Source organism: Tepidibacter sp. Z1-5, from assembly GCF_037844525.1.
In the GTDB taxonomy this organism is placed as follows: Bacteria; Bacillota; Clostridia; order Peptostreptococcales; family Peptostreptococcaceae; genus Tepidibacter_A.
This window is the reverse complement of sequence record NZ_JBBMMD010000024.1, coordinates 1-57,671: the sequence shown is the minus strand read 5'-3', so window position 1 is coordinate 57,671 and position 57,671 is coordinate 1. Positions and strand designations below refer to the sequence as shown.

Annotated in this window: 54 protein-coding genes, 1 pseudogene and 2 riboswitches (1 of these 57 running past the window's edge); of the genes and pseudogenes, 17 read left to right on the top strand and 38 right to left on the bottom strand. The window is 28.5% G+C overall.

The annotated features are described in order from the left end of the window. The 17 genes from WJW32_RS06220 to WJW32_RS06140 form a co-directional block, all read right to left on the bottom strand. Positions 1–293 carry the 5' portion of a sensor histidine kinase gene (locus WJW32_RS06220; protein ID WP_340256534.1) on the bottom strand. Its footprint begins 1,108 nt before the window's first position, so 293 of the gene's 1,401 nt are visible here — the first part of the coding sequence; it begins with the start codon at positions 291–293; its stop codon lies beyond the left edge, outside the window. Then, on the bottom strand, positions 294–947 hold the full coding sequence (locus WJW32_RS06215; protein WP_340256531.1) for a response regulator transcription factor: 654 nt from the start codon (positions 945–947) through the stop codon (positions 294–296). Between the two features lie 115 nt (positions 948–1,062). After that, complete coding sequence (locus WJW32_RS06210) at positions 1,063–1,812, bottom strand: hypothetical protein (protein ID WP_340256528.1); 750 nt, start codon at positions 1,810–1,812, stop codon at positions 1,063–1,065. 100 nt (positions 1,813–1,912) lie between these two features. Further along, complete coding sequence (locus WJW32_RS06205) at positions 1,913–2,734, bottom strand: M15 family metallopeptidase (RefSeq protein ID WP_340256525.1); 822 nt, start codon at positions 2,732–2,734, stop codon at positions 1,913–1,915. 161 nt (positions 2,735–2,895) lie between these two features. Further along, positions 2,896–3,306, bottom strand: a complete 411-nt coding sequence (locus tag WJW32_RS06200; protein ID WP_340256522.1) for a DUF6762 family protein — start codon at positions 3,304–3,306, stop codon at positions 2,896–2,898. A gap of 15 nt (positions 3,307–3,321) precedes the next feature. After that, positions 3,322–3,564 (bottom strand): DUF1292 domain-containing protein, encoded by a 243-nt coding sequence (locus WJW32_RS06195; RefSeq protein WP_340256519.1) that lies wholly within the window; start codon positions 3,562–3,564, stop codon positions 3,322–3,324. A gap of 72 nt (positions 3,565–3,636) precedes the next feature. Next, complete coding sequence (locus WJW32_RS06190) at positions 3,637–4,308, bottom strand: TVP38/TMEM64 family protein (protein ID WP_340256633.1); 672 nt, start codon at positions 4,306–4,308, stop codon at positions 3,637–3,639. Positions 4,309–4,359: 51 nt separating this feature from the next. Further along, entirely contained in the window at positions 4,360–5,052 is a 693-nt protein-coding gene (locus tag WJW32_RS06185; protein WP_340256516.1) for a TVP38/TMEM64 family protein, read from the bottom strand. Between the two features lie 480 nt (positions 5,053–5,532). Then, a complete protein-coding gene (locus WJW32_RS06180) occupies positions 5,533–5,763 on the bottom strand; it encodes a thioredoxin family protein (RefSeq protein WP_340256513.1) in 231 nt (76 codons plus the stop codon). Between the two features lie 33 nt (positions 5,764–5,796). Beyond that, positions 5,797–6,789, bottom strand: a complete 993-nt coding sequence (locus WJW32_RS06175; protein WP_340256510.1) for a permease — start codon at positions 6,787–6,789, stop codon at positions 5,797–5,799. A gap of 1 nt (position 6,790) precedes the next feature. After that, a complete protein-coding gene (locus tag WJW32_RS06170; RefSeq protein ID WP_340256507.1) occupies positions 6,791–7,102 on the bottom strand; it encodes an ArsR/SmtB family transcription factor in 312 nt (103 codons plus the stop codon). Positions 7,103–7,392: 290 nt separating this feature from the next. After that, positions 7,393–7,689, bottom strand: coding sequence for a SunI/YnzG family protein (locus tag WJW32_RS06165; RefSeq protein ID WP_340256504.1), 297 nt, complete (start codon positions 7,687–7,689; stop codon positions 7,393–7,395). Between the two features lie 365 nt (positions 7,690–8,054). Next, entirely contained in the window at positions 8,055–9,314 is a 1,260-nt protein-coding gene (locus WJW32_RS06160) for a bifunctional lysylphosphatidylglycerol flippase/synthetase MprF (RefSeq protein ID WP_340256501.1), read from the bottom strand. 223 nt (positions 9,315–9,537) lie between these two features. Next, positions 9,538–10,248, bottom strand: a complete 711-nt coding sequence (treR, locus tag WJW32_RS06155; RefSeq protein WP_340256498.1) for a trehalose operon repressor — start codon at positions 10,246–10,248, stop codon at positions 9,538–9,540. 36 nt (positions 10,249–10,284) lie between these two features. Beyond that, positions 10,285–11,949, bottom strand: coding sequence for an alpha,alpha-phosphotrehalase (gene treC, locus WJW32_RS06150; protein WP_340256495.1), 1,665 nt, complete (start codon positions 11,947–11,949; stop codon positions 10,285–10,287). A gap of 135 nt (positions 11,950–12,084) precedes the next feature. Beyond that, on the bottom strand, positions 12,085–13,515 hold the full coding sequence (gene treP / locus WJW32_RS06145; RefSeq protein ID WP_340256492.1) for a PTS system trehalose-specific EIIBC component: 1,431 nt from the start codon (positions 13,513–13,515) through the stop codon (positions 12,085–12,087). A 259-nt stretch (positions 13,516–13,774) separates the two neighbouring features. Then, the gene (locus WJW32_RS06140; RefSeq protein ID WP_340256489.1) at positions 13,775–14,908 is read right to left on the bottom strand and encodes an aldo/keto reductase; all 1,134 of its coding nucleotides are present in this window, start codon (positions 14,906–14,908) and stop codon (positions 13,775–13,777) included. A gap of 283 nt (positions 14,909–15,191) precedes the next feature. On the opposite strand from WJW32_RS06140, the gene thrC reads away from it, so the two are divergent. Both thrC and thrB read left to right on the top strand, forming a co-directional pair. Further along, positions 15,192–16,679 (top strand): threonine synthase, encoded by a 1,488-nt coding sequence (thrC, locus tag WJW32_RS06135; RefSeq protein WP_340256486.1) that lies wholly within the window; start codon positions 15,192–15,194, stop codon positions 16,677–16,679. 9 nt (positions 16,680–16,688) lie between these two features. After that, positions 16,689–17,573 carry a homoserine kinase gene (gene thrB / locus WJW32_RS06130; protein ID WP_340256483.1) on the top strand — a complete coding sequence of 295 codons (885 nt, stop codon included), beginning with the start codon at positions 16,689–16,691 and terminating at the stop codon, positions 17,571–17,573. 33 nt (positions 17,574–17,606) lie between these two features. Here thrB and WJW32_RS06125 read toward each other — a convergent pair whose 3' ends face one another. The 3 genes from WJW32_RS06125 to WJW32_RS06115 all read right to left on the bottom strand — a co-directional run bounded on the left by WJW32_RS06125 (position 17,607) and on the right by WJW32_RS06115 (position 21,275). After that, complete coding sequence (locus WJW32_RS06125) at positions 17,607–18,986, bottom strand: alanine/glycine:cation symporter family protein (protein WP_340256480.1); 1,380 nt, start codon at positions 18,984–18,986, stop codon at positions 17,607–17,609. A gap of 58 nt (positions 18,987–19,044) precedes the next feature. Then, a riboswitch (glycine riboswitch) is annotated at positions 19,045–19,127 on the bottom strand. 2 nt (positions 19,128–19,129) lie between these two features. Continuing rightward, positions 19,130–19,200, bottom strand: a riboswitch (glycine riboswitch). Positions 19,201–19,303: 103 nt separating this feature from the next. Continuing rightward, positions 19,304–20,515 (bottom strand): NAD(P)/FAD-dependent oxidoreductase, encoded by a 1,212-nt coding sequence (locus WJW32_RS06120; protein ID WP_340256477.1) that lies wholly within the window; start codon positions 20,513–20,515, stop codon positions 19,304–19,306. A gap of 97 nt (positions 20,516–20,612) precedes the next feature. Then, complete coding sequence (locus tag WJW32_RS06115; RefSeq protein WP_340256475.1) at positions 20,613–21,275, bottom strand: serine hydrolase domain-containing protein; 663 nt, start codon at positions 21,273–21,275, stop codon at positions 20,613–20,615. A 95-nt stretch (positions 21,276–21,370) separates the two neighbouring features. Between WJW32_RS06115 and WJW32_RS06110 the strand changes: the two genes are divergently transcribed. Continuing rightward, positions 21,371–21,904 carry a cysteine hydrolase family protein gene (locus WJW32_RS06110; protein ID WP_340256472.1) on the top strand — a complete coding sequence of 178 codons (534 nt, stop codon included), beginning with the start codon at positions 21,371–21,373 and terminating at the stop codon, positions 21,902–21,904. Positions 21,905–22,004: 100 nt separating this feature from the next. On the opposite strand, the gene WJW32_RS06105 is transcribed toward WJW32_RS06110, so the two are convergent. The 5 genes from WJW32_RS06105 to WJW32_RS06085 all read right to left on the bottom strand — a co-directional run bounded on the left by WJW32_RS06105 (position 22,005) and on the right by WJW32_RS06085 (position 27,438). Next, a complete protein-coding gene (locus WJW32_RS06105; protein ID WP_340256469.1) occupies positions 22,005–23,723 on the bottom strand; it encodes a flavocytochrome c in 1,719 nt (572 codons plus the stop codon). Between the two features lie 126 nt (positions 23,724–23,849). Then, complete coding sequence (locus WJW32_RS06100) at positions 23,850–24,383, bottom strand: phosphatase PAP2 family protein (RefSeq protein WP_340256466.1); 534 nt, start codon at positions 24,381–24,383, stop codon at positions 23,850–23,852. A gap of 163 nt (positions 24,384–24,546) precedes the next feature. Further along, positions 24,547–26,055, bottom strand: coding sequence for a hypothetical protein (locus tag WJW32_RS06095; RefSeq protein WP_340256463.1), 1,509 nt, complete (start codon positions 26,053–26,055; stop codon positions 24,547–24,549). A gap of 187 nt (positions 26,056–26,242) precedes the next feature. Next, positions 26,243–26,671: a CBS domain-containing protein gene (locus tag WJW32_RS06090; protein WP_340256460.1), complete on the bottom strand. Its 429-nt coding sequence runs from the start codon at positions 26,669–26,671 to the stop codon at positions 26,243–26,245. 74 nt (positions 26,672–26,745) lie between these two features. Further along, on the bottom strand, positions 26,746–27,438 hold the full coding sequence (locus tag WJW32_RS06085; protein WP_340256457.1) for a DUF421 domain-containing protein: 693 nt from the start codon (positions 27,436–27,438) through the stop codon (positions 26,746–26,748). A 177-nt stretch (positions 27,439–27,615) separates the two neighbouring features. Here WJW32_RS06085 and WJW32_RS06080 point away from each other — a divergent pair, with 177 nt between their 5' ends. The 6 genes from WJW32_RS06080 (at position 27,616) to WJW32_RS06055 (ending at position 30,864) form a co-directional block, all read left to right on the top strand. Continuing rightward, on the top strand, positions 27,616–27,822 hold the full coding sequence (locus WJW32_RS06080; RefSeq protein ID WP_340256454.1) for a DUF1657 domain-containing protein: 207 nt from the start codon (positions 27,616–27,618) through the stop codon (positions 27,820–27,822). 11 nt (positions 27,823–27,833) lie between these two features. Next, the gene (locus tag WJW32_RS06075) at positions 27,834–28,694 is read left to right on the top strand and encodes a DUF421 domain-containing protein (RefSeq protein ID WP_340256451.1); all 861 of its coding nucleotides are present in this window, start codon (positions 27,834–27,836) and stop codon (positions 28,692–28,694) included. A gap of 14 nt (positions 28,695–28,708) precedes the next feature. Next, positions 28,709–29,188: a stage V sporulation protein AC gene (spoVAC, locus tag WJW32_RS06070; RefSeq protein WP_340256448.1), complete on the top strand. Its 480-nt coding sequence runs from the start codon at positions 28,709–28,711 to the stop codon at positions 29,186–29,188. Further along, positions 29,189–30,193, top strand: a complete 1,005-nt coding sequence (gene spoVAD / locus WJW32_RS06065; protein WP_340256445.1) for a stage V sporulation protein AD — start codon at positions 29,189–29,191, stop codon at positions 30,191–30,193. Positions 30,194–30,208: 15 nt separating this feature from the next. Continuing rightward, the gene (gene spoVAE / locus WJW32_RS06060) at positions 30,209–30,562 is read left to right on the top strand and encodes a stage V sporulation protein AE (protein ID WP_340256442.1); all 354 of its coding nucleotides are present in this window, start codon (positions 30,209–30,211) and stop codon (positions 30,560–30,562) included. A gap of 92 nt (positions 30,563–30,654) precedes the next feature. Continuing rightward, complete coding sequence (locus WJW32_RS06055; RefSeq protein WP_340256439.1) at positions 30,655–30,864, top strand: DUF1657 domain-containing protein; 210 nt, start codon at positions 30,655–30,657, stop codon at positions 30,862–30,864. A gap of 186 nt (positions 30,865–31,050) precedes the next feature. Here the strand turns inward: WJW32_RS06055 and trhA are convergent, their stop codons facing one another. The 4 genes from trhA to WJW32_RS06035 all read right to left on the bottom strand — a co-directional run bounded on the left by trhA (position 31,051) and on the right by WJW32_RS06035 (position 37,780). Beyond that, positions 31,051–31,719: a PAQR family membrane homeostasis protein TrhA gene (trhA, locus tag WJW32_RS06050; RefSeq protein ID WP_340256436.1), complete on the bottom strand. Its 669-nt coding sequence runs from the start codon at positions 31,717–31,719 to the stop codon at positions 31,051–31,053. A gap of 179 nt (positions 31,720–31,898) precedes the next feature. Next, entirely contained in the window at positions 31,899–36,176 is a 4,278-nt protein-coding gene (locus WJW32_RS06045; protein WP_340256434.1) for an S-layer homology domain-containing protein, read from the bottom strand. A 224-nt stretch (positions 36,177–36,400) separates the two neighbouring features. Further along, entirely contained in the window at positions 36,401–36,724 is a 324-nt protein-coding gene (gene tnpA / locus WJW32_RS06040; RefSeq protein ID WP_340256431.1) for an IS200/IS605 family transposase, read from the bottom strand. A gap of 186 nt (positions 36,725–36,910) precedes the next feature. Further along, the gene (locus WJW32_RS06035) at positions 36,911–37,780 is read right to left on the bottom strand and encodes an Rpn family recombination-promoting nuclease/putative transposase (protein WP_340256428.1); all 870 of its coding nucleotides are present in this window, start codon (positions 37,778–37,780) and stop codon (positions 36,911–36,913) included. Between the two features lie 343 nt (positions 37,781–38,123). Between WJW32_RS06035 and WJW32_RS06030 the strand changes: the two genes are divergently transcribed. Beyond that, a complete protein-coding gene (locus tag WJW32_RS06030) occupies positions 38,124–38,390 on the top strand; it encodes a DUF1871 family protein (RefSeq protein WP_340256425.1) in 267 nt (88 codons plus the stop codon). Positions 38,391–38,680: 290 nt separating this feature from the next. On the opposite strand, the pseudogene WJW32_RS14915 reads toward WJW32_RS06030, so the two are convergent. Then, positions 38,681–38,778: pseudogene (locus WJW32_RS14915) on the bottom strand (sporulation protein YunB); the annotation flags it as partial. 140 nt (positions 38,779–38,918) lie between these two features. Here WJW32_RS14915 and WJW32_RS06025 point away from each other — a divergent pair. Further along, the gene (locus tag WJW32_RS06025) at positions 38,919–39,662 is read left to right on the top strand and encodes a hypothetical protein (RefSeq protein ID WP_340256422.1); all 744 of its coding nucleotides are present in this window, start codon (positions 38,919–38,921) and stop codon (positions 39,660–39,662) included. Positions 39,663–39,856: 194 nt separating this feature from the next. On the opposite strand, the gene WJW32_RS06020 is transcribed toward WJW32_RS06025, so the two are convergent. The 6 genes from WJW32_RS06020 to WJW32_RS06000 all read right to left on the bottom strand — a co-directional run bounded on the left by WJW32_RS06020 (position 39,857) and on the right by WJW32_RS06000 (position 47,072). Beyond that, positions 39,857–40,042, bottom strand: a complete 186-nt coding sequence (locus WJW32_RS06020; RefSeq protein ID WP_340256419.1) for a hypothetical protein — start codon at positions 40,040–40,042, stop codon at positions 39,857–39,859. A 96-nt stretch (positions 40,043–40,138) separates the two neighbouring features. Beyond that, positions 40,139–40,237: a DUF5673 domain-containing protein gene (locus WJW32_RS14910; RefSeq protein WP_445330217.1), complete on the bottom strand. Its 99-nt coding sequence runs from the start codon at positions 40,235–40,237 to the stop codon at positions 40,139–40,141. A gap of 146 nt (positions 40,238–40,383) precedes the next feature. Then, the gene (locus WJW32_RS06015; protein ID WP_340256416.1) at positions 40,384–41,217 is read right to left on the bottom strand and encodes an Rpn family recombination-promoting nuclease/putative transposase; all 834 of its coding nucleotides are present in this window, start codon (positions 41,215–41,217) and stop codon (positions 40,384–40,386) included. A 113-nt stretch (positions 41,218–41,330) separates the two neighbouring features. Then, positions 41,331–41,513, bottom strand: a complete 183-nt coding sequence (locus tag WJW32_RS06010) for a hypothetical protein (protein WP_340256413.1) — start codon at positions 41,511–41,513, stop codon at positions 41,331–41,333. 443 nt (positions 41,514–41,956) lie between these two features. After that, positions 41,957–42,397, bottom strand: coding sequence for a sporulation protein YunB (gene yunB, locus WJW32_RS06005; RefSeq protein ID WP_340256411.1), 441 nt, complete (start codon positions 42,395–42,397; stop codon positions 41,957–41,959). 265 nt (positions 42,398–42,662) lie between these two features. Next, entirely contained in the window at positions 42,663–47,072 is a 4,410-nt protein-coding gene (locus tag WJW32_RS06000) for an S-layer homology domain-containing protein (RefSeq protein ID WP_340256408.1), read from the bottom strand. 1,448 nt (positions 47,073–48,520) lie between these two features. Here WJW32_RS06000 and WJW32_RS05995 point away from each other — a divergent pair. Then, complete coding sequence (locus tag WJW32_RS05995) at positions 48,521–49,291, top strand: hypothetical protein (protein WP_340256405.1); 771 nt, start codon at positions 48,521–48,523, stop codon at positions 49,289–49,291. A 249-nt stretch (positions 49,292–49,540) separates the two neighbouring features. Beyond that, complete coding sequence (locus WJW32_RS05990; protein ID WP_340256402.1) at positions 49,541–51,256, top strand: Cthe_2314 family HEPN domain-containing protein; 1,716 nt, start codon at positions 49,541–49,543, stop codon at positions 51,254–51,256. 402 nt (positions 51,257–51,658) lie between these two features. Here WJW32_RS05990 and WJW32_RS05985 read toward each other — a convergent pair whose 3' ends face one another. Both WJW32_RS05985 and WJW32_RS05980 read right to left on the bottom strand, forming a co-directional pair. Continuing rightward, entirely contained in the window at positions 51,659–52,801 is a 1,143-nt protein-coding gene (locus tag WJW32_RS05985) for a hypothetical protein (RefSeq protein ID WP_340256399.1), read from the bottom strand. A 103-nt stretch (positions 52,802–52,904) separates the two neighbouring features. Beyond that, positions 52,905–54,065: a protein kinase family protein gene (locus WJW32_RS05980; RefSeq protein WP_340256396.1), complete on the bottom strand. Its 1,161-nt coding sequence runs from the start codon at positions 54,063–54,065 to the stop codon at positions 52,905–52,907. 400 nt (positions 54,066–54,465) lie between these two features. On the opposite strand from WJW32_RS05980, the gene WJW32_RS05975 reads away from it, so the two are divergent. From WJW32_RS05975 to WJW32_RS05960, 4 genes are all read left to right on the top strand, one after another. Further along, the gene (locus WJW32_RS05975; protein ID WP_340256393.1) at positions 54,466–54,936 is read left to right on the top strand and encodes a helix-turn-helix transcriptional regulator; all 471 of its coding nucleotides are present in this window, start codon (positions 54,466–54,468) and stop codon (positions 54,934–54,936) included. A 103-nt stretch (positions 54,937–55,039) separates the two neighbouring features. After that, a complete protein-coding gene (locus tag WJW32_RS05970) occupies positions 55,040–55,840 on the top strand; it encodes a RecB family exonuclease (RefSeq protein WP_340256390.1) in 801 nt (266 codons plus the stop codon). Between the two features lie 83 nt (positions 55,841–55,923). Continuing rightward, positions 55,924–56,079 carry a hypothetical protein gene (locus WJW32_RS05965; protein ID WP_340256387.1) on the top strand — a complete coding sequence of 52 codons (156 nt, stop codon included), beginning with the start codon at positions 55,924–55,926 and terminating at the stop codon, positions 56,077–56,079. After that, positions 56,054–57,592 (top strand): recombinase family protein, encoded by a 1,539-nt coding sequence (locus WJW32_RS05960; protein ID WP_340256385.1) that lies wholly within the window; start codon positions 56,054–56,056, stop codon positions 57,590–57,592. The genes WJW32_RS05965 and WJW32_RS05960 overlap by 26 nt, the downstream gene beginning before the upstream one ends. Positions 57,593–57,671 lie beyond the last annotated feature (79 nt).

The window sequence follows — 57,671 nt, the reverse complement described above, 5'->3', positions numbered from 1 at the left end:
AAAATCTCATTGTTATTACTATCTAAAATTTCTATATATGTTTTTTCATCTTTAAAATTTTTCATATAGTTTTTAAGTATATAATACATAAATTCTTCGCTCACAGGCTCTTTTATTGAAGTTATGATGCTTTTAACTCCCAAGTAAGCATTTAAGTGATCACTAAGACCTCTATTTACTTCTCTTTTCAAGCTCAAATTATGACTATTTTCTATCAAAAAATAAGCTCCTATATTAAACATAATTAAAAATAAAATTACTGAATATATAAGTATCTTCTGCCAAAATTTCATTTAGTCCTCCAATCTATATCCTACTTTATATATAGTTTTTATCTCTTTAACTAAGTTAAGTTTTTTTCTAATTTTTTGAACATGCATATCGACAGTTCTTGTTTCTCCCATATATTCATATCCCCATACTTTCTCTAATATTTGTTCTCTAGATAAAGCTATTCCTTTATTTTCAATTAAAATTTTTAAAAGATCAAATTCTTTTGCAGTTAAATCTACTATTTGATCACTTTTTTTTATAATTCTTTCTTCTGAAAAAACTTCTAAATCTTTAAATTTTAAAATATCACTTTTTTTCCCATACCTTTTTAAAATAACCTCTATCCTTGCTAGAAGCTCTATTGCCTCAAATGGCTTTACTATATAATCATCTGCTCCCAATTTTAGTCCCTTTACTCTATCTGAGAGCGAATCTTTAGCAGTTAAAAATATTACAGGTATACCCATATTATTTATTCTTTCCATTATGCTAAAACCATCTAGTTTAGGTAGCATTACATCTAGAATTATTAAGTCAAATTTTTCTGTTTCTATTAATTTCAGAGCTTCCTCCCCATCATAACTTTGCTTTGTTTTATAACCTATCATATTTAAATTTAGTTTTATTAAATCTGAAATCCCCAAATCATCTTCTACTATTAATATTTTTTCCAAGTTTAATGCACTCTCCTTTTATTCTTTACATTATTCTTATTAAATCTATTATATATTATAATTGCAAAGAGGTATTGCAATTTCACAATACCTCTTTTAGTCAAACATGTGTTTTTTATCCAATCGTTCCTTTTTCTTTATAATCTTTAGTATTTTCTATTGCTTTTTTTACCCCTTCTTCATCGTCATAATTAAAACCTGATACTTTTTTTGAAACTGACTCTACTGAAACACTTATAGCCTTATTTTCTCCATATTTATATGCAATAGTACATAGTGATGGGTCCATTCTTATATCTCCTAAGAACTCTAATTTTTCTTCATTCTCTACTAGTTTGTTTTTCTTTATGTAATCTAATACAATATCTTTTGCATCTTCTGTTTTTATTTCTTGTTCTTTTGTACAAGTTCTATTTCTATCTATTATTGCTATACCTATTATTTCTCCATTTTTTTCATCTATACTTGCACTATACCCTATACCATTACGAATATCTTCATTATACTTATCTAACTCAGCATCTGTCATATCCTCTATATCTTTATTATTATCAAATGTTGTCCAAGTAACACTCCACTGATCCTTTCCTTTAAAATTATATTTATCTCCTTCTTTTAGTAATTCTATTTCTTCAAATAAATTTTTTTCATCTATATTTATATTGAAATATTTTTCAAATGATTTTATAGCTATTTCTTTTGCTTGTTGTTTCTTTAAATTTTGAACTTGTACATTTTGAATTGTACTTTGTTCTGTATTCAATTGATTTTTTTTCACTGATTCATTACTTTCACACCCTACTAACATTATTATTCCAGCAAGTAAAGCAATTGGTAACCCTTTTTTCATTTTCATAAGTTTCATAATTTATTCCTCCTACGTATTTGATTTATAAATTTATTATACAAATAAAATATATAGAAACTATATTCTCATTGTAAAAAAATTGTAAAATATAATTTTATTAATTATTCATAATATATTCTTCTAAAGTAATATCTTTATTGTTTATATAATTTGCTGCTTCTTTTCCTACATATCTTATATGCCATGGTTCATAACTATATCCTGTAATATCTTCTTTCCCTTTTTGATATCTTATTATAAATCCATATTTATAACAATTTTCTTTTAACCAAATTCCTTCTTTTGTATCTCCAAAACTCTCAACTAATCTACACTTAACACTTATACTTGATACATCCATTGCAAGACCTGTTTGATGCTCGCTTTGTCCTGGATAAGCAACAACTTTATTTGCTTTTTCTTTTCCTACTTGTCTTACTTTATTATCAAAAATAGTCTTTTGTCTTTGATATGATCTATATCCTGATACAGCATATAGTTTAATTCCTCCATCATTAGCTCCGTTGAATAAATTTTCTAAATCAACAGCTGCTTCTCTTCTCATTTGCTTTTTAGGGTTATCTTCTTTAAATGAAAATGATACATTAGGAACTACTAAGTCTTTTGGTATATAATCTGATGATAAAGTATGAGTTTTATTTGCTAAAACAATACTATCTTGTATATAATTAACTTCTTGATTATCTTCAATTATATCTTCTTGATTATCTTCAATTCTATTTTCTTTCTCATCGCCAAACATAAGTCCTTCTACTATCTTACTATCATTTTCTTGCTCATAACTTTTTTCATAGGCTAGAGAATTGATTTTATTAAACATAATAAAAATCAAAAATACAATAATGCCTATAAAAATATTAAGTAACCTTCTTTTATATTGTCTCTTTTTTAATCTTCTAATTCGTACTCCTTGATTCATAAATAATTGCCCCCTTGGTTTTTGCTCATGGGAAATTATATAATTAATTTTTATAAAAGTTATATTATATTTGTAAAGAAATCGTAAAATCTTTATATTATTCAAAATAAAAAAGCCTGTTAACAATAATTTTGTCAACAGACTTTAGATATAAATTTAATCTATTTATACTCTTCTTCTTTATCTTTTATTTCAGCATATACATCATCTAATTCTTTTCTATGCTTATCAAGTATTGCTTCTATTTTAGATTGCATACCATCTTGAGAATCTACAAATTCAAAATCTACTTCCCAAGTTGGATTATAAGCATCTTCTATTTCTTTCACAGATAATGCCAAATCATTTAAAACTTCATCATCGTAGTAATCTAGTATAGCCGAGAATTCCCAATCTTTAACGTCTTTTTCAGTAGTTATTTTAAGATGAACTATATTTTTTTCATCTTCACAAGTCATATAAATTCCATTTATTAAATCTAAATTACTGCTTACTGTATAGCTTCCTATTTCTTTTTCTATCTCAAGTGTTTCTTTATTTTTTTGCATAAGTATTAAAGCAAAAGACTCCATTTTCTCACCTCTTTATTATTCTTCGTCAAAGTAAGAATTGTATTCTTCTAACACTTTTTCAAACTCATCATCATCATTTACTGCAATGTATTGTTCTACTCCATCTTCTTCAACTATTTTGTAAACGTATGCATCTCCTTCTTCTTCTTCTCTAGCAAGAAGTACATATTTTTCTTCCTCTATATTTATCTTCTCAACTATTTCAAACTCTACCTTGTTTCCATCTTCATCTGAAAACGCTACTATTTCTTTTGACATTTTATAGTCTCCTCTCATATATCAATATTTTGATTATATCTTTAAGAATTCAAATTGTAAATATATTTTACATTATATAAAATCATATTTTTTCTTTAACAATTTTGGGATTAAAGATAGAGCCGTAAATAAAACCCCGCCTATCGCTAAGCAAATAAAAATTTTGTTTATATTTTCAGAACAACCAACCGATCCTCCTACTAGTGTAAATGCTATTATTCCAGGTATAGTTAATACCCAAGAAGCTAAAATGTATGATTTGAATTTAATATTTGTGATTCCATAAGCATAGCTTTGTAGCATATACGGAAATCCAGGAACTAATCTTGTTATAATCAATATTCTCCATCCATGATTTTTTACTAGATTATCTATTTTACCAAGTGATTTGTTAGTTTTAACTTTATTTTGGACAATATCTTTAGCAAGGTATCTAGCTATCAAAAAAGCAGATGTATCACTTATAAGAGCAGCTATACAAGTGTATATAGATCCATTAATAGGTCCAAATGCCATTCCAGCAATTATAGCCATTGGTGGTGCTGGTATGAAAGCAACACATCCTATAACAAAGAATATAATATATATTATTGGTCCTAACATACCTAATTTATGTATGTAATTTTTTATTTTATAGGCATTATCTATGCTTACATATTCAAATACACCAAAAAAATTCATAATAATAATTATACTAAGTATTAAAACGCCTATTATTATTCTTTTTTTTAAATCTATACTCACTTTATTCAAATTAAATCAGCTCCCTATAATAGTTAAAGGATTGCTCTATAATTAGAGCAATCCTTTGTTCTTTTTATCATCCCAAATTTTCTTAATTAGTACAATTAATATACTTAATGAAAACAAGCATAATAATCCAAATACAAAAGTTTTTGCAGTACCTGTAAGCATTCCACCTATATATGAATAAATAATCGTAGCAGGAAGTTGTCCAAGTCCTGTAGCTATAAAGAAAGACCAAAAGCTCATAGATGTAAGTCCTGCTGCATAACTTACAATATCAAATGATATAAACGGAAGTAATCTCGCAATTAAAATTGCATATTTACCATACTTTTCAAAGAATTCATCTACACTTTTTAGTGCCGTTCTAGATGTAAGCTTTTCTACTGCATTTCTTCCTAAAAATCTTGCTATGTAAAAACAAAGTGCGGCTCCTGCCATTGCACTAGACCAAGAAAGCATAGCCCCCTTAACCCATCCAAATAACCCAGCATTAGCAAACGTAATAATAAATGCAGGAAGTGGTGCTGCAACCGATTGCAAAATCATTAGTAAAAAAGATACAATAGGTGCCCATATTCCAAATGACAATATATATTCTCTAGCCATATCAACATTTACATTACTCAAAATAAATACAGCCTGGTTTACATTTACTTTAACTGAAGGTATAAACAAATATATACTTATAATGGCTAATATAACCGATATCTTTATTCTATTATTCTTAATAAATTCCATTCTATTAATCCTCCTAATACTCTTATATTAAAAAGATATCATTATATGTATATTTTTGTCTAATTGATAAATTCTATATTTCAAGTACTTGTTATAGATTCTTTCTATACGAAAATAAACTTATTTTTTCACTCAATCATTATATTTTTTGTCTTAGTCCCTTAGATTTAGTACAAATGTATTCCCCCTATTCTGGGATAAAATACGATATTCATATTAAAGCATTCTATGAAAATGTTAGTGAATACTTTTAGATATTTTGACTACTATAACTTAGATTTTATTGTTTAATACTCCGTTAAAAAATTTATGTGTCTGACCGTAGGGAGTTCGTAAATTTTAGGATTATTAATAAGATAAAGTCTTAGTTATATTCAAAATATCGTTGGATTTACGGTATTTTCATAGAATGTTTTTAATAACCCTCAGAAAAAAATAACCTAGATTTCATTTGTAGGAAATCTAGGTATTTAATAAAATCTATTTAAGTACTTTCTTTATCTCATCAGCCTTAACAACTCTTCCTGATATCTTAACCTTCTCATCTACAACAAGAGCTGGTGTCTTCATAACTCCATACTTAGCTATCTCAACAAAATCAGTTACCTTCTCAATAGTTGCCTCAATTCCTAACTCTTCAAGAGCCTGCTTAGTATTTTCATATAATACTTCACAGTTTTTACATCCTCCACCTAAAATCTTAATATGCATATTAACTCCTCCTTTATATAGTTTTTATAGAAATTATATAAGTAAATGCGCTATAGCATTAAACATATATCCTACCAATATTATACTAACCCCTGTTATAACTACAAATACCGCTATAAGCTTAGGCTTTATAACCTTTCTAAGAAGTATCATCTCAGGAAGTGATAAAGCAGTTGTAGCCATCATAAACGCTAGTGCAGTACCAATACCTACCCCCTTCATTATTAACGCCTCAGCTATAGGTATAGTTCCTAATGCATTAGAATAAAGAGGAATCGCAACAACAACTGCTACAATTACAGCTAAAGGATTGTTAGGTCCTGCATACTTACTAAGTATAGTTTCAGGTGCCCAACCATGTATTAAAGCTCCTATCCCAATTCCTATTATTAAGTATATCCAAACTCTTTTTATTATATCTTTAACATTTTGAATAGCAAAGTCTATTCTCTGCTTTGTATCTAGTTCTTCTATCTCAGAGTCTCCCATCTTTATTTGATAAACATATTCTTCTACTTGATCCTCTAAATGAAGACTTCCTATTAATATACCTCCAACTACTCCAACTACAACTCCCGTTATAACATATACAACAGCTATTTTCCATCCAAATGAAGCTAAAAGTATCGCAAAAGCTGCCTCATTTACTATTGGAGATGTTATTAAAAATGAAAATGTAACACCTATAGGTATTTCAGCTTCAACGAATCCTATAAACAATGGAACTGATGAACAAGAACAAAATGGAGTTACAATTCCAAGAAGCGAAGCCATTATATTACCTGTAATACCTCCGAATTTTTCTAATATCTTCTTAGTCTTCTCTGGAGAGAAATAACTTCTTATATAAGATATTATAAATATCATAATTCCAAGAAGTATTATTATCTTTATAGTATCATATATGAAAAAATGAATACTTCCTCCTAAGTGAGTTTCCATAGAAATATTAAACACATTCTCAACTAGAAGTCTTACTAAATTATTAAGCCAAGCAAATTGAAGCATGTTATTGATGAAATCCATATTATCGTCCCCCTAACTCTTGATTTAGATTTTTGACATTAATACTTATAATCTTTTCTACGATATCTAATATATCTAGTATTTCTTTATTTCTAACTCTATAGTGCATCCAAAGACCTTTTTTCTCACTCTCAAGAATTCCTGCATCCTTTAGTATTTTAAGATGCTGAGATAAGTTAGATTGAGTAAATTCTACATCTTTATTAAGCTCACATACACAAAGCTTTTGATTTCCTAATTTCTTTATTATCTTAAGCCTTATAGGATGAGCCATAGCCTTTAACACCTTTACCTGCATACTTTCTAAATCCATATTATCACCATTCTTCCTCATTAACTATATAAGCATTTTCTAATATACTTATATAATATGGGATTATGTATATTTTGTCAACAAAAATTCGCATTCGGCTATCAACATGGCTCATGTCGCCAACGATCGGCTCCGTTGCTCAAAATAGTCGATGCTGTAGTACTTTCAGCAATATTATTCACAACTAGAAAATAATATAATTTTCTACTCATTATATATAGAATAACTCAATAATTATTTTTATCAAATTCAAAAAAACTGCTTAACTAATAGATTTAGCTAAGCAGTTTTTATATGAATATTCCTTGTATGTTAATATCAGGATTAATTCTTCTTATTTTATTTACTAATATATGAGAGCCATTAAGACTTATAAAGTACGATTTATTATCTTTTGTTTTTATTATTATTCTATCAGGTTGACCATTTTGCATTCCTATACTATATTGACTATTATGTTGACATGCATAATAAGTAGATTCTTCAATCTCTTTTATATCTTCTATTGGTATTATTAATTTTGAGAAGGCATATTTTATCACTAGTTTATTATTTAAAATTTCGTATCTTGTGTTTAAGAAAACCATAAAATAACATATAATAATACATAAAATCAAAATAGTTATAATGGTATAAATGATAAACACCTCTTTCTTACATAGTGGTTATTTTTTTAACATACTTTTATTATACACCACATTAGAATTTTTTTCCATAAATTATATTCTATTTTTCATCTAAATATGATAAATTCATTTCATTACTCAAAAATCTATTTATACGGATTTCTATATATACAGAATAATATCTCAAAAACTAAAATATTATCTTGATCTTATAGTAGCTATAAAGTATAAAATAACCTTCGTTAAATAGTAAAATTGAATATTCAAATAAAAAAACGGTTCATGAATTCATGAACCGTCCCGTTAAACTTTTTTAAACAATAAGACTATTTTCTCTTTATTTGATTTATTAAAAAATCCTTAACTCCACCAGGATTTTTTACTTTTATTATAGAATATGCCATTTTAGGAGTAAAAATTCTAGGATAATATACTAAAAATCTAGATTCCCACATTGTTGGTCCATATTTTTTCTTATATTGATGAAGACTCTTAAATCCATAAAAGTTATTTATTTTTTTGTAAATAAATTCCATGACAAATGAAGTTATTTGTATTTTTTGTTTATCCTCTCGTACATTAGCAAGAGGCGCAACTCCTAAGCTTCCCCACTTAACACCTTCGGCTTTCATTTCATTAAAAGCATTGATTATAATCTTTTCCATTACTCCTATAGGAGCATCTTTTCTTCTTCTAGTAACATCTGCATAGTATCCTTTTCCTCCTAAAAATGGTACAAAAACAACAAATCCCAATATTTTTTTATCTGAATCAACTGCTATAAAATATCTTCTGTCCATAGGTTTTTCTAGACTAATACTTCCTAACATAAAAGATAACTCTCCGCTTTTTTTTAAAGAAAGCCATTCATTTGAAACTTCTAATATTTCTTTTTCTATATTAATGTCTTTATTTTCTAAAGGCTTATACTCTAATACCTCTACCCCTAATCTATTTGCATTGTTAATAGCCTGTCTTATTTTTGCAGCTTTTTTCCCACTTGTAGTATATATATCTAGATCAAACATGGCTTCTTCTCCGTATTTAATAGACCCAAATCCCAGTTTATTAAATTCATTCATAAATTTTGAACTTGTCTGACAAAAACAAATACGAAGTTCTTTTTCTTTACAATATGAAATAAATTCAGATAAAAGCTCAACAATATCATTCTCATCACATATTGGATCTCCTGCACAAACAGCAACGCCTGAACTTATAACATACGTAACCACACCTTCTATATTTTCAGAAAAAAAGTATTTTTTATCTTTTTCTAAAGCTAAATATGATATTGAGTTATCCCCATATTGCTTTAGATATCCTCTTACTTTATTTCTATCTTCATTTGATACAATTTGTTCTATAAAATTCTTTTTTTTATAATACTTATTACATAGAAAAACTAATATGAGTCCGCTTAAAATATATAAGTTATTATGGTTTAAAATTGATTGAAAGTGTAATATTTTAATCTTTTTTGCTAGTAATAATGTAATATTAAGTATTCCTAATAATACTATAAAAAAAATAGAATTATTAATAAATGTTTTTCTTAATTTACTTGTTAAATTATAACTATTCATTTGTATATCTCCATTCTAAATTCAATTTATCCAATGACTATCCACTTTAATTAAGTATAATTCATAAATCTTGATTTATACTTAACTGAATCTTAAAGTTTTCTTAAATTTTTCATTTTTTATTTTCCCTATCATTTAGTTAAACAAAGCAAATTTTATTTTATCATATAATTTGCTTATATGCTAAAAAAAAATAACCTCTTCAAAATTGAGAGGTTATCTTCTACTTTCTTCTTGCAAAATCAACGAATCTAAATTTATCAGGTCTATGTCTAGATTCTGTATATTGAAACAAGCTCATATCATCTAGATATGTGTAGTTTTTCACTACTACTATCATGTCGTATTCTTCTAAATCTAGATATTTTTTATCTTCCTCAGTAGCTTTTTGCACTGTTATTTCTTTTTTAGCAAATCCTATTTTAAGTCCAAGTTCTCCCTCTATATACTCGTATACAGAATCTTTACATATATCCTCAGTCAATTTTGGGATATATTTCTTATTAAAAAAATCCTTATCCAGTATATTTCTTTGCTCTTTTATCTCTCTAACTCTTATAACCTTCCATACATCACTATTTTTAGATACATTTAATTGGTTCATCAAGAAATCATCTGGTTTAATAAGTTCAAACTCCTCTAATATAGTCTGTGATTTAACACCCATTTTATTTGCCAATTCTTTAAAGCTTGTAAGTCCTGATATAGGAAAATCAAACTTATTAATATCTAGTACAAACGATCCCTTACCTTTTATTTTTTGTATATATCCATTTTGTTCTAGAAGATTTAAGGATTTTCTAATCGTATCTCTAGATACACTATATTCTTTCATCAATTCATTTTCAGATGCAAGCTTTGAAGTTGGCTTCATGTCGCCATTTTCTACTTTTTCTTTTATTTCATTATAAATAATTAAATATTTACTTACCATATATTATCACCTTAATATATTGTAACTTTTTAATGATTATTTTTCAATATAGTAAACTATGGACTCATATGCTCTTAGATTGATTTTTTGTATTTCATTTAAAGAATCATTGTAATTTGAAATCAATATTTTAGTTTTAAACTCATCTATTTCTATATCTTTTGGCAGTTCAAATACCGTTTCTTCAGGATAGAAGTTGTTTACAACTAGTAATTTATTGCCTTCATATTCTCTAATATATGCAAATATCGATTTATTATCTTCAAGTATCGGATTATAGTTACCATTAGAGATAACATCGTACTCTTTTCTTAGTTTAATAAGTTTTTGATAGTGATAAAATATTGAGTTTTTGTCATCAAGTGCAGATTTTGCGTTTATGTGTTTGTTAGTTTGTCCTGAATTAAGCCATGGCTCTCCCTCTGTAAATCCACCATTTTCACTTTCATCCCACTGCATAGGTGTACGAGCATTATCACGAGACTTAGCTTGTAATATCTCTATAATCTCTTTTTCATCCTTGCCTTCATTTTTTAGTATATTATAGTAGTTAATAGACTCAATATCTCTGTACTTTTCTATACTATCAATATATTGGTTAGTCATTCCAAACTCTTCCCCTTGATATATATAAGGGGTTCCCCTTAACATATGAATAGAAGTTGCAAGCATTTTCGCAGACTCTTTATGATACTTTTTATCATCTCCAAAACGAGAAACTATACGAGGCTGGTCATGATTGCTCCAAAATAGAGCATTCCATCCATTTCCCTCTTCCATACCTATTTGCCAAGAATTCAATATTTCTTTCAACTTTATAAAGTCGAACTCCATTAAAGTCCACTTGTCTCCATTTTCATAATCTACTTTAAGATGGTGAAAATTAAACACCATAGATAATTCTTTTTCATCAGGTCTTGAATACTTTATGCAATTGTCCATAGTAGTTGATGACATTTCTCCAACAGTTATAATATCATCATGCTTTCCAAATGTCTCTTTGTTTAACTCTTTTAAATATTCATGTATTCTAATTCCATCAGTATAAAACCTTCTTCCATCACCTACATAATCATCCTCATATACATCAGGCTTTGAAATTAGGTTAATAACATCTAATCTAAAGCCTTTAACTCCTTTATCTATCCAGAAATTAACTACATCGAATATTTCTTTTTTAACTTCGTTGTTCTCCCAATTAAGATCTGCTTGTGTTACATCAAATAAATGAAGATAGTACTCATCAAATTCCTTAACATACTCCCAAGCAGAACCTCCAAACTTTGACTGCCAGTTAGTTGGTTCTTTTTCATTCTTAGATTTTTTAAATATATAATAGTTTTTATACTTTTCATCTCCATCAATAGCTTTTTTGAACCATTCATGGTCTGTAGATGTATGATTAAATACCATGTCAAGCATTATTTCTATTCCTCTTTTTTTAGCCTCTTTAGTCATATTTTCAAAATCCTCAATTGTTCCGAATCGAGAATCTATTTTACAATAGTTAGCAACATCGTATCCATTATCATTTTGAGGCGAAACATAAAATGGAGTCAACCATATATAATCTACTCCTAACAATTTTAGGTAATCCAATTTTTCAGTTACACCATTTAAATCTCCAAATCCATCATTATTTGAGTCCTTGAATGACTTTGGATATATTTGATATACTACACTATTTCTAAAATCTTTCATCATTATTATCTCCTTTTGCTAAAATTCGTCTACTTGGAAGTACAGTTCTTCCATCAATGTTATACTCAGAACGAAAATTTTAGAATGCCTTAATTCTTAATAAAAAAGGAAGGAGATTATCTCCCTCCTTTTTTATTAAATACTCTTTTCTGTTTTTTTGAATGTCATCTTCTTTTTTGCAAATACAACTGTTAATATAAATGGTACTACTACTGCTACTATCATTGCTATTGCAAACATTCCCATATACTGTGGTTGTATAGATAATATTCCAGGAAGTCCTCCAACTCCTATTGAGTTAGCCATAACTCCCGAACCTACAGATATGATTCCTGCTACCCCCGAACCTATCATAGCTGCTAAAAATGGATATACATATTTTAAGTTAATACCAAACATAGCTGGCTCAGTTACACCAAGATAACACGATATTGCCGCTGGTATAGATACTTGTTTTTCTTCTTCATCATCTTTATTTAAGTAAATCATTGCTAAAACAGCAGAACCTTGAGCTATATTAGATAAAGCTATCATAGGCCATAAGTTAGTTCCACCCATTTCACTCATCAACTGTAAATCTATAGCATTTGTCATATGATGTAATCCTGTAATAACAAGTGGTGCATAACCAAATCCAAATATAGCTGCAAATAACCATCCAAATGTTGAAGTCAGTCCTGCATATACTACACTTGAAATCATAGAACCAATCTTCCATCCTAAAGGTCCTAAAACAGTATGAGCTAATAATACAGTAGGTATTAATGCAAGAAACGGTACTACTATCATAGATATATATCCTGGAACTTTATCTCTTAACATAAGTTCTAATTTTGCTAAAACAAATCCAGCTAATATTGCAGGTATAACCTGTGCTTGATAACCAATCATCTTAATCTGAGTAAATCCAAAATCCCAAACTGGAGCCTCGGCACCACCAGCTACTGCATAAGCATTTAATAACTGAGGAGAAACTAATGTGATACCAAGTACGATACCTAGAATTTGAGTTGTACCCATCTTCTTAGATATAGACCATGTAATTCCAACTGGTAAATAAAAGAATATCGCTTCACCTATTAACCATAAGAAGTGATGTACACCTGCCCAAAACTGAGATACTTCTACTAAAGACTTTGTTCCTGCTTCAAGAAGTTTAATATCTCCTATAATATTTCTAAATCCTAAAATTAAACCTCCAACAACTATAGCTGGAATAAGCGGAGAGAAAATTTCCCCTAAATGAGATATTACTCTTTGAAGTAAAGTTAAATTTTGTCTTCCAGCTTTTTTAGCATCATCTTTACTTACAGCTTCAACTCCAGCCTTTGCTGAGAATTCATTATAAAAAGTTGCTACTTCATTTCCGATTATAACTTGGAATTGTCCTGCTTGAGTAAAACTTCCCTTTACAGCTTTTATACCCTCTATCTTTTTAACATCAGCCTTTTTAGGATCATTAAGTACAAATCTCATACGAGTCACACAATGAGAAACTGCTGCTATATTTTCTTTTCCACCAATATACTCTAATAATTGCGATACATCATTTGAAAATTTAGACATATATAATTACCTCCCTTATAATCTTTTTTTGTAAGCCTTTTTCAATTCCGGATAACGTTTTCTCTTCCGTCATGTACGTACAAGCTGTCTGTAAAACAATTATACCCTGTACGTACATGTTTCGTCAATATATTTTTTTGTTTGCCTAAAAATTCCTTAGAAATAAATTCCCCATTAAATGAAATATAATTTATTTAATAACAAAATAACCTGCCTTTCGGCAGGTTATTTACGAAATTTAAATATATTTATCTGTTTTTTACTCAAACAATTCTCTAACACTCTTAAGACTATCTATTATATGTATATGCTGCGGACACGCTTCTTCACACTTACCACACGCTACACAGTTAAGAGCTTTTTCTTTATAACCAACAAAATCATTGTACATACATTTAAAATGTTCAACATCGTTATACATAGAAGCACCATTTAAGATTTCAAAGTTTTTAGGTATATTAACACCAGCTGGACATGGCATACAATACTTACAATCAGTACAATTTACTACCATTCTGTTTAAATAAATATTTTTCACCTCATCTATTAACTCTTTTTCTTTTTCAGTAAGTGAATTTTCATAAGTATCACTTGCAGTCTTTATATTCTCATCTATATGGTTCATATCATTCATACCGCTAAGCACTACACTTACCTCAGGTTGATCCCATAAAAATTTAAATCCCCACTCTGCAGGACTTCTCTTAACATCAGCTTTATCCCATACAGATTGTATATCATCTGGAATATTTCTAGCAAGACTTCCACCTCTTAAAGGCTCCATTATAACAACCCCTAAGCCCTTATCACTTGCATACTTAAGTCCTTCTTTTCCAGCTTGATAATTTTCATCCATAAAATTATATTGTATCTGGCAAAACTCCCAATCATATGCATCAACTATTTCTTTAAAAATAGGAAATTCATCATGAAAAGAGAATCCAATATGCTTAACTCTGCCATCCTTGACTATAGTATCTAGAAAATCAAATATATCATGTTCCTTTAAACTAGACCATAAATTTTTAGTAAGAGTATGTACCAAATAAAAATCTATATAATCAGTTCCCAACTTTTCAAGCTGTTCATTTAAGTACTTATCCATATCCTCTCTACTTTTTATAAGCCAAGATGGAAGCTTAGTAGCCAAAAATACCTTTTCTCTATACCCATCCTTAAGTGCCTTACCTGTAACGATTTCACTCATACCTTCATGATAAGGATACGCTGTATCAATATAGTTAACACCATTATCTATAGCATATCTTATTTGCTTAATAGCTTCTTCTTCATTTATCTGGTCACTCTTCCCATCTATAACAGGAAATCGCATACAACCAAACCCTAATATAGATACCTCTTCATTAGTCTTTCCAAATTTTCTATATAACATTATTATCACGTCCTTTCTAATGTAAATAGCATCTCGTAGATACTCTCTATATTATCTACTTAAATAATCTAATATATCTTTTAATTTTCCTTTTAAATATATGCTTATTTAAGTAATTAAATTATAACATTATAATTTTAAATATATATACTTTACTTCTAAATAGAACATCACTTGGAAACCAATTTAAATTTTTTTGTTTATGTATAAAAAACACTTGTATTTTCGAAGTATACATTGTATTATATTATTAATTTAAAATCTATTTAAGAGGTGATATTATATGAATGTTTTATACAAAAGTACAAGAGGAGATAACAGTAAGGTCACCTCTTCGCATGCTATATTAAAAGGCTTAGCAAATGATGGTGGCTTATACGTACCTACAGAATTTCCTTATATAGATATAGCTTTTAAAGACATGATGACTATGAATTATAAAGAAATTGCTTTTTATATAATAAATAAATTTTTTACAGACTTTGATGAGTTGACTTTGAAAAACTGCATAGATAATGCTTATGACGATAAATTTAGCTCTAATTTAATAGCTCCACTAAAAAAAATAGACAACAATTACTTTTTGGAACTTTATCACGGATCTACTCTCGCTTTTAAAGATATGGCGCTATCTATACTTCCCCATCTTTTAAAAGCTTCTTGTAAAAATTTAAATATACAAAAAGAAATAGTTATATTAACAGCTACCTCTGGAGACACAGGAAAAGCTGCACTAGAGGGATTTAATAACGTAGAAAAAACTCAAATAATAGTTTTTTATCCTAAAAAAGGAGTAAGCACAATCCAAGAAAAACAGATGGTTACTCAAGATGGTAAAAATACTCATGTAATAGGTATAGATGGTAACTTTGATGATGCTCAAAGAGGTGTTAAAGAAATTTTTTCAGACAAAAAATTCAATAATCTATTATCTAATAAAAACTATATACTTTCATCCGCTAACTCTATAAATATAGGAAGATTAGTTCCACAAATAGTATATTATGTGAATTCATATGTTCAACTATTGAAAAGCAGAGATATACAAGAAAACGAAAAAATAAACGTAGTTGTTCCAACTGGAAACTTCGGGAACATACTAGCTGCTTTTTACGCTAAAAATATGGGGCTTCCTATAAATAAACTAATATGTGCTTCAAATGAAAACAATGTTTTATGTGACTTTATAAATACAGGAGTTTATGATATAAGACGAGAATTTAAGCTTACTTCATCTCCTTCTATGGATATTCTAATATCCAGCAATCTAGAAAGGCTGTTATATGAAATAAGCAGTGATAATCCATACTTAGTAAGAAATCTTATGGAAGAATTAAAAACTAATGGAATATACGAGATAGATGAAAATATGAAAAATAAACTAAATCACTTTTATGCTGACTTTGCAACCCAAGAAGAAACTTCATCAACTATAAAAGAAGTTTACAACGATTTTAACTATGTAATAGACACGCATACAAGCGTAGCTTACTGTGTTTATCAAAAATACAGACAAAAAACTAATGATTCTACAAAGACTATAATTGCATCAACGGCTAGCCCATTTAAATTTCCAGAAAGTGTTATAAAGTCAATAGATAACAACTATGATGTATTATCTGACTTTGGATTAATAGATAAATTATCCAATATATCGAATATAGAAATTCCTAAAGCTATACAAGAACTAAAAAGCAAAAGAGTAGTTCACTGTAGTATTTGTAAAAAAGATAAAATGAAATCTATTATTAATAATATATTGAATGTGTAGGTGATTAATATGATAAATGTAAGAATACCAGCAACGACTGCTAATGTAGGTCCTGGATTTGATTGTCTAGGAATAGCCCTTGATATATATAATAACTTTTTTATTGAAGAAATAGAAGATGGTCTTATAATAGAAGGTTGTGACGATGAATATTGTAATGAAGATAATCTAATATACAAATCCATGAAAAAATGCTTTGAAAAAATAGGATACAAACATAAAGGTATAAAAATCAAAATAGAAAATGATATTCCTATATCTCGAGGACTTGGAAGTAGTGCATCTTGTGTACTAGGAGGAATAATTGCAGCTAATAAAATAGCTGGTAGCAAATTAAATAAAGATGAAATATTAAAAATCGCATCAGAAATTGAAGGTCATCCAGATAACGTAGCACCTGCACTACTCGGAGGAATGGTTACTTCTATTAAGGAAGAAACTGACATATATTGCAGTAAAATAAATATCCCAAAAGGATTAAAGTTTTGTGCACTAATACCTGACTTTAAATTATCTACAGAAAAATCAAGAGCAGTTTTACCAAGTGAAATACCTTATAAAGATGGTGTTTTTAATGTAGGAAGAGTTTCTCTTATGGTATCTGCTTTAATTAACGGTCAATTTGATTTGATTAAACTTGCATGTAAAGATAACCTTCATCAAAAGTATAGAGGAAGCTTAATTAAAGACTATGATAATATAATAAAAAAATGTGAAAATTTAAACAGTGTAGGAGTATTTTTAAGCGGTGCTGGTCCAACTATAATGGCGATGATTAAAGAAGATGATATAAGTTTTTATGATAAAATTAAAGAATATACTTCTACTTTAGATAATACTTGGAATATAAAAGAACTCAATATAGACAATAATGAAATAGATATATACAAATAAACTCGATGGATCAAATCCATCGAGTTTTATTTTTTAAGATGCTTGTTTTTGTTTTTTCAATTCATCGAAATACATCTTAGTTTCTGCAGATATAACTCCACTAAGTCCTATTATGGCTATAAGATTTGGTATAGCCATAAGTCCATTAACTATATCAGCTACTGTCCATATTAAGCTAAGCTTTAAGAAAGGACCTATAGCAACAAGGAATATAAATATATATTTATAAGGTTTTATTCCTTTAACTCCAAATAAATACTCAGTACATCTCTCTCCATAATAATTCCAACCAAGTATAGTAGTAAAAGCAAAGAATATAAGTCCTATAGTAACTATTAATTCTCCAACTATAGGCATAGTAGGAAGTCCAGCTCTAAATGCAGCAGTTGTAGCAGCAGCACCTTCAACATTTGGATTACTCCACATACCCGTAAGAACTAAAGTTAAACCTGTCATTGTACATACTATTATAGTATCAAAGAATGTACCTGTCATCTGAACTAAACCTTGTCTTACGCAAGAATTAGTCTTAGCAGCAGCTGCAGCTATAGGAGCAGAACCAAGTCCTGATTCATTTGAGAATACACCTCTTGATACCCCACTCTTTAGTGCAAGTGCAACTGTTGATCCTGCAAATCCACCAGCCGCAGCTGTTGGGCTAAAAGCACTTTTAATTATAATACTTATTGTCTCAGGAATTTGACCTGCATTTAACAAAAGTATTATTAATGTACAAATTATATATGATACAGCCATAAAAGGAACTATAACCTGCGAAACCTTCGCTATACTCTTTATTCCTCCAAGAGTAACCATAGCAACAAATACAGTAAGTATTATTCCTGTTAATATAACCGGAACATTAAAAGCTATCTCAACAGCTGATGTTATAGAATTTACTTGTGCAAATGTTCCTATACCAAAGAAAGCAACACCTATTCCAAATACAGCAAAACATTTTGCAAGAAACTTATTTTTTAATCCTCTCTCAATATAATACATAGGGCCTCCTGACATCTGCCCATTATCATCTACAACTCTATATTTAACTGCTAAAAGTGATTCTGCATATTTTGTAGCCATACCAAAAAATGCAGCTACCCACATCCAAAATAAAGCTCCAGGTCCTCCAAGTCTTATTGCCGTAGCAACCCCGACTATATTTCCTGTACCTATAGTGGCTGATAAAGCTGTACATACAGCTGCAAAAGCAGATACATCACCTTTTGCCTTCATGTCTTTTGCTTCAGGATCTTCAGAAAAAAGATATTTAAGTGCTAATGGAAGTTTGAATATTTGTAAAAAACCTAGTTTAAATGATAAGTAGATACCCGTACCAACGAGTAATATGAGAAGTGGTGGTCCCCATATAAAAGAATTGATAGATTGTGCAACTTGATTAATTTGATTCATAACATTTACCTCCTGCTTTTATTATTGTAACTTAATTTTAAAAAGCGGGGAAAAAATTTCCCTGTCCTTTTACCTGAGAGTTTCACATACATAATTAAATGTAGTTTGCTCCTTCGGTGCTCCGTAGAGTCTCTCCAGAGATTTGTCCAACAACGGTCCTTTTACCTGAAAGATTTACTTCTTCGGTGATATTGCGCTCTCCCGCTGCCTTCATCCAAAACATCTATTAAATTTTTGTTTGTCTTATTAAGAAAGTATTATATTATTTTCATTTTGAATTGTCAATAATATAATACTTTGTTTTTTTGTAATACACTTTAATTATCAAATCGATTTATCTGAAACAATCTCATATCCTGATCTTTTTCATTATAATATAATTTACTCAACATAATACCACCTAAGATAGCAAATAATATTCCATTAGCTCCATACCCTAGACAATACCATAGATTCTCATGTTTTTTATCAGGTCCAATATATCCCAAGTTATCTTTAGTCGTTTCAAAACATCCACAGTATTTATACTCCACCTCTATATCATCTATATATTTAAACATAGATTTAAGCCTTTGTTCTAAAATAGAATATTTTGCACAAGCTATATCCTCATTTTCTATTTCTTTAAACTCCACATCTTCTCCACCTATAATCAACCTGTTGTCTTTTGTAGTTCTAAGGTAATTGTATGGATCCGAATTATCTCTAATCAATACTCTATCTTTCCACCCTATAATCTCTTTGACTGGTTTAGTAGCTATATTAAATGTATTATACTTAGTTCCAAAATTTTCATTCGTAAACAAGCTAGTATTATACCCTGTAGCAACAATTACTTTTTTTGCCCTAATCTTATATCCGTAAGATGTATGAACAGTTACCCCTTTATTTAAATATTCTATTTTTTTCGCCTCAGTATTTTCATACACAAGGGCACCTTTTTTCATACTCACTTCAAGAAGGTGATTAGTAAATTTATATGGATCAATCTCAGCTCCTCCTTCTTTTGACAATAGTCCAGCCTTTAAGTCAAAATTATACAGATTATCTGACTCATCTATATATTCAACATTAAATCCATTCTCTTTTCTAAATTTATACTCTTCTTTAATACCATTTTTTTCAAGGTTTTTAGCTGTATAAAGTAATGTATCTCTCTTTATGTAATCACACTTATTACCATATTCATCTACGAATTTTTCTATTTCTTTTAAAGCACACAGTCCAAGTTCGTATGCTCTTACAATATCTTTGCTTTCAATAGTCTCTCTAAGTTCAGATGCATTTTCATCTAATTCATATTGTAAAAGAGATGTTGTAACACTAGTACTTCCATGAGCTATTCTACCTTTTTCAATCACTACAGATTTTATATTATTTTTAGACATATAATAAGAGCATATACTTCCAGTTACTCCACCACCTACAATTATTACGTCAGTTTCTAAATCCTCCGTTAAATACGGGTATTGATTATTGATATTATTTATACTAGTAAATATAGGTTTTCCTTTTACATATTCCTGCATTAATTTCACTCCTAACTATCTATATTTTTATACAGATAGTTTAACCTTAGAATTTAATTTCAATTCTAAAAAAGTATCTATAATACATATAAATACTTTATACTTGTATATATTTATTTAATAATTTTTTTACTTCACTATTATAGTTTTCATATATGATGAAACTTATATTCTTTTCATCTAACTTAAGTTCTTCCTCTATTCTTTTAGTAATAGTACACCCTCCCCAATCTGTATTACCTAAAACATTAATTTGAATATTTTCATCTTTATATACTGATGATCTAAAGCTTACACCTGGATCACTTCCCATAATACAATACTTATAAATTCTTTCTTCCTTTTTTACAATCCATACACCAAAACCATAGTACCAACCATCTGCACAATTTGCTTGCGGTGTTAATAGTTTTTCAGTAATATCCTTGTCTAATATTTTATTATCAAATAAAACTTTCCAAATTTTTGTCATATGTAAAGCTGTAACAAATGCTCCTCCATCAGGACCTCCTATAATAGGTATAGAATACATATTTGTTCTCCATGTATTATTTTCTTCATCTTCAATATAACCATATGCACATCTTTCTGGTAATTTATCCAGTGAAAAATAGCCTGAATCATCCATATTACATATCTTAAATATATTTTTTTGTATATAATCTTGGAATTTCATTCCTGTCTGCTGTTCAATTATCAATCCTAACAGTATGTATCCAGCATTATTATAATCAAATTTGTCCCCTGGAGAAAATTTCATTTTTTAATTCATATATTTAGTGTATACTATTTGAATGGAATAATCTGATAATCATTGTATTAAATACAATAAAAAATAAAATAGGAGTTGGTTCAATGAATAATAAGACAGCATTATTGATTGTAGATGTACAAGTTGCAATGTTTTCATATGAAGATGCTAAGTTGTACAACTGTGAAAAAGTATTAGATAATATCTATAAGTTATTACAAAAAGCTCGTTCAACTAATACTCCAGTAATATTTGTTCAACATACTGGAAAATATGATGATGAGTTCGGCAGAGGAAAATCAACTTGGAAAATACACCCTAGAGTCGAACCATTAGAATCAGAAACAATTGTAGAGAAAAAGACATGGGATTCTTTCTACCAAACAGTTCTAAATGATGTATTGAAAAAACAAGAAATTAGCAAATTAGTTATTGCTGGTATGCAAACAGAATTTTGTATAGATACTACTTGTAGAAGGGCATTTAGTATGGGGTATGAAAATATTTTAGTTAAAGATGCCCATAGCACTTTCGATAGTAAAGTATTGAGTTCTTCTCAAATTATAGAGCACCACAACAATATTTTAGGTGAAAGATTTGTAGAACTGAAGACTACTAATGAAATAGATTTCAGTTGAATTTCAACAAATTTATTTCGCGAGAAATTCAAAAATCCCTATTTATAGGGATTTTTTTAATATTATTTAATAAAACTATTTTTTAGTATATCCATTTTTGCTATTTATTACTTACAATACTTTCTCCAGTTCTTTTTCCAAATACTAAAACTTCTGTTATAGCATTTCCTCCAAGCCTATTAGTACCATGAGTTCCTCCTACTATTTCTCCAGCAGCATATAGTCCCTGAATTATAGTTTTATCTTCTTTTTCTACTTGATTTTTATCGTTAATCCTTACACCACCCATTGTATGGTGAACTGCTGGAGCGACTACTTGAATATAATAAGGACCTTCACTTATTGATACTAAATTCCCTCTTCTATTAAACTCTTCGTCTTTACCATTTTGTACATAATTATTGTAAGATTCTAGAGTGTTTCTTAAAATATCTTTATCTATTTCGAAGAATTTAGCTCCATCTTCTATAGTTTTGAACTCCCCAAAAAGATTGTCTTTCATAAGTCTTTTTACTTCAGCCTCATGATTTATTGTTCCATTTCCTATTTTCTCAATTTCTTTTGACCAAATCAAATAAGCAACTTGTCCCTCTTGAGCTAATATATTTTCAGAAACAACATCTCTTCTGTCTAACTCTTCTACAAATCTTTTTCCATCTTTATTCACTAATATAGCTCCGTCAAATCTAGAACCACCAACATGAGAAAGTTCTCCTGTATTTGGATTAGAAATCGGGAAAGTTTGAATATAGTTCATATGAATAAATTTAGCTCCAAGCTCCTGACTCATAACGTGACCATGACCTGTTACACCACTAACATTAGTCGTCTTATATCTATCATCAAGCTTAGGATTATATTTTTTCCTCATTTCAACATTTCCACTAAATCCTCCAGTTGCAAGTATAACTCCGTATTCACCACTGAAAGTAATCTCTTTTTCATCAATTACAGCTTTCACCCCAACTACTCTTCCATTATCATCACAAATTAAATTTTTACAATCTACTCCAGTTATAATCTCTACCCCAAGAGATAAAGCCTTAGTTTTTAGTTTAGATATAAGCTCTATCGCATATTTTCCTTTAAACACTGAAGCTCTTGGAACCTTGTGTCCTCCAAAATGTATAAGCTTCTTCGGTTTAAACTCCACTTCTACAACTTCCTTTAACCATCTATATGTATCTAAAGCATTTTGTACAAGAATATCAACTTGATCTAAATAATTCTCTTGATCTCCACCTTGAAGTATATCATTATAGAAACTTTCTTTACTATCTATTATTTCATTTTCTTTTTGTTCATCATTTTCAGGAATATTAACTCCACCCATAGATACTAGTGTATTTCCACCTAGGTTATTCATTTTTTCTAATAATACTACTTTTGCTCCATTATCTGCTGCTGAAATTGCCGCTGAAAGACCTGCTCCACCTCCACCAACAACTACTACATCAAATTTTTCTACAGAATTCAGAATTTTTTTCTTTCCATTAATCTTCTCAAGATTCTCTGATTCTAATATTAGAACTTCTAATTCTTCTTTTTCCGCACCAGCTTTTATTAAAGCATTCTTTACAGCTTCTCTAATTCCTCTAGAACTCATAGAGCAACCCGATACATTAGGAACTAAAATAGTATTTTTTTCTATTATATTTTTAATAACATGCTCAAATGCTGGATCTGATATAATCTTTGTTTCGTTATGATTTATTACTGTTATATTATTTATCTTATTCTCAAGTATCTCAACTTGAATTTCTATACTTCCTCCATATCCATTTCCTATGCCTATATATTTACCATCTTTATACTGCATGTCTTACCTCCTAAATGTTATTAGTTTTATGTCCAACCATTTTTCAACATATTAGATTATACCTTCATATAAAGATTCGGTCAATTTATATTTACTTACACAAAAAGAAGAGTATCTCTACTCTCCTTAAAATTTTTCTTTTCTATTAAATACCTTATTAGTAATCCAAGCACACGTTAATCCCATCATAATACCTACAACAACATCAGATGGATAATGGACAAATAAATATAATCTTGAAAAAGTTATTAATGTAGCTAATACTAAAAACACTATTCCATACTGTTTTAATTCTTTTGCTAAAATACCAGCTACTGCAAATGATGATGCAGTATGGCCCGAAGGAAATGAATACGTGGAAGGAGCTTTTATTATTAAATTAAAAGTTGGATGATCAACAAATGGCCTAGCACGTTTCACTAAAGGCTTAATCAATCCTTCACCTAAAATTCCTGTTAAAATCAATGCTGTCATTGCCATAATTCCAACCCTTCTAGTTTTCTTATTAATTACTAGAAATAATGAAATAACAATCCACATTATACCTTTATCTCCTAATATAGTCATGAAAATCATTAGTTTGTTTAGAACTGTATTACTTATAACTTCTTGAATGTAGCTTAATATTTCTAAATCGATATTCTGTATTGTCTCAAACATTTATTTCCACCTTTTCGGATAACTATTTTTTCTTATTAAGATTATATACTATTTTGTTATCATAGTGAAAAAAATCACTTCATCAATCTAATATGCTAATGCCACGAAGAAATCTTATTAGAATTTATTCCACCTCTCCCTATCCACCTAAATATTTTAATAATTACTTTAACTTAACCCTATAATTATTATTAGTATCATACGTGTTGTATATAATATAATCTCCATCATTCCAATAAGAGTCTACCTTATCTGAAGTTTTAAATACTACATTTTGATTTTTATCAAACACTACAATCCCATAATCTTCTTTATCTCGTAATTCGCATATTATATAATCACTTCTTAAATCTATTCCAACTACCTTCTGTTTTTTCATAAGTAATTTAGGCTCTTGTCCTATTTTCTTATAAAATATCTCCTCTGTTTTATCTGATATATAATATATTATATCATTATCAATCTTAAACCAACCTACATCCCCATCTATAACTACACTTTGATTTTCACCATTTAATCCCATAGAGTAAAGCTTTTTATCATTATCTGATTTAAAGTAAATTTTATCATCAGCTATATAAAATTCATGAGCTTCAATGGAACTTAACTGTTTCATTTCATTAGTATTCATATTTATCTTATATATTTTATTCTCATCATTATTACTATCTGGTTTATATGCAGTTACATACATATCATCGCCTATAATTTTTATACTTGATCCATACCTTCCATACTTATAATCTTTATTTCCTATGTATTCTCTTTTATAGTCTTCTTCTTCATAATATAAATTACCATGCGAAACTAATGGTCCATAGTCATAGCATATTATGCGATCTTTATATTTTATATAATCACTGAATCCACTCGTAACATATTCAACTGCATTATCCTTATTTATCTTGTATGTATAATCACTTCCCATTGAAGCACTACCTAAATGATATGTAAAATAAATTCCTTCATCTTGTTTGAAAAAATAAACACCGCTTAGATAATCACCTTTTAAATAATATAGTTTAGATGTTTTTTTAACATTATCTACTTTTGCACTATATACATATTTCTTATTTTTAATATTTGCAACATAATAATAATATCCATTATACATACATAGATTACTATATTCATCCTTATAAGGTAGCTCCAACTTTTTAACTTCTAAATTACGCGACTTTATATATAATCCTTTCTTAGAATCAAATTTATAATCCCAACCAAATTCATCAACTGCAAATTTCCACGTCATAGGAAAATAAGTCACATTATTGAACACAAGTAATGGATACTCCTCATTGGAATTATCTACACTCTTTGCATTGACCTTTATATTAAAATCAGCAATACTCGCTGTATATGTTCTATTATTTTTAGATTTTATTAACTCTGGCCTATACTCTCCTATAACCCCACTCTTATTTATCTCAAGACCATCCTCATTTGTCCACTTACTCTCAATTCCCATAAATCTACACTGATAAAATGTCATAGGAAAATACGTAATACCTTTATACACTACAAGAGGATATTTTGAATGAGCATTATCCACCTTAGAATCATTTAATACAACACTATATCTCGGTAACGATACGGATACATCCTGTGCAAAAGAACAAATAGGACACAATACAAATAAAATGCTAGCAACTATAATAAGTTTTCTTGACATATAAACCACCTCTTTCTTTTCCAATATTATACAATATACAATTCGCCATTTTACTTTTTATTCCTCCATTTGTCAAATTTAAATTTATTAAAAAAAAAGCTAGTTGCTAAACTATAAATTTGTACTCTTTTTTAAGAACATTAAAGAAAGGAAGCAAATGCTTCCTTTCTTTAATGTTCTTAGTTTTTTATCTCATTTCATTTCCTGGTTTTGAAATTGAGCTTAAAGCGTCACCCGCTTCATTCACATGTATATTTACATTTGCTAAATCACCTAGAGAAAGAATTCCAACAATTTTATTATTTTCAACTACTGGTAATCTTCTTATCTGATTTTGTGCCATCAATTCAGCTGCTTCATGAGCATCTGTATCAGAATTTACACTTACAATATTTCTACTCATTATATTTCCTACATGTTGATCGACATTATTATTCTCAGAAACACTTCTTAAAACTATATCTCTGTCTGTTATTACTCCAACAGGATTTTTATTCTCATCGCAAACAGGAACTATTCCAACATCTAAAGATTTCATAATATCTGCTACTTTTGTTATATCAGCATTTACTGTTACATATGATACGTCGCTTGTCATTATATCTCTTACTTTCAAAATTAAAACCTCCTCTTTTTTGAATCAATATTAGTTTCTCTTTTTTAAGAAGTTTTATTTATAAATTTTAAAAATTAATTAAGAATTTTTTGTACGATATGAAGCCCTTCATCTTTCTTCCATTCAGCATAAAGAATTTCTTTTATTTTGCTCATTTTATTCGTGTGAAGCTGTTTTTCAAGCCATTTTTCATCAAATCCACAGGCTTTAACATTATCCCATAAAACTTCTCCATCTAGTATAAATGTAACTGGTAAATATACAGGTTTTTCTGATAAATTCAAATCTTCATTTGTAGGATTATCATATTTTGATTTTTTTAGAACACTAATTGAACCATTTGTTTCTAAAATAGCATACTGAATTTCACGAATAGAAAATATATCTTTTGATCTTAATAAACTTTGTAATTCATTTATATCTAGTTTTTCTTTTTTTAATTCATTAAAATCAATTTGTCCATTTCTAATTATAATAGAAGGTTTGCCTTCAAAAAATTTTCTTGTTCCTTTAAATTTTTGTGTTATTACTTCAATTATATATAATAATAAAGCCCATAAGAAAACTGCATATAAAATATAGAATATATTAATATCTTTATCATAAATAGCATTTCCTACTAACTCTCCTAATACTAATGCAGATATAAATTCAAATGGAGTAATTTGACTTATTTGGGTTTTCCCTAAAACTTTAGTAATCATAAGCAATGCAAAAAAACCAATAATTAATTCAATAGTTAAATTCAATATATGTGATATATTCACTTATTTCACCTCAATTCTATTTTTTATTATGTACTGATAAAAATTAATGTATGCATTTTTCCGAAAGTGTTATATGGGAATTATTACAATGTATTAAAAATTTGTATTATGAATGAATAATTAATAATTGCAAAAAATAGATGTAAAGTAATTTATACACTAGAAAGGATGATAATAATGTCTGTTGGTGCTAAAGTAAAGCAAACTTTAGCTAGTTTAAAAGGTACTCAAAGTACTTTAAGGCTATATTCAATACAATCCCAAGATAAAGAGACAAAAGAAACATATAAAGAAGCTCTGGATATAACTAATGAAATAATTAATGACTTAGAAGAAAGGATAAAAGTTTTAGAATTTGAAGAACCACAATATAAAGGTTATTAGGTGAGGTAGATATGAAAGCTTGGATTGAAATATTAATGAGATCAGTAGGTTTATTTTTGTTAACTTTACTATTTATTAGAATTATGGGAAAAAGACAATTAGCTAGGATGACATCGTTTAATTTTGTTAGTTATACTGTTATTGCAATTTTAGTTGCTTTAATTTCAGCAAATATAATTAAAAATTTATCACTTGGATTTATTGCTTTAGGAGTTTGGGTTTTATTTACTATAGGTCTCGATTATTTATGTTTAGCAAGCAAGTTAATTCATGATTGGGTGTATGGAAAAGAAACAATTTTAATAAAAAATGGAAAAGTTATGGAAGAAAATTTAAGTCAAGTAAGATTTACTGGAGAAGAATTATTAAGAGAATTACGATCTAAAAATGTATTTAATTTGATGGATGTTGAATTTGCTCTAATGGAATCAACAGGTGAAGTTAATCTACTATTAAAATCAGACAAAAAACCTGTTACATCACACGATTTAGGAAAACAAGTCTCACCACAAACTGAATCTCAAACAGTGATATTAGATGGGAATATAATTGATGAAGCTCTAACTAATAGGGGATTAAATCGAGGATGGTTAAATACACAGTTAGAAAGTCTAGGCGTATCTTTAGATAATATTTTTATTGGTCAGGTAGATTCTTCTGGGGATTTATATGTAGATCTTTTTCAAGATTCTATTCAAATTCCTAAGCCACAAGTAAAAGAATTGATTTATGCTAATCTTGAAAAAACTCAAGCGGATCTTCTTAGCTTTGCATTAGAAACAGAAAACCCAAAAGCAAAAGATATGTATTCAAATGATGCACAAAAGCTTCAAAGTATTGTAAAAAAACTAAAACCTTATTTATTACATTAGAAGGTGATGATTAAATGTCTAATAAAAAAAAGAAAAAACTAACTCCTATTCAACAAGAATATCAAGATTTTGCAAAAGCTAGAGAACCAAAGCGAAAAGTTCTCCGCAATTGTTTTAGAGCATTTATTGTTGGTGGATTTATTTGTACTCTAGGACAAGGTCTACAGTGGGTATTTATTAACTACTTTAATTTTACAGAAAAAACAGCAGGAGATCCAGCAACAGCAGTTTTAATTATTATTTCAATTTTGCTTACTGGATTTGGTGTGTATGATCATATTGCTCAATGGGCTGGAGGCGGTACTATTATTCCTATTACAGGATTTGCTAATACCATGGCTTCAGCTGCTATTGAACATCGTAGTGAAGGATATGTTCTTGGAGTAGGCGGAAATATGTTTAAATTATCAGGTTCAGTAATTGTTTATGGAGTTTTTTCAGCATTTGTGGTTGCTCTTATAAAAATTACAATTCAATGGTTAGGTGGGATGTAAATGTTAAAAGGACATCAATCGTGGGTATTCAATTCAAAACCAGTTATAATTTCTTCTTCTGCTATTGGAGGTCCTTTTGAAGCACAGGGGAATTTAGCTGATGATTTTGATATTCTTCATGATAATATTTGGCTAGGACAAGACAGTTATGAAAAAGCAGAAAAAAAACTATTAGAACAATCTTGTGAAAAAACAATTCAAAAAGCTGGACTTAAAAAAGAAGATATTCAATTTTTTCTAAGTGGAGATTTGATGAATCAAATTATTTCAAGTTCTTTCGCTGCTCGTACTCTTGGAGCACCATTTTTAGGTATATTTGGAGCTTGTTCTAGTGCTATGCAAGGATTAGCTTTGGGTAGCTTGTTAATTGATAGTAAAGCTGCAAAATATGTTTTAGCGGGTGCATCTAGTCATAATGCCTCAGCTGAAAAACAATTTAGATATCCAACAGAATATGGTTCTCAAAAACCTCCAACTGCTCAATGGACTGTAACTGGAGCTGGAACAGGTTTATTATCAGATCAAGGTGAAGGACCACGTGTTACATCAGCTACTATTGGAAAAGTAATAGATATGGGTCTTTCTGATCCATTTAATATGGGAGCTGCTATGGCCCCTGCAGCAGTTGATACAATTCAGGCTCATTTTAGAGATTTAAATATTGATCCATCATATTATGATATTATTGCTACTGGTGATCTTGGAAAAATAGGACATAAAATTGCAGGAGATTTATTAATTAAACATGGATTAAAAATTCCGCCTAAAATATTCACAGATTGCGGAATAATGATATATAAAAAAGATCAACCTGTTATGGCAGGTGGTAGTGGATGCGGCTGTTCTGCCACTGTAACTTATGGACATTTTCTTAATCGTATGAAAAAAGGAGAGTTAAAAAGAATATTAATTGTGGCAACAGGTGCTTTACTATCTCCTATTTCATATCAACAAAAGGAAAGTATACCTTGTATAGCTCATGCAGTATCCATAGAAATGACTTAAAAGGAGGTTTAACTATTGGAAAAGTTCATTTGGGCATTTTTAGTAGGTGGATCAATATGTGTTGTTGGACAAATTATGATTGATATATTTAAACTTACTCCTGCTCATACAACAAGCACATTAGTTGTAGTAGGAGCAATACTTGGAGGATTTGGATGGTATGAGCCTTTAATAAAATTTGCAGGAGCAGGAGCTTCTGTTCCAATAACTAGTTTTGGAAATGCCTTAGTTAAAGGAGCTTTAGCAGAAGCAAAGCGAACTGGTATAATTGGTGTACTCACAGGAATTTTTGAAGTTACCAGTGCAGGGATTTCATGTGCAATAATCTTTGGATTTATGGCATCTCTAATTTTTAAGCCTAAAGGTTAATAAATATTATATAAATAACTTCTTATTAGTATGATATATTTTTGAAAAAAGGAAATAATATTTAATGAAAAAATAACAGAGGAGGATTTTTAATGAGTACAATAAATAAATTAGAACAAACGTTGGCAGGTGCTAAAGGTTTAGCATCACAGTTTAAAACTTTTGCATTAGATACTGATGATCAAAATGCAAAACAAATGTTTAATCAACTATCACAAACTGCTGAAGATATTGCACAACAAGTTCAAGGTAGAGTTGAATTTGTAAAAAATGAAGAACCTCAATACAGACAAGAACAATAAAATAAAAAATCACATTTCTAATTCAAGAAATGTGATTTTTTAATACTATAATCTAAATTTTTTATTCGAAAGCTAAAAGTTCTATATCCATCCTCTCAAGGTTGTAGATAAGAACTTAATAGATTTTTCATTAGTTCAGCTACAAATTCAGCTAGAGTAAAAGCTCCCTCTGAATTAAGTTTCACTTTATCTCAAGTATAAGAAAATCCCAAAGAAATGTATAACACCACCAGCTAATACAAAGAGATGCCATATAGCATGATTATAAGGTATCTTTTTTATAGCATAAAAAATAGTACCAACAGTGTACACTATTCCTCCAGCTAAAAGCCATATAAAAAACTCAACAGGAACCACTTTAATCATAGGTTTTATCGCAATTACTAATAACCATCCCATAAATATATATAAAGATAGTGAAAATACCTTATATTTTTCAAAATTATTAAATGTGAGAACTTTAAATGTAATTCCCAATAATGCAATTGTCCAAATAGCAATCAAAAGACCTATTCTCCAATAACCTGTCATACATAATAAGATTATAGGTGTACATGTTCCCGCTATACATAAATATATAGAGGAATGATCAAATAACCTAAATATTTTTTTTAGTTTTTCTTGTTGAAAACTATGATATAGTGTTGATGCTATATACAAGGAAATTGATCCAAAACCGTATATGCTAAAAGCAACAATCGAGATAGTATTCTTTTCTGAAATTGAATAAACTAAAAGAATTGTCAATGCAACAATACTAAATAAAGCTCCAATACCATGAGTTATACTATTTGCAACTTCTTCTTTTATTGTGTACTTCGGTTTACCTTTAATACTTCCGTCTATAGATTTCATCTAATCCCTCCTAATATCTATTTTTATCCGATATATTTTAATAACTACTACTTATAATACTGTTCTACCTATAATACTATTATATCAGATATATATCAGAATATTAGTGAATATCAAAAAAGAAGAGCTTATTTGCTCTTCTTTTTTGATTAATCCACACATGCTATGACTTAAAATTTTTAATTTTCAATAACTACTGTTATGTTTCTGTTCTCATCTATATCCCACGAAGCAAGATTACCTCCATTATTACCTATAGGCGTTTTGTCTTTTAAATTGAAAGCCCCTTTAAATGGCTCTTCCATATCTTTGTTTGCATAGTTATCTTTTAAGGTACTAATATTACATCCTACAATCCTACCAAATTCAACTTTCTCTTTGTTCCCACTAGCTAGTATTAGTCTCGTATTTACTGCATAGCTGTCAGTAATTCTGCCCTCGTTATATCCAACTATACCACCTACATACCAACCTCCTATAACATCTCCTGTAGTGTAACTAGAAGTTATAGTTCCACTGTTAATACCAACTAAACCACCTACTCGAACCTTTGGTAATAGTTCCCCGGTAAGCTCTTTTGTTACTTCTATCAAATCATTTTTTGCTTCTGGTAGTCTGGTTATTGATTCATACAATGTACTAAAACTTGTAACTCGTGCTGCCTGTACCTCTGGTGATGAAACATCTACTAATTCACCTGTGAGTTCTTTTGCTACTGCTATTAATTCATTTTTAAATTCTGGTTGTCTGGCTATTCCTTCATACAATTTATCAAAACTTGCAACTCTTGCTGCCTGTACCTCTGGTGATGACGTATCTCCTAATTCTCCAGTTAGTTCTTTTGCTACTTCTATTAATTCATCTTTTAATTCTGGTTGTCTCGCTATGGCTTCATACAATGTACTAAAGCTTGCAACTCTTGCTGATTGTACCTTTGATGATGACGTATCTTCGAATTCACCAGTTAGCTCTTTTGCTACTTCTATTAATTCATCTTTTAATTCTGGTTGTCTCGCTATGGCTTTATACAATCCTCTAAAACCGATAATTCTTGCTGATTGTACCTCTGGTGATGAAGCATCTCCTAATTCACCAGTGAGTTCTTTTGCTACTTCTATTAATTCATCTTTTAATTCTGGTCTTCTTCCTATGGCTTCATACAATTTATCAAAACTTGCAACTCTTGCTGCCTGTACCTCTGGTGATGACGTATCTCCTAATTCTCCAGTTAGCTCTTTTGCTACTTCTATTAATTCATCTTTTAATTCTGGTCTTCTTGATATTGCTTCATACAATTCACTAAAACCGGTAATTCTTGCTGCCTGTATCTCTGATGATGATGTATCTCCTAATTCTCCAGTTAGCTCTTTTGCTACTTCTATTAATTCATCTTTTAATTCTGGTCTTCTCGATATTGCTTTATACAATCCACTAAAACCGGTAATTCTTGCTGCCTGTACATCTGATGATGATGTATCTCCTAATTCTCCAGTTAGCTCTTTTACTACTTCTAGTAATTCATCTTTTAATTCTGATTTTCTTCCTATGGCTTCATACAATTTATCAAAACTTGCAACTCTTGCTGCCTGTGCCTCTGGTGATGAGACATCTCCTAGTTCACCAGTTAGCTCTTTTGCTACTTCTAGTAATTCATCTTTTGTTTCTGGTTGTCTCGCTATTGCTTCATACAGTCCACCAAAACCGGTAATTCTTGCTGATTGTACCTCTGATGATGACGTATCTCCTAATTCTCCAGTTAGCTCTTTTGCTACTTCTATTAATTCATCTTTTAATTCTGGTTGTCTCGCTATGGCTTCATACAATGTACTAAAGCTTGCAACTCTTGCTGCCTGTACCTCTGGTGATGAAGCATCTCCTAATTCACCAGTGAGTTCTTTTGCTATTGCTATTAATTCATTTTTAAATTCTGGTTGTCTCGCTACTCCATCATACAATGTACTAAAGCTTGCAACTCTTGCTGCCTGTACCTCTGGTAATGATAATGACATATTGTATACTTGACCGGTAACACTGGCTGAAGCGTAGCTGTCCGTTATAAGGCCCATATTTTTCCCTGCAAGCGCACCCACATTATCTATTCCTTTTATACTTGAATCAATTATACCTAAATTCTTAACTACAGAACCTGATTCAAGTTTACTAAACAAACCTTGATTATTACTTTTTCTATTTATATATAAGTTACTTATTGTAAAATCATTTCCCGAAAAACAACCTGATAACCCCCCTGTAGGTTTCCAACCTTTTCCTGTTGTTACTTCTGCTTTTAATCCTTCAACTACACCATCACTATTAATATCATCGAAATAGGTTGTGGTTGGATCAGTATAATTCGTATCATTAGCAAAATTTAAATCATTCATTAAAATATAATGTTGATCTAATTTCCATTCTTTATTTGTTCCGGGATGTATACGTCCAATACTTGCTAAATCTTCTATTGTATAAATTTTATAGGGGTCTGATTCAGTTCCCGAACCAAAATCTTTCTTTGTTTCTATGTTTATTTTTGATACTGTATCACTTATATTTCCACTCTCATCTTCTGCTACTATATAAATATCATATTTCTTTCCTTCTGTAAGCCCACTGATTACTTCATCACTTAAACTTTTTTTATTTCCACTTGCGACTATTACAGTACCATTGTAATTATTTCCTGACTTCACCTGTTTTACTGTTGGTGGTTCATTTCCGTCTTCAACTACTATATAGTATATTGTTCCTATTTCATTGGTTTCTACTGTAAGCTTTATTTTTTCTGTACTATCTCCTAGTTTTGCTTCTTTTTTTGTAAATATGGGTGCTGTTGTATCAATTTCTGATACTTGTATCTTTTTTACGCTGTTTTGTTTATTGTTACTTCTGTCAACAGCTGTCAAGTACACGTTATATGTTTTTCCTGATTCAAGTCCACTATTATATACTTCTTCTACTACTGTGTTAGCATTATTTATACTTATACTTTTGCCACTATTGATTAACTCATCTACAGTAACTGTAGTATCATCTCCATATACTGTATAGTATACAGTTGCTTTTTCATTTAATTTTGTAAATATTTTCATTTCTAATTCTTTTGTTTTCATTTGTGCAAACGGATATCCAATTGCCCAATCTGGTGCTATAGTATCCGTTGATGAACTTCCGCCACTACTTGAACTACTTCCTCCTTTATTTGATGATTCATCATCATTTGTATGATCTATTTTATCATTTCCTACCTCAACATTATCTACTTTATCATCTACTTTTATATAATCTGGTCTTTTTTCTATTGTTACACCTTCACTTTTAATTTCTGCTTTACTTATTGTTCCTTGACCTTTTATTTCTACTTTTTCTTTCGCTTCTAAATTTTCTATTTTACTTCCCTTTTCTGTTTCTACCTTTGTTCTTCCTTCTATTACTAATTTTTTCACCTTTGTTCCTTTATCTAGCTTTAATTCTGTTTTTGCTTGTGTTTTTACTTCTGTTACTTTTGTTTCTCCTGATATTTCAATACTCGCTTCTGTCTTTGTTTTTAATTCTTCTATGCTACTATTTCCTTTTATTTCTACCCTCGGTACTTCCTTTGATTTTGTTATTATTACCTTTTTTACCTGTGTATTTTCTATCTCAATCCCCTGTTCACTTGTACCTCCTGATACCATAATCTGTCCATTGATTTTACAGTTCTTTATTTTTATATTTCCTTCTACTCCAGGTGATATATATATCTCTGCATTGGTTTCTAAGTTTTCTATTGTTACATTTTCATTGATTATAGTGATTTTTTTAGTTCCTGTTGGTATATTTTTTAAATCTTCTTGATTAGTTACTATATATCCAACTGCATTATCTAAAACCGTTAGTATTTCTGCTCTAGTAATTGTTCCTGTAGGTTTAAAAGTATCATCTTTATAACCATTTATATAACCTAATTCACTAAATTTTTTTACTAATTCTCTTGTCGATTTGTCCAATTGTTCTAAATCTTTAAAATCTTTCCCCTCTGCCCTTGCTTTTTCTTCCTTGTAATCTATTAAAAGACTCATCATTGTTAACACTTCTATTCTTTCTGCTTTATCCTCGGGTTTTGACTTTAGTTTTTCAATATATCCATAATACTTAGCTTTAGCTACTTCTTCATCATACCACTCCTTATTTTCTGTACTCTGATTTTGATTATTCTCTTTGTCTAATCCAAGATAACTATTAAACAATGTAATAACTTCTGCCACTGTTATATCATTATCCGGTTTGAATGTTCCATCAGCGTATCCGTTAATCCTACCTTTTTCATTATGATATTTAATCGTTTTTTCTGCCCAGTGTCCTTTTATGTCATTAAAGGAATAATTAATACCAGTCATGTCATTATTTACTTGACCATATACTGCTAATGGCTGTACAAGCAAACTAATAATTAATAACACCACTAACCGTTTTTTCAATTTATACATCTCCTTTTATTCTTTTATAATTATTATATGAAAATTCAATTGGAATATTAATCATGCTATTACTTATTTAAACATTTTTCATATGCTAAAAATCACCATTTTGTATTTTATTGCGAAAAGGATTTTCAATTTCACTAGCCTTATCTTCTTTACTTAGAAAAATATCTTGTCTAGTTACATCTATAATGCAAAAATTCCGTTTTAAATAAAGTTAATCAGGACCACCCGTAAACAAGATCTATGCATTCTTTCAGACTTATTTGATCTTGCATTATATATTCTTGTATTTGCTTTTTTATATATTCTTCAATTACCTTCTTATTTCTTCCAACCGTTGTTACATAATATCTCTTACACCAAAATTGTCTATTCCCATATCTATACTTTAGATTTACATGCCTATCAAATATCATTAATGAGCTTTTCCCTTTCAAATATCCCATAAATTGAGACACACTTAACTTAGGAGGTATGCTTACTAGCATGTGTATATGATATTTACAATTCCACTTTGTATGTGCTAAACTACTATTATCCATAATGGATGAACCTCCTTTGTAATGGTTTTGGTCGGCAAACCTAATTCCATTTTACATTGGAGGTTCTATTTTTTTCTCCTCATAGCTATAAGCTTTTTAGAACCACGAGTATAATCCGTGGTATTCGTTATACAAAAATAAGCCCTATTTTGTATAAAATAGGACTTGCTAAATATCGTGTTTTATTTAATTTTTTAATTTTTTCAATTCATCTATACTAAGTCCAGTCTTAGCCGCTATAGTTTCTATATCTAATATATCCAGTAGACTCTTAGCTATTTCTATTGCTTTTAATTTTTCTCCCTCTTGTCTACCTTTGTCCATACCTTTTTCCATACCTTCTTCTATACCTTCATTTTTTGCCTTATTAAGTGCACTTACTTTATCTCTTAGTATCTTTGATCTCATTTCATATATCATTCTTTGCTCATCATCATTACTAATTCTTACTAATTCATCTTTAGCTTCTTTTATTTCTTCTATGCTCATTTCTAATTTTCTAACCTTTTCACTCTCTGGATTCTTTAAAAATTCAGTCCAAGCTACTAGCATATCCTTCTCATCATTATTTTCTTTAAGTTTTGGTATCTCTATAAAATGTATTTCTAATACATCACTTAATTCTTCATTTGTCTCTAATTCTTTTAATCTATATCCATTATGGAATCTATCATTTTTAAGATATTTGAAGTTAAGTATATTTATGCATACAGTTCTTTTCAAGCTAGAGTAATTATCACCTTCTCCTAGCTGCTCTTCATATAACTTACTCCAATAATAAAGACTTCTTTTTATCATGTTATATTCATTTTTTAATTGTATTTCTATATTTATTGTTTCATTATTACTTGTTTTAGCTTTTACATCTAATCTAGAAAATTTATCATCTAAAAAATGCTTTTCTAAATCTGTATTTTGTATTTCAACTGATGTTATTAAGTCCTTTTGCTTTAAAGTTGCATTTAAAAATGATATTAGTACTTTAGGATGCTTATTTGATCCAAATATATTTTTAAATACAAAATCTATTTTAGGATCTAATAATCCTTTTATCATAACTTTACCCCCAGTTTAGATATAGTATACTCATCATACTTCTTATTAATATTATATACTATAAAATACTTATGTTAAATAAAATTTAAATTTAGTGTAAAAGAACTTTTATGTATCATTTTTACATTTATATTATAATTTAATTTATATTTATAAAAGATAAATATTTTGACTAAGTTTAATTACGGAGTTGAAATTTATGCAAAAAATAATACTTTATCAACAGCTATAATTATATTTTCTGTAAGCTTATTAATTAGTTCTTTTGTACTTTCAGATGCAATTAGCTCACAGAATGTTTTCAAATTAAGTTTCGCATTATTATTGAAAGGAGACTATTAAAATGAATAGTATTGTAAAAAAAGTAATCGATAAGTGGGATCCAATAAATCTTCTACATATGTGTCCAGATGATGAATATCATCCTGAAATAGAAGCTATTTCAAAAGAATTAGCTGATAATACAAGCTATGAAGAATTAGCTAAACATATAGAAAATACATTTGTTTTTTATTTTAGCAGAGATATTTTTAAAAAAAGTTATGAAGACTGTTATCTTATTGCTAAAGAAATATTAGATTCATGCAAGGATATATATCCATCTAACTAGGTTTATATTCCCTATCGAAGAACTTCTCCACCATAGTAATTTATGTATCCTTATGTTATATCTATAGTCCAAGCCTCCACTTTATCCGTAATACGATCCTTGCTCTTTAATTGCTTTTCATACGGTATATTATCGAAGTTTTTTCCATCTATTATACTAAAATATTTTCTTTACTCTGAACCAGGCTGAATTATATTAGGAACCTCCTCTTTAGGAATACTTACATAGTTTTGAGGTACCTTGCCTACTACTATAGTTTCACATACAGGCATCTGAGTTAAAACTTCTTTATATGATGATGTGAAAGGAATTATAACCCTACCTTAGTCTTTATTATTAAGTATATCCTATGTCTAGTTTGATTTCTCCCTGATGAATCAAACTCCATCTTAAAATCCACATTAACTATTCCAACAGGCTGAACACCTAGTTACCATTCTATATATTTACAAATTAAGTATTATTTGAGATACTATTTTTGTATGTTTTTATTTTAATATATAATATGTTATCCCAAAGGAGTTTAATATGGCTACTGAAACACAAAAGAATTTTAGAAAACAAATGAAAGAAATAGAAAAAGAAGCAAAAAATAAAGATCAAAAAACTTTTTATAGTTATATAGAAAAAGATCATATTTCTGGTTATTACTCAAAACGAAAAAAGAAAAAAGTAATAATATCAAGCATTAGTATATGTAGTATATTAATCTTTATCTGGAATTTCTATGCCCTATCGACTTGGTTAAATCCAGTTATTCATTCTATAACTAACAGAAGTATTCCTGCCACAGCACCCGTTTTAAGCTTTAATGGATCTAAACATAAAGAAGTAGTAAGTTATTTAAAACAAACAAAAGAAATTGATTTAAAATTAAAGGAATTTATTGAGTATGTAAACCAAAGCTTAGATAAAGGCTTTGAAAATGAAGAAAGTAAATATACTTATTTAAATACCTTAAATTCATATGAGGTGAAATTTAAAGAAATAATAACTACTTTAGAAGGGGTAACACCACCTGAAGAATTAAAAAATTATCATACATATACTCTTCAGCTTTTAAACTATTGTGTAGATATGATATTTTATTCTTTTGACATAGTAAATTCAAACACCCCAGAGAGTATGAACAAGTATTATAATTTAACAACACAGTTTACTTCAATATCTCATAAAAGACATATAGATTTAATCAAGGTATTTAATAATATCCAAATGGAATATAAAATACTTGATGATAACACAATAGAATATATGTGGGAAGAATTATAATACATAAAAAACTCCTAAATTCTTAGATAACATGCTTATAGCTATATCAACCCTAGAGCCAAATACAATTGCCAAAAAAACTGCTGATGGAAGAAATTATTCTCGAGGACAAGGTGATTTTTCTACTGGTATATATGCTCTGAAGCAATATAATACAATTTCTAAAGTTCATGAATAATACATTCTCTATTTACTTATAAAATAAAGCTAAATGCAGCTACTATTCCTAATACAACATAAAACATCCCAGAAGAAGGAAATACTTTTTTGTCAATTGTATTTAATCGTGATTTTATTTCATTTTTTATTTGAGAATATAATTGCTTATCGCAAAAGCTAATCTTAGTGTATTCACATCCTCTATTACCGCTTCTAACCATGTAACGAATGCTTCATCATCTTAATTTTATTATATACTCATTTAACAGTTCTTCAACTCTTTCATTATATTTTTCATTAATACTAAACTTTATATTTCATTTATCTAACTCGAATAAAATCTTATTGTTTTTATTATCTTCAAACTTCCAAGATTTAATTTCGTTCCATTTGTATAATATACCATTTACTCTTATTCCTTCTTATAATATCCAATAACCATTATAATCTCCTAACTATTAAATCAAATGCTATAACCATTTTACAATTTTATCCATATATATTCAATGAAAAATAAGACCTATTTTATATAAAATAGGTCTTATTGAATATCTTACTTTATTTAATTTTTTAATTTTTTCAATTCATCTATACTAAGTCCAGTCTTAGACGCTATAGTTTCTATATCCAGTATATCTAGTAGACTTTTAGCAATCTCTAATGCTTTTAATTTTTCTCCCTCTTGTCTACCTTCATTTTTTGCCTTATTAAGTGAACTTACTTTATCTCTTAGTACCTTTGATCTCATCTCATATATCATTCTTTGCTCATCATCATTACTAATTCTTACCAATTCATCCTTAGCTTCTTTTATTTCTTCTATGCTCATTTCTAGCTTTCTAACTTTTTCACTCTCTGGATTCTTTAAAAATTCAGTCCAAGCTACTAGCATATCCTTCTCATCACTATTTTCTTTAAGCTTTGGTATTTCTATAAAATGTATCTCTATTACATCACTTAATTCTTCATTAGTCTCTAGTTCTTTTAATCTATACCCATTGTGAAATCTATCATTTTTAAGATATTTGAAATTAAGTATATTTATACATACAGTTCTTTTCAAGCTAGAGTAATTATCACCTTCTCCTAGCTGTTCTTCATATAGCTTACTCCAATAATATAGACTTCTTTTTATCATGTTGTATTCATTTTTTAATTGTATTTCTATATTTATTATTTCATTATTACTTGTCTTTGCTTTTACATCTAATCTAGAAAATTTATCATCTAAAAAATGCTTTTCTAAATCTGTATTTTGTATTTCAACTGATGTTATTAAGTCCTTTTGCTTTAGAGTTGCATTTAAAAATGATATCAATACTTTAGGATGCTTATTTGACCCAAATATATTTTTAAATACAAAATCTATTTTAGGATCTAATAATCCTTTCATCATAACTTCACCTCCAGTTTAGATATAGTATACTCATCATACTTCTTATTAATATTATATACTATAAAATGCCTGTTTTAAACCAAAATAAGAGCTTATTAGCTCTTATTAAAATATTATGATTCTATATCCAACAGTGTATCTATATCACTTTTTCCTTCTCTTATTCTCTTTTGTATTATATCTATAGCCCAATTTTCAACCTTATCCGTAATTTTATTCTTAATTTGTAATTGCTTTTCATAACATATATCATCAAAATTTTCTCCATCTATTATCAAACTAACCTTTATATCCATTCTATCTCCCCCATTAGTACAAGTTTATGAGGGAATAAATTTGTACTATTACTTGAATTTTTCCAAACTCTAAGCAGCTACATCTAAAAATGATTCTCATTAAAATGTTAGCTGATTTTGCTTAACACTATATATTCCCATCTAAACCATTAACTAATTTCATCAATAACTAATATTTTTCTATCATAAAGGAATTAATAAATATAAATATCTTTCTTCACTCATATACTTGTACCATAGCAAGGAGGAGATATTTTATGAACATAGCCATTTATTCTCGTAAATCAAAGTTTACAAAAAAGGTGAATCCACAAAAAATCAAATATCTGTCAAAACTTGAAACTTATTGCCTGAGAAATAATACGATTACCATATAAAAATAATGCTTATTAGAATTCTAATAAGCATTATTCTTTATATGGTATAATATTGAAATAATTTATCTACTCTACACTAGGCTCAATAAGATTTCCTATTTCTTCTTTAGGAACATTTACATAGTTTTGAGGTACTCTACCAACTACTATAGTTTCACATACTGGCATTTGACTTAAAACCTCTTTATATGATGATGTGAACGGAATTATAACCCTTACCTTAGTCTTTATTATTAAGTATATCCTATGTCTAGTTTGATTTATCCCTGATGAATCAAACTCCGTCTTAAAATCCACATTAACTATTCCAACAGGCTGAACACCTATCTTTAACTTAGGTCCATACTTAGCCAATATAGAACTTTTAAAAGCTGTACCTAAAGGAACATTTGCAGATGTAGTTTTTATTTGCTTTAATTGCTGCTGTACTTCAATAGCAACATCAGATGCTATTTTATTCATTAGTATAGTATTATCGATATGTACAAAACCGCTACTTTTTACCATATAATACCTATTGGTATTGAAAAGATTCTATATTTTTTGAGATTCTATACTATCCCATATTCAATTTAGAATGATATAATCTATATCACAAGCACCAACTCCATCAATAATAATACTTATCAATAAACAAAGTGTGGCATTCCATTTGTGAATGCCACACTTTTATTAATATCTATTGTGCTATAACTTATAGAAACATATTCACCGATAAATTATCAAACTTTTAAAAATAATGTTTATCTGCTTATTAAAACGAATTACACCATTAATAAGATAACGTTGCTTGACTATCACCATCCGTACCCCACCAACCGATTTTTGGAGGTAATATTGATGAATCCGTATTCTCATGGAATGACCCCGATAAGTCGCTAATAACCCACTTATTTGTGCTCCAGAATATATAATATTCATAGCCATCCTTACTCTTGTAGTAATATCTTGGTCTATCTGTTGAATTATAATTATCCTCTAGTTTTAAATAAGTACCAGCTTCATCATAAGGAGCCCAACTACCTGTTACAGCAACTGAAATTGAGCTTGGAATACTACTTGTAGTTGATATATCAATCTTTGTAGGACTTGATTGAATGTTAGCTAATGAATCTTGTGAAACTACATATACATCATAGTCCGTTCCACTTGATAAACCTGTTACTGCAGATGTACCTTCAGTATTTGCATTCAATGAAATACTACCACTTTTTAATGCTGCTCCACCTCCACTTGCAGTTCCTGCTTTTACTTCTGATGAACTTGGGGCTGTCACACCATTAGCAACTACAACATAGTACGCTGTTCCATTTTCATTGGCTTTAGCACGTACAGTAAAACCATCAGTTGTTGTTTTATCCACTTTTGGATACCCACTTGCATCAATCGGATCAGTGGCATCTTTTGTTACTGTATCTGTCGCATTACCTCCCAGATTACCTGATAAATCTATCAAGACTACTGTCAAAGTCAACGTATCATCATCCAATCCACCAACATCAATACCTGTTATCTGCTCCGTTGCAGCGCTTATTGCTCCACTTCCTGTTACTGCTGGAGTAGCTCCATTATTATCATCTATGCTGTAGTTATAAGTTTCCCTTACTTCTGCTCCAGCAAATGTAAATGATAAAGCATTATCGTTGCCACTGTTGATTAAACTCTGATCTATACTAACGCTATATCCTGTTGGAGGAGTTGCATCTTTCGTCACTGTGTCTGTCGTATCACTCCCTGAATTTCCTGATTGATCTGTTAAACATACCGTCAATGTCAACGTATCATCATCCAATCCACTTACATCAATACCTGTTATCTGCTGCGTTGCAGAGCTAATTGTTCCACTTCCTGTAACTGCAAATGTTCCTCCATTTGTATCATCTATACTGTAGTTATAAGTTGCTCCTACTTCTGCATTATCAAATGTAAATGATAGAGCATTCTGGTTACTATTGTTAATTATACTCTGGTCTATATAAACACTATATCCTGACGGAGCAACTGTATCTTTCTCCACTGTATCTGTAGCATCAGCACCTTGATTAGAATCTGTATCTGTTAAATATACCGTCAATGTCAACGTGTCATCATCCAATGAACTGACATTAATGTTGCTGATTTGGTCTGTTGCTGTACTTATTGTACTATTTCCTGTTACTGCACTTGTTCCTCCATTTGTATCATCTATGCTGTAATTATAAGTTGAACCCACTTCTGCTCCAGTAAATGTAAATGATAAACTAGCCTTGTTACTATTGTTGATTGCACTCTGGTCTATACTAACAGCATATCCAGTTGGAGGAGTTGCATCTTTCTCCACTGTATCTGTCGTATTACTCCCTTGATTTCCTGAACTATCTGTCAAATATACTGTCAATGTCAACGAGCCATCATCTAATCCACTAACATCAATATTGCTGATTTGATCTGTAGCTGTGCTAATTGTTCCATTACTAGTCACTCCACTAGTGCCACCATTGGCATCGTCTATACTATAGTTATAAGTTGAACCCTCTTCTGCACCAGCAAATATAAATGATAAAGAGGTTTTATTGCTTCCTGTAATCTTAGCTTGATCTATGTTCACCAAATACCCACTTGGAGCAACAATATCTTTCACCACTGTATCTGTAACTGTAGAACCTTGATTACAAGATGTATCTGTTAAGTATACACTTAATGTCAACGTATCATCATCCAATCCACTTACATCAATATTTGATATCTGATCCGTTACTGTACTTATTGTACTATTTCCTGTTACTGCACTTGTTCCTCCACTTGTATCATTTATGCTGTAACTATAAGTTGAACCTACTTCTGCTCCAGTAAATGTAAATGACAATGCAGTCTTGTTTCCATTGTTGATTGAACTCTGGTCTATGCTGACAGTATATCCAGTTGGAGCAGTTGTATCTTTCGTTACTATATCTGTAGTATTATTTCCTTGGTTACCTGAACTATCTGTTAAATTTACTGTCAATGTCAACGTATCATCATCTAATTCACTAACATCAATACTTGTTATCTGATCTGTTAATGTGCTTATTGTTCCATTTCCTGTAACAGCTGTAGTTCCTCCATTTGTATCATCTATACTGTAACTATAAGTTGAACCTATTTCTGCTCCATAAAATGTAAATGATAAATCTGTCTCGTTCGTATTGTCGATTCCACTCTGGTCTATACTAACACCATATCCACTTGGAGGAGTTGCTTCTTTCTCCACTGTACCTATCGTATTACTCCCTTGATTGCCTGAACTATCTGTCAAATATACACTTAATGTCAACGTACCATCATCTAACCCACTGACATCAATTTCATTTATTTGATCTGTTTCAGTACTTATTGTTCCAGACCCAGTAACAGCTGAAGTGCTGACATTTGTATCATCTATACTGTAATTATACTTTGCACCTACTTCTGCACCATCAAATGTAAAGGACAAATCATTTTTGTTCCTATTGTTTATTTTACTTTGGTCTATACTTATACTGTATCCTATTGGTGGTTTTGTGTCTGGTATTATTTTAGTTGCTGCCTTTACTTGTTTTACTTGTGATTGTTTGTTGTTGTTACTATCTACAGCTACTAAATATACATTATAACTTTTTCCTTCTGTAATTCCAGTACTATATACTTCTTCTACTACTGTGTTCGGTTTATTTATACTTATTAAATTATTATTATTTTGAGCATATACTATTAATTCGTCTACTCTATACGTTCTATTCTTTTCATATACTGCATAATATACTGTCCCTACTTCATTTAAACTTGTATATAATCGTATTTCTGTTTCATTTGTTTTATTTGCTTTTGGATATCCACTACTCCACTGAGGTGCTATTATGTCTGTTGGTGTTGTATCTCCACCATTACTTTTATGATTACTTCCTCCACCACTACTTCTAGATGGCTTATCATCATCATTTGTATGACTTATTTCTTTATTTCCTATCTTAACTTCTCCTACTTTTTCATCTACTTTTACATATTCAGGTTTTTTCTCTATTTTTACTTCTTTACTTTCTATAATCGCTTTGCTTATTTTTCCTTCTCCTGTTATTTCTGCTTTTTCTTTTACTTCTAGTTTTTCTATTTTGCTTCCCTTTTCTGAATGTACTTTTGTTTCTCCCTGTATTATTAAATTTGTTATTTGTGTTCCTTTATCTAGATTTAGTTCTGTTTTTGCTTCTGTTTTTGCTTCTGTTACTTTTGTTTCTCCTGATATTTCAATACTCGCTTCTGTCTTTGTTTTTAATTCTTCTATGCTACTATTTCCTTTTATTTCTACCCTCGGTACTTCCTTGGATTTTGTTATTATTACCTTTTTTACCTGTGTATTTTCTATCTCAATCCCTTGTTTACTGGTACCTCCTGATACCATAATCTGTCCATTGATTTTACAGTTCTTTATTTTTACGTTTCCTTCTACTCCAGGTGATATATATATCTCTGCATTGGTTTCTAAGTTTTCTATTGTTATATTTTCATTGATTATAGTGATTTTTTTAGTTCCTGTTGGTATATTTTTTAAATCTTCTTGATTAGTTACTATATATCCAACTGCATTATCTAAAACTGTTAGTATTTCTGCTCTAGTAATTGTGCCTGTAGGTTTAAATGTATCATCCTTATAACCATTTATATAACCTAATTCACTAAATTTTTTTACTAATTCTCTTGTCGATTCATCTAATTGTTCTAAATCTTCAAAATTTCCCCCCTGTGCCTGTGCCTTTTCTTCTTTGTAATCTATTAAAAGACTCATCATTGTTAACACTTCTATTCGTTCTGCTTTATCATCAGGTTTTGATTTTAGTTTTTCAATATAACCATAATACTTAGCTCTAGCTACTTGTGCATCATACCACTCCTTATTTTCTTCACTCTGATTCTGATTCCGGTCATCTTCTTTATCTAACCCAAGATAACTATTAAACAATGTAATTGCCTCTGCTACTGTTATATCATTATCCGGTTTGAATGTTCCATCAGTATATCCATTAACCCGCCCTTTTTTATAATGATATTTAATTGTTTCTTCTGCCCAGTGTCCTTTTATATCTTTAAATGAATAATCAATGGTAGTCTCGTCATTATCTAGTTGACCATATACTACTAATGGCTGTACAAGTAAACTAATAATTAATATTACTACTAACCATTTTCTCAATTTATACATCTCCTTTTATTTTTTATAATTATTATACCACGATATATGTAATTTTATTGATTTCATTACTTTTTTTACCATATATTTTATAAGCTAAAATATCACCCATTTTGATGTTTTACTACAAAAACACAATTACTTAGGTTCTTCTTCACTTGGAAAAATATATTATATGGTTATATAATTATGGTCTATCTATACGATAATTAGATAAATTTATAAATGCTATATTTTATAAATTACTAGACCTTCTTATTTTTTACTTTTTTCTTGTTTTTTCCATATGATTCATTAATATTTTGTTATCTATATGTACAAAACCGCTACTTTTTACCGTTATTTAATTCTATGATTTTTCCAATAATATCTACTATATATTGTTAAATTCACCTTATTATACCAATATACATTACTTCATAAATCACCTTTAATTATGTTGTTTTCCTTTTTGTATTTTTTAATATATAGTTTTAGTAATATCTCTAAAGCTACATTTACAAACATCTCTTATAAATCATATTTTAATTACATTAAATTCATGGATATTTTTTCTAAATAAATTTTATATATAGTTTGTTGATAAATGATGGCTTTTGAGAGGTTGTATCAAAAAATATATTGCTTGAGTAAAATATAAACTTTCGTAACTTTAATAAACTTGAAATCTATCTATTTATTTTATCATAAATAGATATAGTATGAGTTTTAGAAAGGAACTTATAATTTTTTACTAGATTGATACTCTTTCACCCTTTTGTAAAAAATACTTTTAATCATATTTAATACATTCATAGCCTTAACATCTGTAATTTTTTCAGATTTCCATTTAATATATATGTCTTCAAAATAACTGTTTATTTCAACTTTAGGTCTACGGAATTTTACAGTCACCTATTTATGATCTATAGACCAATTATAGAAAAAATATAATTTATTATATTAATTAAAATTTTAGATAATGAATTATTAGCATAGGATTAACTAGTTTTTGTTTTTTAGCAGCATATTATATGCAAACTGTGATTTTTAAAGTTTTTTAGATAAAGGATCTTTAGAAAAACAAGAATTTAGAGGATTGAGTTACATAAAAAATATAGAGTAAGACGAGATGGGATATATATTAAATAAGATATTAAGAGGGGTAATACTAGTATATGTGTACTCAGACGCAAAGTATATGGTATTATAGATAAATTATTTAGTTTTGTTTATCTAAAGTCAATATTTTATAAAATAAATGTTAAGGCCTAATGTATAGAAAATAACATTTTGTATATTATTTATAATTGTAAAATTTGTCATATTATTGTACTATAAAATCATCTTAGTATAAATAAAGGTTACTAAACATGGATTAGCAAATACTATCCTGAAATGTATAAAAAACGAATTATTAGTATCAGTAGTCAATTATTATGTAAAATTTGATTGAAGTGGAGGGGATTAGATTGTTTGGAACAATTATTATTGATGCATATAAAAAAGATGAAAAAGATATAATCGCTGAGGCATTGGATGAATTATGCAGTCCTATGGATAATTATGGATGGGCTTCAGCAGGTGTATATTGTTATTGGAATTACTATACAAAACAAGTGTATTATATAGGATTAGCCGTAGATCTATGTGAAAGGTTTAAACAACATAATGGGTTAATAGCAATTGATGATAATAGTTGTAAAAAAAAACAAATAGATGATTATTTTAAATCTCATGAAAAACTTGGTTTCTCAATATTTGTACAGTCACCATTGTCTCAACCAATAACATCCAAAAATAAAAAAAAATATGAAGGTTTTTTTGATAAATGGTCTCCAATTGAAAATTATATTGGAAATGAAGGTAAAGAACATATAAAAAGAGTTGAAGGAGTATTGATTGAAGCATATAGAAAAATTCATTCAAGTTTCCCTATATGGAATAAAGTAGGAGGATCAATTGAGGGACAAAAGGCTTCAAAAAAAGAGAGTTATGAAATAATTAACTTGTTTAAGGAGTTTAATCCTAATCCTATTGTATCCAGATCTAGTTTAAGGGAGTTAGCTGATAACCCAACTTTAGAACGATATGAGAATTTTTTACACTCAGTTAGAATGACTGTCTTTCATTCAGGTTTATCATACGAAAAATCCTTAGAGTATCATAAAAGTATGTCAATAATTGATACATATGGTGAAATGTTAAAAGTTGGGTACTTCGAAAAAGAGCTTAAGATATAAAAATATGCTTTTAAGTCAGATATACTTATTTAAAAGAAACTATAATTTGCTGTTAAAGATTAAAATAGATTATAAAGTATAACTTTAAAGATCAGAGTTATTAAATATATACAATTATAAAAAATTTTGAGAACTATACATCATCTTATATTGAAAATACATTTACTTCATTTTTGTATTATACAAGAGAAATAACAGAATTCTAATATTAACAAAACATCATAAATATATATAAACAGGAGGGTAAATATGTGGCAGCGAATGCTTAGAAAGTATAATGGATTAACTTATAGAAAAAAATTCAAGTGCAACGAATGTCATTATTATTCATTTAGATTAGAACATGATAGCTACGGTGAATGCTCTAATTGTTTTAACTGTATAGATGATAAATATGTGATAGAAAAAATTATATATACTGATGATTTTCAAGGATATTATACAGATGAGGAATTAGATGAAAATTTTGAAATTATAGATGAATCTTCTAATAAAATTCTAAAAGAAATACTTAAATTCAATAAATCATACATATATTCAAAAAAAGAAAATGAAAAAATATATGATGGATTTAATAAGTCTAATCAGATAGATAGTTTATTAGATGACTTTGTAGTTAGTTATTACAAAAAGTTTCCAGATAGAGAAGATAGAGAGTCTATTTCCATTATAAATGATATAGAATATCTATTAAATTTAATTGAAGATTGTCATTTTTTTTCAAATCAATCACTAAACGAGCTGGAATTATATGAATTTGTAACCGAAAGATATAATTATAATATTTATTATTCTGGAAGGTTTATGATTAATAATGCAGTGTTTCATATAGTCAGTGCTTGGGAAAGATTAATCTATATTATATCAACATTATTTGAAATAGAATTTGATGAAAATAATATAAATACATCAGATAGATTATATAACAAATTAAAAAAATGCAATGATTTCAAAGGTGGAGCTATATACAAAGATATATACAAAATAAAAAGTACTGGTTTATTTAATAAAATAGATAATATGAGGAAACATAATGATCATGATATTTCAGAATACTTAAATATTATGTCTGAACTAACTCTGAATAAGGAAAGTTCTATTCATAATTTAGATAAAGACTTAAAGCCAAGTACAAAGAATATACATTCTACTATTGAAGTGATTTTTGATGTTATAATAAAAATCATACAATTATTTAAAAAGAAAGTAATCATTCAAAACAATGATATAAACGTTCATAGGAGCTTAAAAGTAGATATTTTAGAAAATCAATCAAAGATAATCTATGAAATGAATCCAATAAGTTCTATTAATCACGTACAATTAATAACATTACAAAATAATATATCAAAAATTATAAAAAAAACAAATCATTCTAATCTAGATGAAGAAAGAAAATCATTAAGAATCAAATCTACAAATTTTAATAGAATTGAAACTTTATTTCATGACATAATATCTAGAGTAAAAGAAATTAATAAATGTTTGCTTGATATTGAAAATTGTTCTAATGGAAGCATTTATCAATTTTATCCAGGTAAGAAGCATATAATTAATGAACAATACTTTATATATGCTTCAATTTCTAGAATATATGCATGCTATGATAAATTAGGTAAATTAGTTATAGAATTATATGATATAAAAAATACTCCTAAGCATTTTTATTTTGAGGAATCAATAAAATTAGCTAAAGAAAAAAAATGTATATCAAATATGCCAATCATAAATGATATGGAAATGATTGTGAAAAGTATAAATTATAAGAACTTATATCAATATAGAAACAGATTATTTCATATTATAAGACCAGGTTCAATTTACGGAAAAGAAGGATCTTATATACATCAAATAAAGATGAAATACTTAATATTCGTAAACGTATGTGAAGTTGTTGATATATTAGAAAAAATATTAGTGGATATTGATTTTAAATATAAATTAATAGTAAACAAAAGTTTATAGGATACTAGTTGTGAAAAAATAAGATTTATTTTACGTTCTACTGTAACTATGCCTTAGATTTATATTTAAGGCATAGCACGTATCAAAATTGTAAAATAATATAAAATTTAACTACCTACTTTGTACTTGCTGACACGATTGCTGGTGCTACCCTTACCAGTGAAATTATCATGAAGCAAAAACTCATTGTTTAATATTTCCAGATTCAATTTCAATAAATTTAGAAATTTAATATTAAAAATTGTAAATGAGATTGTCACTGGTCGAACTTCTATGAAAAAAAACTAATTATACCTTTTTCAAATTATAAATATTTTGAGATTCAAAATGCTTTTAACACGTATCTTAAAGGTATGCCTATTGTACTTTTCATACGAATCGTGGGTATATATATTATATAAACTATTCCATTTTTATAGAGTTAAATAAATTTATAAAACGTTCTAGATCAGGATCTCTATTATAATTAAAGTTTATCTCATTTAGTACATCATCTATAATAGAATTAATAAATAATTTTGACATGTTTATACGTGCCACTAGCGGTAAACTATTTGACTCTATCCTTAACCCTTGATCGTAAAAAATTTGAACAGCGTTAGATTTTGAAAATACATCTCTAGGAAGTTTATTTTTAGCATTTGGATTATGAAAAATGAATAACCCATCAGATAATTCTTCTGGATCATCTTTACTAACTATTTGAGTTTTATAATGTGGCCAATTCATATCATGTCTAATATTTATTACTTGATTATACTGAGAGAAACTATCTCCCCTTGAAATTGCTAATGACGTTAACTTTCCACACGTAATTGTACATGAGAAGATAATAGCAGAAATATCTTCAAATTTTGAATCATTAAATATTCCAATAGGTACTTTTTTATCTGTACCTGGTTTAATAACATATTTAAGATGTTCAAATTCTTTATTTATTTCATTATAGTATTGACCATATAGCAATGCCATCATTGGATAATAGAATTCTCTTCCATAATCTATTTGATCATACGATCCTAAAGCTATGACAAAAGGAACCTCTTTTTTAATCCATTCTAATTTTTTATATTTATCATGATATAAGGTATACTTTGAAAGTATTGAGTTAGAATGGCGTGTAATAGCTTCATCAATTAAATCATCAAAGTTTTCTTGAGAATGTATTGGTGAAATTGCTGCCATTGTATCAGCTAATGTTCTTTCTGATTCAGGTCTCCCGTACATTTTAATATTAGAAACAACAGCTTCAATATTAAATTCGTATGGTTCCTTTACCATAAAGTCTGGTCTTTCTTGTGAAAAATCAATTCTAAACCCTTGCTCTCTTAAAAGAGCATATAGATAAAATTCCCATAAGCTAGAATGAAATGTAGTTTGAAATTCTTTTACAATTTTGTTGTCTCTATCTATAAAATCTTTTGTCCAATCATTTAAAACTTCTCTTTCAGCATATAACATTACATTATTTTTAATAAGTTTGAATTTCTCATGAATCTTATCTTCTGATAAGCCTTTAATTTCTTCAAAAAGTTTTAATGCCATAATTAGCCTCCTTTTATTGACTGTACTCCTTCTGACTAGAAGCTTAGTGACGTAGTAGCTGTTATCAAGTGCAAATTAATTTGCTAATATTGATTATTATTGTTTAAAATTTGATTTTAGAAAATGCATTTCTTATATCGCATGTATTTTGATATCTTTTTTCAAGATTGTTGTCTAGACCTTTTAATACAAAATTTTTTAATTCAATATTTTTGAGTTTACTTTTATTAATTGTTGTTTTACCTGTCATTATGAAGTATATTAATCTTGTTAAGGCATAAGTTTCATGACGAATTTCATAGTTTTTAAATCCGTATAATTCTAAGTTAGGATCATTTAATGAGCCTTTTAATTCTGATGAGATGCTAGTTAAATTACTTTCTTGAGTTTTAACTAAACCAAAATCAGATATTTTAATTACTTTTAATGTGTCATATTCTTTTATCAAAGTATTAGTCAAACTAATATCTCTATGTAACAAGCTTTTATTATGAAGATAATTAAAAGCCCTTAAAACTTGATATACAAGATTTTTTCTTTCTTCAATTCCAATAGTATTATTATTTTTATTGATATATTCATAAAGTGTATAATCAACATATTCCATTGTGTATTCATTTTCTGAATCGTCATATCTGTAAACTTCAATTATATATGGAGAATTTAAATTACTCATTTCTTCATATTCTTTCTTGAAACGGTTATATTCTTTTTTAGTCAAGTTCTTTTTAGCTCGCTTTATAGCAAATGTTCTGTTATAATGATTATCTTTATATTTAAAAACTTTTGCGTATGATCCTTCTCCAATCAGCTTTATATTGTAGTTAGTTTCTTTGTTAGAAGTTTTTACTTGTATTTTATTTTTAATTTCAAACATAGGCTTAGTTAAAAGTAATTCAATTTTTTTAAAACCATTAGGAATAGAACTACCTCCATATTCAACTAAAAAATCCATACATTTATTTAAAATATCTTTATAGTACCTATTGATACTAAATGAAAATTTAGTTTCCCTTAATCTACTTTGAAGACCATCTATTATATCCATATAGTTTAAAAGCATCCTACTTTCATTTGCGGTATAATGACCATTTTTTAATCGACTATTCATATACTTTAATAAACTATTAACTTCAAAATGGATTTTAGAAAAAATGATTTTTAGTGTTTCATTCTCTATATTATTATATAAAAGTTCTAATCGATTACTATTTTCATCCCCTATTTCATCTTTAATATTTTCTAAATAATTAGTTATGTCCATTAAATCACCTCATAATACTTGTTTTTAGATTTTTTGTTTTTTATAGTAGATGTAGAATCAATATCGTGAAGTAAATTAACACATTGTTCAACTCTTGAAATATCTATGTGTAATAACATAGCTTTATATTATCCTAGAATGGAATATTTTTAAAATATAATATTAAAAAATCCCTAAGATTAGTTTAGATATTTGTTTAGTGAAAGTTCATACATCAAAAGCTATTTACTTTGCATAATACACATTATCATTTACTTAAAGCTCAACAAGTATGGTAATTATATGAATAATGTTAAGTTAACCCTATCCTATATACTACACCAACTATATACAATTTTCATAAAATAATTGTATCACAAATCCATTATTTGTTAATAATTCTTTTGAGGGAGGATTTAACATGTGTGAAATTTATAAAAAATTAGCTACTACAGTCAAAGTACATAGAAACACTAAACAATATTCAACTGCTACACTAGCAAAAAAAATAAATACGTCTGTTGGTTTAATCAACAACTTAGAAAATGCACGTCACGACATATTTAAGTTAGATCTCTTCAATGCACTTATAACCGAATTACATATACCTTTAGATCAAGTATTTACATTTCAAAAGCTAGATTTAAACCCCATATACTGCGAAAATAACATACTACAAATTCAACAACCCAAAGATCAATCAGGTAAAGCTATAGAAAACATAAATCATAATTTAAACTTAATCATTAGCTCTTTTGTAAGTTTATCCCAGGAGTATAATCATAGTGAACAAGCAATGTATAGTATAACTAAAAATATCGTATCAAATATAGAAACTATGCGAAACCTTAACAATTTAAAATATCAGCAACCTGAAAGTTCCTTAACTTAAGGAACTTTTTTATTTTTTGTATACGTTCATATATTGAAAATTTTTTTCAATTTATGAATAATCATTTTAAATCTACACACTCTATATTCAAGGAGTGATAAATATGACAAATAAAAAACTATACATCAGTAATACAAGTATACACACATTTTTACAATGCCGAAAAAAATTTAAATATAAGTATGTTGATAAACTCAACTTATCTGAAAAGAAGCCTAGCAAGTACATTTCCTTTGGAAACAGTATGCACCTAGCATTAGCTGACTTTAATTCTATAAAAGATCAAAATTTAAAAACATTAGATATACTTCACAACCTACTTCGAAAGAACTGGGTCAGAGATGGATATGAATCTATACAAGAAGAAAAGGAATTTGGTCTAAGGGGTCTAGATATGTTATCTAACTACTACTCTAATCCTAAAGATACCGGAAAAGATAACCTAATCATAGAAAAAATGTTATACAAAAATTTCAATGATTACACTCTCTGCGGTAAGCTAGATAAAGTCTATTTAAGAAATGATGATACTGTAGAGATCCTAGATTATAAGACAGGAAACACTATAACAGCTATTGATAATTTACAGCTATCAATATATCTAATACTAGCTAACAAAGAGCTTGGATATTATCCTAAATCAGTTAGTCTATACTATTTATCATCAAATAAAAAGATAACTGAAACTGTAGATACTGAAGTTTTTGAAAAATCTTTAAAAAATATTTCAAAAATATGTGAACTTATTTTAAAAGAAAAAGATTTTGACTGTACTCCAAATCAATACTGTAAGTCTAATTGTGAATACTACAAAATATGTGATATAGCTCAAGATAGCAGTTTAGCTATATTACACTCGATAAATAGCTTTAAAAACAATGAAATTTCCACCCATATTTTTTAGCTATTAATTTATAACCCTTTATTAGATGAAAATAGCTTAATAATAATTTTAAAAAATTTGAATATATATTAGGAGGAAGACCTATGAAAGATAGATCAAATATAAATTCTGTAACTATTGAATACAAAGAGGATGAAGATGCTAAAGAAAAATTTATAAAGTTCATTTTAGATTATTTTTTAGAAGATGATTTATCAAGGAAGGTAGATTCAGATGAAAGGTTCTCAAAACGAAACTAAAAGTTCTAAAGCTCAGGATTTTGACCCATATAAGTATGCAGCAATTTACGCTAGAACATCTATAAAAGCAGCCAACTACTCTATTGATGCTCAAATAGATGATTGTTCAAAGAAACTATTAGAGGAGAATTTACTACTATACAAAAAATACACAGATAAAGAATCTGGAAAAAAGATTAGATTTTACGAGAGAAAAGGATTTAAAGAGCTGCTCAGTGATTTAGAAGCTGGAATGTTTAAAACTCTTGTACTTTCTAAAAGAGATAGACTTTCTAGAGATTTCAAAGATTTTATGCATCTAAAACATATTTTCAAAAAACACAATATAAAAGTTATATTTGCTAAAGAATTAGAAGTTGAAAGTAGCGATAAGAACTATATATCTAAGTTCTTAGATAACATGCTTATAGCTATATCAACCCTAGAGCCAAATACAATTGCTCAAAGAACTGCTGATGGAAGAAAATATTCTAGAGAGCAAGGTAATCTTCCTATGAGTATATGTGCTTATGGATATGAGCGTGGTGAAAAAAAGCACGAATTTACAATAATAGATTCTGAGGCAATTATAGTAAAAAAAGTTTTTGGTCTATTTTTAAAAGTTGGAGAGAAACAGAAAAATAACAAAGATTATACTTTAGAAAATTTTAACCAAGACATTAAATCGCTATTTCCAAATAAGAAAAATGCATGTACATTTGCACATAACATTATAAAAAGACCTACTTATGTTGCCAAAATGCCTATTTGTGGTCAAACTCCTTTAGAAGAATTAATTGAAGTTGTTGATAAAGATAAGGATGAGTATAGAATTAAAGATGAATTACTTATGGACTGTAATAACATTGATAAGATTATAGATGATTTCGATTTATGGAAGAAAGCTGCTTTAAAGCTTTTTAATCTAGTATTAAGGCATCGTACAGAGAAAAGAAAGATCTTGCTTAACAATTTTGTATATTGTGAAAAATGTAAAAAAAAGTTCGTTCTAAAAAAAGATTTTGTTATAAAAGAAGATACCTATATTCCCAAGCTTGTTTATACTTGTAGTGAAAATTGTACTCAAGTAGAAGAAAATCTGTTTATTAAAATAATTTTTTCAGAGCTAATAGTAGATTGTGATAACGAAGTTTTTGAACGTCTTTTAACCTCTAAGTTACTCGAAGTTGAAAAAGATATTTCTTCAAAACAAAACGAACTTGCATCTATATCCAAAAACCTTAGAAAAAGTACTCAGTCCTATATCCGTAACTCCAGTAATGATTCAAAAAAAGAAGAACTCAAAAAAGAAATACACGAGTTTAAGGAAAATGAAAAATCTTTAAAGAAGACTATAAACTCTTTTGGAAATAAAAAAATGGTTCTAAATTATATCTTAAATAATATTGGTGTATATAAACAAACCTTAGCATCTAGAGTTAATGAAGATCCTAAAGACCTAAGCGAAGACCATGTTAAATACTTTAAAAGTAATTATGAACCTTTAAATATAAATGTCAAGTTTAGAGCGTAAGTTTTTGATCTTATAAGAGTGCAGTTTTTTACTCATTCTCTTGATAAAAATGATCTTTTAATCTATAGGATTTTCCACT

Bases quoted from the DNA above. Each gene is read 5' to 3' on its own strand.
- WJW32_RS06160 (WP_340256501.1), bottom strand. From the start codon at position 9,314: ATGAATAGTTATAATTTAACAAGTAAATTAAGAAAAACATTTATTAAT.
- WJW32_RS06110 (WP_340256472.1), top strand. From the start codon at position 21,371: ATGAATAATAAGACAGCATTATTGATTGTAGATGTACAAGTTGCAATG.
- WJW32_RS06120 (WP_340256477.1), bottom strand. From the start codon at position 20,515: ATGCAGGAATATGTAAAAGGAAAACCTATATTTACTAGTATAAATAAT.
- WJW32_RS05965 (WP_340256387.1), top strand. From the start codon at position 55,924: ATGAAAGATAGATCAAATATAAATTCTGTAACTATTGAATACAAAGAG.
- trhA (WP_340256436.1), bottom strand. From the start codon at position 31,719: ATGAAATCTATAGACGGAAGTATTAAAGGTAAACCGAAGTACACAATA.
- tnpA (WP_340256431.1), bottom strand. From the start codon at position 36,724: ATGGATAATAGTAGTTTAGCACATACAAAGTGGAATTGTAAATATCAT.
- WJW32_RS05960 (WP_340256385.1), top strand. From the start codon at position 56,054: ATGAAAGGTTCTCAAAACGAAACTAAAAGTTCTAAAGCTCAGGATTTT.
- WJW32_RS06140 (WP_340256489.1), bottom strand. From the start codon at position 14,908: ATGTTATATAGAAAATTTGGAAAGACTAATGAAGAGGTATCTATATTA.
- WJW32_RS05985 (WP_340256399.1), bottom strand. From the start codon at position 52,801: ATGGCATTAAAACTTTTTGAAGAAATTAAAGGCTTATCAGAAGATAAG.
- WJW32_RS05970 (WP_340256390.1), top strand. From the start codon at position 55,040: ATGACAAATAAAAAACTATACATCAGTAATACAAGTATACACACATTT.
- WJW32_RS06080 (WP_340256454.1), top strand. From the start codon at position 27,616: ATGTCTGTTGGTGCTAAAGTAAAGCAAACTTTAGCTAGTTTAAAAGGT.
- yunB (WP_340256411.1), bottom strand. From the start codon at position 42,397: ATGGTAAAAAGTAGCGGTTTTGTACATATCGATAATACTATACTAATG.
- treC (WP_340256495.1), bottom strand. From the start codon at position 11,949: ATGAAAGATTTTAGAAATAGTGTAGTATATCAAATATATCCAAAGTCA.
- WJW32_RS05975 (WP_340256393.1), top strand. From the start codon at position 54,466: ATGTGTGAAATTTATAAAAAATTAGCTACTACAGTCAAAGTACATAGA.
- WJW32_RS06055 (WP_340256439.1), top strand. From the start codon at position 30,655: ATGAGTACAATAAATAAATTAGAACAAACGTTGGCAGGTGCTAAAGGT.
- thrB (WP_340256483.1), top strand. From the start codon at position 16,689: ATGATAAATGTAAGAATACCAGCAACGACTGCTAATGTAGGTCCTGGA.
- WJW32_RS06185 (WP_340256516.1), bottom strand. From the start codon at position 5,052: ATGGAATTTATTAAGAATAATAGAATAAAGATATCGGTTATATTAGCC.
- WJW32_RS06015 (WP_340256416.1), bottom strand. From the start codon at position 41,217: ATGATGAAAGGATTATTAGATCCTAAAATAGATTTTGTATTTAAAAAT.
- WJW32_RS06125 (WP_340256480.1), bottom strand. From the start codon at position 18,986: ATGAATCAAATTAATCAAGTTGCACAATCTATCAATTCTTTTATATGG.
- WJW32_RS05990 (WP_340256402.1), top strand. From the start codon at position 49,541: ATGTGGCAGCGAATGCTTAGAAAGTATAATGGATTAACTTATAGAAAA.
- thrC (WP_340256486.1), top strand. From the start codon at position 15,192: ATGAATGTTTTATACAAAAGTACAAGAGGAGATAACAGTAAGGTCACC.
- WJW32_RS06010 (WP_340256413.1), bottom strand. From the start codon at position 41,513: ATGGATATAAAGGTTAGTTTGATAATAGATGGAGAAAATTTTGATGAT.
- WJW32_RS06210 (WP_340256528.1), bottom strand. From the start codon at position 1,812: ATGAAACTTATGAAAATGAAAAAAGGGTTACCAATTGCTTTACTTGCT.
- WJW32_RS06195 (WP_340256519.1), bottom strand. From the start codon at position 3,564: ATGTCAAAAGAAATAGTAGCGTTTTCAGATGAAGATGGAAACAAGGTA.
- treP (WP_340256492.1), bottom strand. From the start codon at position 13,515: ATGTCTAAATTTTCAAATGATGTATCGCAATTATTAGAGTATATTGGT.
- WJW32_RS06165 (WP_340256504.1), bottom strand. From the start codon at position 7,689: ATGGTTTTCTTAAACACAAGATACGAAATTTTAAATAATAAACTAGTG.
- WJW32_RS06075 (WP_340256451.1), top strand. From the start codon at position 27,834: ATGAAAGCTTGGATTGAAATATTAATGAGATCAGTAGGTTTATTTTTG.
- WJW32_RS06105 (WP_340256469.1), bottom strand. From the start codon at position 23,723: ATGCAGTATAAAGATGGTAAATATATAGGCATAGGAAATGGATATGGA.
- WJW32_RS06180 (WP_340256513.1), bottom strand. From the start codon at position 5,763: ATGCATATTAAGATTTTAGGTGGAGGATGTAAAAACTGTGAAGTATTA.
- spoVAC (WP_340256448.1), top strand. From the start codon at position 28,709: ATGTCTAATAAAAAAAAGAAAAAACTAACTCCTATTCAACAAGAATAT.
- WJW32_RS06175 (WP_340256510.1), bottom strand. From the start codon at position 6,789: ATGGATTTCATCAATAACATGCTTCAATTTGCTTGGCTTAATAATTTA.
- WJW32_RS06205 (WP_340256525.1), bottom strand. From the start codon at position 2,734: ATGAATCAAGGAGTACGAATTAGAAGATTAAAAAAGAGACAATATAAA.
- WJW32_RS05980 (WP_340256396.1), bottom strand. From the start codon at position 54,065: ATGGACATAACTAATTATTTAGAAAATATTAAAGATGAAATAGGGGAT.
- treR (WP_340256498.1), bottom strand. From the start codon at position 10,248: ATGGTAAGTAAATATTTAATTATTTATAATGAAATAAAAGAAAAAGTA.
- WJW32_RS06100 (WP_340256466.1), bottom strand. From the start codon at position 24,383: ATGTTTGAGACAATACAGAATATCGATTTAGAAATATTAAGCTACATT.
- WJW32_RS06030 (WP_340256425.1), top strand. From the start codon at position 38,124: ATGAATAGTATTGTAAAAAAAGTAATCGATAAGTGGGATCCAATAAAT.
- WJW32_RS06035 (WP_340256428.1), bottom strand. From the start codon at position 37,780: ATGATAAAAGGATTATTAGATCCTAAAATAGATTTTGTATTTAAAAAT.
- WJW32_RS06095 (WP_340256463.1), bottom strand. From the start codon at position 26,055: ATGTCAAGAAAACTTATTATAGTTGCTAGCATTTTATTTGTATTGTGT.
- WJW32_RS06115 (WP_340256475.1), bottom strand. From the start codon at position 21,275: ATGAAATTTTCTCCAGGGGACAAATTTGATTATAATAATGCTGGATAC.
- WJW32_RS06170 (WP_340256507.1), bottom strand. From the start codon at position 7,102: ATGGATTTAGAAAGTATGCAGGTAAAGGTGTTAAAGGCTATGGCTCAT.
- spoVAD (WP_340256445.1), top strand. From the start codon at position 29,189: ATGTTAAAAGGACATCAATCGTGGGTATTCAATTCAAAACCAGTTATA.
- WJW32_RS06025 (WP_340256422.1), top strand. From the start codon at position 38,919: ATGGCTACTGAAACACAAAAGAATTTTAGAAAACAAATGAAAGAAATA.
- WJW32_RS06200 (WP_340256522.1), bottom strand. From the start codon at position 3,306: ATGGAGTCTTTTGCTTTAATACTTATGCAAAAAAATAAAGAAACACTT.
- WJW32_RS06020 (WP_340256419.1), bottom strand. From the start codon at position 40,042: ATGGTTAGAAGCGGTAATAGAGGATGTGAATACACTAAGATTAGCTTT.